At 51.9% G+C, this 56,826-nt stretch carries 55 protein-coding genes and 2 pseudogenes (1 of these 57 only partly in view); 41 read left to right on the top strand and 16 right to left on the bottom strand.

Annotated features, from left to right (window positions below; translation table 11 throughout):
• The 4 genes from ACLD11_RS16735 to ACLD11_RS16720 all read left to right on the top strand — a co-directional run.
• Positions 1–1,048, top strand: the 3' portion of a protein-coding gene (locus ACLD11_RS16735) for a sulfatase-like hydrolase/transferase (RefSeq protein WP_411015134.1). The gene continues 446 nt to the left of window position 1, outside the view; 1,048 of the gene's 1,494 nt are visible here — the last part of the coding sequence; its start codon lies off the left edge, out of view; it ends in the stop codon at positions 1,046–1,048.
• 85 nt (positions 1,049–1,133) lie between these two features.
• A complete protein-coding gene (locus tag ACLD11_RS16730) occupies positions 1,134–1,481 on the top strand; it encodes a YidH family protein (RefSeq protein WP_000703964.1) in 348 nt (115 codons plus the stop codon).
• A complete protein-coding gene (locus ACLD11_RS16725) occupies positions 1,471–1,833 on the top strand; it encodes a DUF202 domain-containing protein (protein ID WP_001113454.1) in 363 nt (120 codons plus the stop codon). The genes ACLD11_RS16730 and ACLD11_RS16725 overlap by 11 nt, the downstream gene beginning before the upstream one ends.
• On the top strand, positions 1,830–2,360 hold the full coding sequence (locus tag ACLD11_RS16720) for a radical SAM protein (RefSeq protein WP_000147830.1): 531 nt from the start codon (positions 1,830–1,832) through the stop codon (positions 2,358–2,360). The genes ACLD11_RS16725 and ACLD11_RS16720 overlap by 4 nt, the downstream gene beginning before the upstream one ends.
• A gap of 81 nt (positions 2,361–2,441) precedes the next feature.
• Here ACLD11_RS16720 and dsdA read toward each other — a convergent pair whose 3' ends face one another.
• Together dsdA and dsdX are read right to left on the bottom strand one after the other, a co-directional pair.
• Positions 2,442–3,764: a D-serine ammonia-lyase gene (dsdA, locus tag ACLD11_RS16715; RefSeq protein ID WP_000427987.1), complete on the bottom strand. Its 1,323-nt coding sequence runs from the start codon at positions 3,762–3,764 to the stop codon at positions 2,442–2,444.
• A gap of 17 nt (positions 3,765–3,781) precedes the next feature.
• Positions 3,782–5,119 carry a D-serine transporter DsdX gene (gene dsdX / locus ACLD11_RS16710; RefSeq protein ID WP_411015133.1) on the bottom strand — a complete coding sequence of 446 codons (1,338 nt, stop codon included), beginning with the start codon at positions 5,117–5,119 and terminating at the stop codon, positions 3,782–3,784.
• Between the two features lie 225 nt (positions 5,120–5,344).
• Between dsdX and dsdC the strand changes: the two genes are divergently transcribed.
• Positions 5,345–6,268, top strand: coding sequence for a DNA-binding transcriptional regulator DsdC (gene dsdC, locus ACLD11_RS16705; protein ID WP_001522218.1), 924 nt, complete (start codon positions 5,345–5,347; stop codon positions 6,266–6,268).
• A gap of 63 nt (positions 6,269–6,331) precedes the next feature.
• Entirely contained in the window at positions 6,332–7,417 is a 1,086-nt protein-coding gene (locus tag ACLD11_RS16700) for a cellulase family glycosylhydrolase (protein ID WP_411015132.1), read from the top strand.
• On the opposite strand, the gene emrD is transcribed toward ACLD11_RS16700, so the two are convergent.
• A complete protein-coding gene (gene emrD, locus ACLD11_RS16695) occupies positions 7,344–8,528 on the bottom strand; it encodes a multidrug efflux MFS transporter EmrD (RefSeq protein WP_000828737.1) in 1,185 nt (394 codons plus the stop codon). The two genes, ACLD11_RS16700 and emrD, sit on opposite strands and share 74 nt — an antisense overlap.
• 310 nt (positions 8,529–8,838) lie before the next feature.
• Here emrD and ACLD11_RS16690 point away from each other — a divergent pair, with 310 nt between their 5' ends.
• Positions 8,839–10,005: an RNA-guided endonuclease InsQ/TnpB family protein gene (locus ACLD11_RS16690; protein WP_411015131.1), complete on the top strand. Its 1,167-nt coding sequence runs from the start codon at positions 8,839–8,841 to the stop codon at positions 10,003–10,005.
• A 24-nt stretch (positions 10,006–10,029) separates the two neighbouring features.
• Here the strand turns inward: ACLD11_RS16690 and ACLD11_RS16685 are convergent, their stop codons facing one another.
• The 3 genes and pseudogenes from ACLD11_RS16685 to ACLD11_RS16675 all read right to left on the bottom strand — a co-directional run bounded on the left by ACLD11_RS16685 (position 10,030) and on the right by ACLD11_RS16675 (position 11,183).
• Positions 10,030–10,890: an EamA family transporter gene (locus ACLD11_RS16685; protein ID WP_411015130.1), complete on the bottom strand. Its 861-nt coding sequence runs from the start codon at positions 10,888–10,890 to the stop codon at positions 10,030–10,032.
• Positions 10,891–10,982: 92 nt separating this feature from the next.
• Entirely contained in the window at positions 10,983–11,072 is a 90-nt protein-coding gene (tisB, locus tag ACLD11_RS16680; RefSeq protein ID WP_000117642.1) for a type I toxin-antitoxin system toxin TisB, read from the bottom strand.
• Positions 11,069–11,183 (bottom strand): annotated as a pseudogene (locus tag ACLD11_RS16675) (hypothetical protein). The gene tisB and the pseudogene ACLD11_RS16675 overlap by 4 nt, the downstream one beginning before the upstream one ends.
• Before the next feature lie 522 nt (positions 11,184–11,705).
• Between ACLD11_RS16675 and ivbL the strand changes: the two are divergent.
• From ivbL to ilvN, 3 genes are all read left to right on the top strand, one after another.
• Positions 11,706–11,804 (top strand): ilvB operon leader peptide IvbL, encoded by a 99-nt coding sequence (ivbL, locus tag ACLD11_RS16670; RefSeq protein WP_001541152.1) that lies wholly within the window; start codon positions 11,706–11,708, stop codon positions 11,802–11,804.
• A gap of 106 nt (positions 11,805–11,910) precedes the next feature.
• Complete coding sequence (ilvB, locus tag ACLD11_RS16665; RefSeq protein ID WP_000168439.1) at positions 11,911–13,599, top strand: acetolactate synthase large subunit; 1,689 nt, start codon at positions 11,911–11,913, stop codon at positions 13,597–13,599.
• A gap of 3 nt (positions 13,600–13,602) precedes the next feature.
• Complete coding sequence (gene ilvN / locus ACLD11_RS16660; protein ID WP_001171826.1) at positions 13,603–13,893, top strand: acetolactate synthase small subunit; 291 nt, start codon at positions 13,603–13,605, stop codon at positions 13,891–13,893.
• Between the two features lies 1 nt (position 13,894).
• On the opposite strand, the gene ACLD11_RS16655 is transcribed toward ilvN, so the two are convergent.
• The gene (locus ACLD11_RS16655; protein ID WP_000448642.1) at positions 13,895–14,680 is read right to left on the bottom strand and encodes a DeoR family transcriptional regulator; all 786 of its coding nucleotides are present in this window, start codon (positions 14,678–14,680) and stop codon (positions 13,895–13,897) included.
• A gap of 313 nt (positions 14,681–14,993) precedes the next feature.
• Here ACLD11_RS16655 and rbsK point away from each other — a divergent pair, with 313 nt between their 5' ends.
• From rbsK to ACLD11_RS16580, 15 genes are all read left to right on the top strand, one after another.
• Entirely contained in the window at positions 14,994–15,914 is a 921-nt protein-coding gene (gene rbsK, locus ACLD11_RS16650; RefSeq protein WP_023227699.1) for a ribokinase, read from the top strand.
• 30 nt (positions 15,915–15,944) lie between these two features.
• Positions 15,945–17,261, top strand: coding sequence for an L-fucose:H+ symporter permease (gene fucP, locus ACLD11_RS16645; RefSeq protein WP_000998359.1), 1,317 nt, complete (start codon positions 15,945–15,947; stop codon positions 17,259–17,261).
• 11 nt (positions 17,262–17,272) lie between these two features.
• On the top strand, positions 17,273–18,286 hold the full coding sequence (locus ACLD11_RS16640) for an aldose 1-epimerase family protein (RefSeq protein ID WP_082331252.1): 1,014 nt from the start codon (positions 17,273–17,275) through the stop codon (positions 18,284–18,286).
• A 74-nt stretch (positions 18,287–18,360) separates the two neighbouring features.
• On the top strand, positions 18,361–18,951 hold the full coding sequence (uhpA, locus tag ACLD11_RS16635; RefSeq protein ID WP_000633672.1) for a transcriptional regulator UhpA: 591 nt from the start codon (positions 18,361–18,363) through the stop codon (positions 18,949–18,951).
• Positions 18,951–20,453, top strand: coding sequence for a signal transduction histidine-protein kinase/phosphatase UhpB (uhpB, locus tag ACLD11_RS16630; RefSeq protein WP_001091247.1), 1,503 nt, complete (start codon positions 18,951–18,953; stop codon positions 20,451–20,453). The genes uhpA and uhpB overlap by 1 nt, the downstream gene beginning before the upstream one ends.
• 9 nt (positions 20,454–20,462) lie before the next feature.
• Positions 20,463–21,791 (top strand): MFS transporter, encoded by a 1,329-nt coding sequence (locus tag ACLD11_RS16625; RefSeq protein ID WP_000948164.1) that lies wholly within the window; start codon positions 20,463–20,465, stop codon positions 21,789–21,791.
• A gap of 142 nt (positions 21,792–21,933) precedes the next feature.
• Positions 21,934–23,325: a hexose-6-phosphate:phosphate antiporter gene (uhpT, locus tag ACLD11_RS16620; RefSeq protein ID WP_000879181.1), complete on the top strand. Its 1,392-nt coding sequence runs from the start codon at positions 21,934–21,936 to the stop codon at positions 23,323–23,325.
• A 192-nt stretch (positions 23,326–23,517) separates the two neighbouring features.
• Entirely contained in the window at positions 23,518–23,970 is a 453-nt protein-coding gene (locus ACLD11_RS16615) for a DUF1198 domain-containing protein (RefSeq protein WP_001519640.1), read from the top strand.
• A gap of 352 nt (positions 23,971–24,322) precedes the next feature.
• Complete coding sequence (locus ACLD11_RS16610; protein WP_000854957.1) at positions 24,323–25,066, top strand: GntR family transcriptional regulator; 744 nt, start codon at positions 24,323–24,325, stop codon at positions 25,064–25,066.
• Positions 25,067–25,083: 17 nt separating this feature from the next.
• The gene (locus ACLD11_RS16605) at positions 25,084–25,557 is read left to right on the top strand and encodes a PTS sugar transporter subunit IIA (protein WP_001152237.1); all 474 of its coding nucleotides are present in this window, start codon (positions 25,084–25,086) and stop codon (positions 25,555–25,557) included.
• On the top strand, positions 25,554–25,841 hold the full coding sequence (locus ACLD11_RS16600) for a PTS sugar transporter subunit IIB (protein WP_000041396.1): 288 nt from the start codon (positions 25,554–25,556) through the stop codon (positions 25,839–25,841). Before ACLD11_RS16605 ends, ACLD11_RS16600 begins: the two co-directional genes overlap by 4 nt.
• 75 nt (positions 25,842–25,916) lie before the next feature.
• Complete coding sequence (locus ACLD11_RS16595; RefSeq protein ID WP_000997825.1) at positions 25,917–27,275, top strand: PTS galactitol transporter subunit IIC; 1,359 nt, start codon at positions 25,917–25,919, stop codon at positions 27,273–27,275.
• The gene (locus tag ACLD11_RS16590) at positions 27,268–28,752 is read left to right on the top strand and encodes an FGGY-family carbohydrate kinase (RefSeq protein ID WP_411015129.1); all 1,485 of its coding nucleotides are present in this window, start codon (positions 27,268–27,270) and stop codon (positions 28,750–28,752) included. Before ACLD11_RS16595 ends, ACLD11_RS16590 begins: the two co-directional genes overlap by 8 nt.
• Before the next feature lie 62 nt (positions 28,753–28,814).
• Entirely contained in the window at positions 28,815–29,675 is an 861-nt protein-coding gene (locus ACLD11_RS16585; protein ID WP_001131798.1) for a class II aldolase, read from the top strand.
• Between the two features lie 9 nt (positions 29,676–29,684).
• Positions 29,685–29,954: an HPr family phosphocarrier protein gene (locus tag ACLD11_RS16580; protein ID WP_000621026.1), complete on the top strand. Its 270-nt coding sequence runs from the start codon at positions 29,685–29,687 to the stop codon at positions 29,952–29,954.
• A 90-nt stretch (positions 29,955–30,044) separates the two neighbouring features.
• Here the strand turns inward: ACLD11_RS16580 and ACLD11_RS16575 are convergent, their stop codons facing one another.
• Together ACLD11_RS16575 and ACLD11_RS16570 are read right to left on the bottom strand one after the other, a co-directional pair.
• The gene (locus ACLD11_RS16575; RefSeq protein WP_001274841.1) at positions 30,045–30,368 is read right to left on the bottom strand and encodes a helix-turn-helix domain-containing protein; all 324 of its coding nucleotides are present in this window, start codon (positions 30,366–30,368) and stop codon (positions 30,045–30,047) included.
• Positions 30,352–30,711: a type II toxin-antitoxin system RelE/ParE family toxin gene (locus ACLD11_RS16570; protein WP_001217953.1), complete on the bottom strand. Its 360-nt coding sequence runs from the start codon at positions 30,709–30,711 to the stop codon at positions 30,352–30,354. The genes ACLD11_RS16575 and ACLD11_RS16570 overlap by 17 nt, the downstream gene beginning before the upstream one ends.
• A gap of 215 nt (positions 30,712–30,926) precedes the next feature.
• On the opposite strand from ACLD11_RS16570, the gene nepI reads away from it, so the two are divergent.
• On the top strand, positions 30,927–32,120 hold the full coding sequence (gene nepI / locus ACLD11_RS16565; RefSeq protein ID WP_001004798.1) for a purine ribonucleoside efflux pump NepI: 1,194 nt from the start codon (positions 30,927–30,929) through the stop codon (positions 32,118–32,120).
• 59 nt (positions 32,121–32,179) lie between these two features.
• Here the strand turns inward: nepI and ACLD11_RS16560 are convergent, their stop codons facing one another.
• Both ACLD11_RS16560 and ACLD11_RS16555 read right to left on the bottom strand, forming a co-directional pair.
• Positions 32,180–33,562, bottom strand: a complete 1,383-nt coding sequence (locus tag ACLD11_RS16560) for a glycoside hydrolase family 1 protein (protein ID WP_079944085.1) — start codon at positions 33,560–33,562, stop codon at positions 32,180–32,182.
• A 105-nt stretch (positions 33,563–33,667) separates the two neighbouring features.
• The gene (locus ACLD11_RS16555; RefSeq protein WP_079944086.1) at positions 33,668–33,961 is read right to left on the bottom strand and encodes a YicS family protein; all 294 of its coding nucleotides are present in this window, start codon (positions 33,959–33,961) and stop codon (positions 33,668–33,670) included.
• 196 nt (positions 33,962–34,157) lie between these two features.
• On the opposite strand from ACLD11_RS16555, the gene dagR reads away from it, so the two are divergent.
• The 8 genes from dagR (at position 34,158) to ACLD11_RS16515 (ending at position 42,868) form a co-directional block, all read left to right on the top strand.
• The gene (gene dagR / locus ACLD11_RS16550) at positions 34,158–36,956 is read left to right on the top strand and encodes a transcriptional regulator DagR (RefSeq protein WP_079944087.1); all 2,799 of its coding nucleotides are present in this window, start codon (positions 34,158–34,160) and stop codon (positions 36,954–36,956) included.
• A 218-nt stretch (positions 36,957–37,174) separates the two neighbouring features.
• Positions 37,175–37,600 (top strand): PTS sugar transporter subunit IIA, encoded by a 426-nt coding sequence (locus ACLD11_RS16545; protein ID WP_000214106.1) that lies wholly within the window; start codon positions 37,175–37,177, stop codon positions 37,598–37,600.
• A 10-nt stretch (positions 37,601–37,610) separates the two neighbouring features.
• Complete coding sequence (locus ACLD11_RS16540; RefSeq protein WP_001284295.1) at positions 37,611–38,096, top strand: PTS system mannose/fructose/N-acetylgalactosamine-transporter subunit IIB; 486 nt, start codon at positions 37,611–37,613, stop codon at positions 38,094–38,096.
• 145 nt (positions 38,097–38,241) lie between these two features.
• The gene (locus ACLD11_RS16535; RefSeq protein ID WP_000380259.1) at positions 38,242–38,991 is read left to right on the top strand and encodes a PTS mannose/fructose/sorbose/N-acetylgalactosamine transporter subunit IIC; all 750 of its coding nucleotides are present in this window, start codon (positions 38,242–38,244) and stop codon (positions 38,989–38,991) included.
• Positions 38,988–39,848: a PTS system mannose/fructose/sorbose family transporter subunit IID gene (locus ACLD11_RS16530; protein WP_161976246.1), complete on the top strand. Its 861-nt coding sequence runs from the start codon at positions 38,988–38,990 to the stop codon at positions 39,846–39,848. Before ACLD11_RS16535 ends, ACLD11_RS16530 begins: the two co-directional genes overlap by 4 nt.
• A gap of 3 nt (positions 39,849–39,851) precedes the next feature.
• Positions 39,852–40,961: a D-glucosaminate-6-phosphate ammonia lyase gene (gene dgaE, locus ACLD11_RS16525; protein ID WP_411012136.1), complete on the top strand. Its 1,110-nt coding sequence runs from the start codon at positions 39,852–39,854 to the stop codon at positions 40,959–40,961.
• A complete protein-coding gene (gene dagF / locus ACLD11_RS16520) occupies positions 40,948–41,691 on the top strand; it encodes a 2-dehydro-3-deoxy-phosphogluconate aldolase (protein WP_411015128.1) in 744 nt (247 codons plus the stop codon). Before dgaE ends, dagF begins: the two co-directional genes overlap by 14 nt.
• Positions 41,692–41,926: 235 nt before the next feature.
• Positions 41,927–42,868 carry an Rpn family recombination-promoting nuclease/putative transposase gene (locus ACLD11_RS16515; RefSeq protein WP_000749540.1) on the top strand — a complete coding sequence of 314 codons (942 nt, stop codon included), beginning with the start codon at positions 41,927–41,929 and terminating at the stop codon, positions 42,866–42,868.
• Positions 42,869–42,910: 42 nt separating this feature from the next.
• On the opposite strand, the gene ACLD11_RS16510 is transcribed toward ACLD11_RS16515, so the two are convergent.
• Positions 42,911–43,813, bottom strand: a complete 903-nt coding sequence (locus ACLD11_RS16510) for an EamA family transporter (protein WP_000535970.1) — start codon at positions 43,811–43,813, stop codon at positions 42,911–42,913.
• A 506-nt stretch (positions 43,814–44,319) separates the two neighbouring features.
• On the opposite strand from ACLD11_RS16510, the gene ACLD11_RS16505 reads away from it, so the two are divergent.
• From ACLD11_RS16505 to cigR, 5 genes are all read left to right on the top strand, one after another.
• On the top strand, positions 44,320–45,015 hold the full coding sequence (locus tag ACLD11_RS16505; protein ID WP_000392699.1) for an MgtC family protein: 696 nt from the start codon (positions 44,320–44,322) through the stop codon (positions 45,013–45,015).
• Between the two features lie 219 nt (positions 45,016–45,234).
• Positions 45,235–47,961 carry a magnesium-translocating P-type ATPase gene (mgtA, locus tag ACLD11_RS16500; RefSeq protein WP_411012135.1) on the top strand — a complete coding sequence of 909 codons (2,727 nt, stop codon included), beginning with the start codon at positions 45,235–45,237 and terminating at the stop codon, positions 47,959–47,961.
• A 21-nt stretch (positions 47,962–47,982) separates the two neighbouring features.
• Complete coding sequence (gene mgtR / locus ACLD11_RS16495) at positions 47,983–48,075, top strand: protein MgtR (protein ID WP_001082117.1); 93 nt, start codon at positions 47,983–47,985, stop codon at positions 48,073–48,075.
• Between the two features lie 12 nt (positions 48,076–48,087).
• Entirely contained in the window at positions 48,088–48,174 is an 87-nt protein-coding gene (mgtU, locus tag ACLD11_RS16490) for a magnesium transporter protection protein MgtU (protein ID WP_252515021.1), read from the top strand.
• A 101-nt stretch (positions 48,175–48,275) separates the two neighbouring features.
• A complete protein-coding gene (gene cigR / locus ACLD11_RS16485; RefSeq protein ID WP_001065324.1) occupies positions 48,276–48,755 on the top strand; it encodes an anti-virulence regulatory inner membrane protein CigR in 480 nt (159 codons plus the stop codon).
• A gap of 228 nt (positions 48,756–48,983) precedes the next feature.
• Here the strand turns inward: cigR and ACLD11_RS16480 are convergent, their stop codons facing one another.
• Positions 48,984–49,664, bottom strand: coding sequence for an isochorismatase family protein (locus tag ACLD11_RS16480; protein WP_411012134.1), 681 nt, complete (start codon positions 49,662–49,664; stop codon positions 48,984–48,986).
• Between the two features lie 909 nt (positions 49,665–50,573).
• On the opposite strand from ACLD11_RS16480, the gene ACLD11_RS16475 reads away from it, so the two are divergent.
• Together ACLD11_RS16475 and ACLD11_RS16470 are read left to right on the top strand one after the other, a co-directional pair.
• The gene (locus ACLD11_RS16475; RefSeq protein WP_001278064.1) at positions 50,574–51,431 is read left to right on the top strand and encodes a transcriptional regulator; all 858 of its coding nucleotides are present in this window, start codon (positions 50,574–50,576) and stop codon (positions 51,429–51,431) included.
• A gap of 10 nt (positions 51,432–51,441) precedes the next feature.
• Positions 51,442–51,906: a hypothetical protein gene (locus ACLD11_RS16470; protein WP_023213975.1), complete on the top strand. Its 465-nt coding sequence runs from the start codon at positions 51,442–51,444 to the stop codon at positions 51,904–51,906.
• 94 nt (positions 51,907–52,000) lie between these two features.
• Here the strand turns inward: ACLD11_RS16470 and misL are convergent, their stop codons facing one another.
• From misL to ACLD11_RS16455, 3 genes and pseudogenes are all read right to left on the bottom strand, one after another.
• Positions 52,001–54,853: an intestinal colonization autotransporter adhesin MisL gene (misL, locus tag ACLD11_RS16465; protein WP_411015127.1), complete on the bottom strand. Its 2,853-nt coding sequence runs from the start codon at positions 54,851–54,853 to the stop codon at positions 52,001–52,003.
• A 74-nt stretch (positions 54,854–54,927) separates the two neighbouring features.
• Positions 54,928–55,545, bottom strand: a complete 618-nt coding sequence (locus ACLD11_RS16460) for a helix-turn-helix transcriptional regulator (protein WP_023136631.1) — start codon at positions 55,543–55,545, stop codon at positions 54,928–54,930.
• Positions 55,546–56,301: 756 nt separating this feature from the next.
• Positions 56,302–56,412, bottom strand: a pseudogene (locus tag ACLD11_RS16455) (transposase); the annotation flags it as partial.
• Positions 56,413–56,826: the final 414 nt, after the last annotated feature.

The following is a 56,826-nucleotide window of genomic DNA, read 5'->3' as shown; positions in this document are numbered from 1 at the left end:
CGATTTACGCGCCAATAATATTGATGAAACCTTTACCTGGGCGCACCGCATCAGCAATCGGGCGGTCGATTTTCTTCAGCGCCCGGAACGATCGGCAACACCTTTTCTGCTGGTAGTCTCCTATGACGAACCGCATCATCCTTTTACCTGTCCGGTTGAGTATCTGGAAAAATATCAGGATTTTTACTACGACCTGGGCGCAAAGGCGCATGACTCGCTTGCCGATAAGCCTGAGCATCACCGGTTATGGGCGCAGGCTATGCCGTCGCCGGTCGGCGAAGATGGCCGCTACCGCCATCCGCTCTATTTTGCCTGTAATGATTTTGTCGACGATCAGATTGGCCGGGTAATGACGTCGCTCACGCCGCAGCAGCGGGAAAACACCTGGGTGATTTATACCTCCGATCATGGCGAAATGATGGGCGCGCATCGGCTTATCAGCAAAGGCGCGGCGATGTACGATGACATTACCCGTATCCCGCTAATTATCCGCGCGCCGCAGGGAGAAGCTCGCCAGATCAACACGCCGGTGAGCCATATTGATTTACTGCCGACGATGATGGCGCTGGCGGAAATTGAAAAGCCGGAGATTCTGCCGGGCGAAAATCTGCTTGCCGCCGAACCGTCGCGCGGCGTGATGGTAGAGTTCAACCGCTATGAAATAGAGCATGACAGCTTCGGCGGGTTTATTCCGGTACGCTGCTGGGTGACAGACCGCTATAAACTGGTGCTGAATCTGTTTACCAGCGATGAACTTTATGACAGATATAATGATCCCGGTGAGCTGCATAATCTGATTGATGCCCCCGAATTCGTCAATGTTCGCGACCAGATGCACGACGCGCTGCTCGATTATATGGACAAAATTCGCGATCCGTTCCGGACCTATCAGTGGAGTCTGCGCCCGTGGCGTAAAACCGCGCAGCCGCGCTGGATGGGCGCTTTTCGTCCGCGTCCGCAAGACGGTTATTCGCCGGTGGTGCGCGACTACGACACGGGGTTGCCTACGCAAGGCGTGAAAATAGAAGACAAGCAGCAGAAGTTCTGATTAACATGCGGAGTGGCGCCGATCCGGCCTGTAAAATCATTATACAGGCCGGATAGATGTAGAAGTAAGAGACAAAGGAGTCGTAATGAAGATTTCCCGCCTCGGAGAAGCGCCGGATTACCGCTTCTCACTGGCAAATGAGCGCACCTTTCTGGCGTGGATTCGCACCTCGCTGGGATTTCTGGCGGCAGGCGTCGGTCTTGATCAGCTCGCCCCGGATTTTGCCACGCCGGTGATCCGTGAACTGCTGGCGCTACTGTTGTGTCTGTTTGCGGGCGGCCTGGCGATTTATGGCTATCTACGCTGGTTACGTAATGAAAAAGCGATGCGTCTGAAAGAGGATTTGCCCTATACCCATAGCCTGTTGATCATCAGCGTTATTTTGATGATTGTCGCGGTGATAGTGATGGGGCTGGTACTGTATGCCGGATAGTCGTAAAGCCCGTCGGCAGAACGATCCGGGACTGCAACCGGAGCGTACGTCGCTGGCCTGGTTTCGCACGCTGCTGGGATACGGGGCGTTAATGGCATTAGCCGTCAGGCACCACTGGCATCAGGCGGGGTTCTTGTTCTGGGTGTCGATCAGCGTTCTGGCGATAGTGGCGGTGATTCTTTGGCGTTATACCCTGAGTCGTAATTTGATGGATGTCGCGCATAGCGATTTTTCCGAAACTCATGTCGTGCGTGACAAATTTTTGATCTCCCTCGCGGTGTTGTCGCTCGCAATCCTGTTTGCTGTTACCCATATTCGCCAACTTATTGCATTTATCGGGAATTTTATATGACAGGACGTCAGGACATTGTCGTGAGTGATGACCAGATTCAGGTCGTCGTAAACCGCCAGAATAGCCAGCGCCCTCAGCAACTGTACCGTAACTTACAACGGCTCGGCATTCGCAATGTCCATTTTATCCCATTGTTGGAACATGACCGGAACGGAATGTTGACCGAGGATTCATTGTGTTCAGCAGACTGGGGGCGGTTTTTAAATAGCGTATTTGATATTTGGGTACGTGAAGATATTCAGCGTATCTCGGTCCGCCTTTTTGATGAGACGCTACAGCAGTGGTGCGGCGGCAGGAATGGCGCTGAAGCGCCGGACAAGGCGCCGCTAAGCGCTGAATGTCAGAAGTGCTCTTTATTACGATTTTGCGGCGGCGGATGCCCTGAGCATCGGGACAGCCAGGGGAAAAATCAGCTTTGCGAGGGCTACCAGACCTTTTTTAACTACTCCTCGCCGCATATGCGGGTGATGCGGGATTTACTGAAACAGCATCGCTCGCCGGAGGAGTTGATGGCGATGCTGCGTTAGCGTCACAGGCCTGATAAGCGTAGCGCCATCAGGCGATGGCGTGCCGGATGGCGCAGCCGTCTTTCCGGCACTGAGCGAGTATTAGCGTCCTTTCGCCAGGTATTGTTCCATTTCATCCTCCGGCACCATGCCGCCCCCGGTTGCCCATACCAGATGCGTCGCGTTGCCGAGCTGCGTCTGACTGAATCCATGCCTTTGCTGATACTCGGCGGCGGCGCAAATGCGCTGTGGCCCGGCCATCCCCGCCAGAGCTGATGGCTCCAGTCGAATTCCTTCCTCCTGCGCCAGCCAGCCCAGCATGTCATACATTGTTTGATCGTCTAAGGTATAAAGGCCGTCAAGCAGACGCTCCATTGCCCGACCAACAAAGCCCGAAGCGCGACCTACCGCCAGGCCGTCAGCCGCCGTCAGGTTATCAATACCGATATCTTGTACTGAGATGGCATCGTGCAGACCGGTATAAACGCCGAGTAACATGCAGGGTGAATGAGTCGGTTCGGCAAAGAAACAGTGGACGTTGTCGCCAAACGCCAGTTTTAGGCCAAAGGCGACGCCGCCAGGGCCGCCGCCAACGCCGCACGGTAGATAAACAAACAGTGGGTGACTGGCGTCAACGACGCGTCCCTGCTGCGCGAATTGCGCTTTCAGACGCTGACCCGCTACCGCATAGCCCAGAAATAGCGTGCGGGAGTTTTCATCGTCGATAAAGAAACAGTTTGGATCGGATTGTGCTGCTTTTCGGCCCTGCTCAACCGCCACGCCGTAATCATCCTCGTATTCCACGACCGTCACGCCGTGGCTACGCAGCTTCGCTTTTTTCCAGGCGCGGGCGTCGGCAGACATATGTACCGTCACTTTAAAACCGATGCAGGCGCTCATGATACCGATCGATAGCCCCAGATTGCCGGTTGAACCGACGGCGATACTGTACTGGCTGAAGAATTGTTTAAATTCCGGCGAAAGCAACACGCTATAGTCATCGTCGGTGGTTAACAGACCCGCCTCCAGCGCCAGTTTTTCCGCGTGCGTTAGCACCTCGTAGATGCCGCCGCGCGCTTTAATGGAACCAGAGATTGCCAGGTGACTGTCTTTTTTTAACAGCATTTCACCGTCGATCGTTTGCCCATACTCTTTTTCCAGCCGCTTTTGCATGGCCGGAATAGCGACCACGTCAGATTCGATCATGCCGCCAGCGGCAGCGGTTTGCGGAAACGCTTTCGCCAGATACGGCGCAAAGCGCGCCAGACGGTCATGGGCGGCGTTTACGTCCTGCTCCGTCAGGCCGACATACGGTAGACCTTGTGCAAGAGAGGTGGCGCCCGGGTTAAACCAGGTGGTTTCTTTGAGGGCGACCAGATCCTCGACCAAAGGATACCGGGCGATGAGCTTTTGTATGTTTTCCATAGTACGTCTCTTTACGATCAGATGATAAAGGAAAGCAGGAATGTGCCAGCCAGTGCAACGACAGATGCGATAAACGTGGCCGTCGTATAGTATTTAAACGTTTCATTCAGCGTAGCGCCGCAATACTGCTTGACCAGCCAGAATAGGGAATCGGTCACGATCGTGCAGCCAATGGCGCCGGAACCAATGGCAATCGCAATGATCTCCGGGCTGACGTCAGGATAGAGCGGCAGCATGGGCGCAACAATCGCGGTGGCGCCCATCATCGCCACCGTCGCAGAGCCGACCGCCGCGTGCAGAATCAGCGCTACCAGCCATGCCAGCAGAATCGGGTGCATATGCATATTTGAGAGGATCACCGCCAGCGTGTCCGCCAGCCCGCTACTTTTGAGAATGGCGTTGAACGCGCCGCCCGCGCCGATAATCAGCAGGATGTTCGCAATGGCGCCAAAGCCGTTTTCGGTGTGGGTAAGTAGTGTGCCCATACCCATATGCTGGCGCAGACCGAGTATGTAATACGCCACAAAGACAGCGATAAACATCGCGGTGATCGGATTACCGATAAACTCCAGCAGCGTATACAACGTGCCGTCTTTCGCCATATTCAGTTCAGCGACGGTTTTCACCAGCATCAGGCCAATCGGCAATAGAACGGTAAACAGCGTTGCGCCCAGCGACGGCAGGGTGTTTTCGGCGCGCACTTCAAGATCCGCAAACTCTGTCGGTACGGTCTTGAACGGCAGACGATTACCCAGAAACTTTAAGAACAGCGGGCCGCCGACCAATGAGGCCATCAGTCCGACCAGCAGACCGTAGACAATCACCGAGCCGATATCCGCTCCCAGTTTATTTGCGACAAACAGCGCAGCCGGATGCGGCGGTACCACGCAATGGACGGCCATCAGCGCGGTACACAGCGGAATGGCCAGCTTCAGCAGCGAGGTATGGGTTTTTTTAGCGATAGAAAACGCCAGTGGGATGAGCAACACGACGCCCACTTCCACGAACAACGTGATTCCGCAAATCAGCCCCACCAGTACCATGATCACGTCAGCAGAGAGCCAGCGGCAGCGCTGGAGCGTAAGCCCGATGCGTTCCGCCGCGCCGGAAACCTCCATCATTTTGCCGAGGATGGTGCCAAGACCGATAACGGCGGCCAGAAAACCGAGCGTACCGCCTATTCCATTTTCTATCGCCGTGACCATCTCCAGCGGCCCCATGCCCATCATCGCGCCGACAAAGAAACTGGCGAGCAGTAACGCGAGGAAGGGGTGGAATTTAAATTTCACGATGGTCAATACGATTAACACGATGCTGATCAGCAGCGTGCTCACTACCCAGATTTGAGCGTGCATATCTCACCTACCCTGTGATTAATCTGTTCTTATTGGACAGAAAAACAGCACCCCCTGACAAACGATATAATTTGCCATTCACATGATGTAAATTGAATCAACTATGTGATTTCCATCTAATATTGCCTTTATTTTGCGATATGGTTCATTTTGCTTCATCTATGTGCGGATTTTTTCAGCGTGTTTTTTTACACTTCGGGAAATTAAAAGATGACTGAGGTTGCCATGGAACCCCTTCGCGATACCCGAAACCGCTTACTCAACGGTTGGCAGTTATCCAAACTCTATACTTTTGAAGTCGCGGCCAGACACCAGTCCTTTGCTCTGGCGGCAGATGAGCTGTCGTTAAGCCCCAGTGCGGTAAGCCATCGTATCAATCAACTGGAAGCCGAGTTGGGAATCCAGCTATTTGTCCGCTCTCACCGTAAAGTGGAGCTTACTCATGAAGGCAAACGGGTATTCTGGGCGCTGAAATCGTCGCTGGATACGTTGAATCAGGAAATTCTCGATATCAAAAATCAGGAACTGTCCGGCACGTTGACCGTGTATTCCCGTCCCTCTATCGCCCAGTGCTGGCTGGTGCCCGCGCTGGGGGACTTTACCCGTCGCTATCCGTCAATTTCTCTCACTATGTTGACCGGCAACGATAACGTTAACCTACAGCGTGCCGGCATTGACCTGGCTATCTATTTTGACGATGCGCCGTCGGCGCAGCTCACGCACCATTTTTTAATGGATGAGGCGATTTTGCCCGTTTGCAGCCCGGATTACGCCCATCGTTTCGCCTTGCAGGACAACCTGAATAACCTGCGGCACTGTACGCTCTTACACGACAGACAGGCGTGGAGTAACGATTCGGGCACCGATGAGTGGCACAGTTGGGCGCAGCATTTTGCAGTAAATTTGCCGGATTCATCCGGCATTGGCTTCGATCGTTCTGATTTAGCGGTGATTGCCGCGATGAACCACATTGGCGTGGCGATGGGGCGTAAACGGCTGGTGCAAAAGCGTCTCGACAGCGGAGAACTGATTGCGCCTTTTGGTGACATGAGGCTGAAATGTCATCAGCATTATTATGTCACCACTCTGCCTGGCAGGCAGTGGCCGAAAATCGAGGCATTTATTCGCTGGTTGCAGGAACAGGTGTGAAGATTTATTACGCTTTGTCGCTACACCTGCCGGGAGTGAATATGCTAAATACGTGCTATCACCGTGGTAAAAATTTTAGGGGGCGTCGTGTTTAAACCGCTTATTGCCTCTCTCATGCTGACCAGCGCGGTCGTCTATGCGAAACCGATGCCTTTGACGGCGGCGCGCTATGCGCAGCAGCTTGGCGTTGGGATGGATGTTGACTGGGCGCGAACGGAACGGGGTATCCGCGAGTTTGATCCGCTGGTCGTGCGGGATTTTAAGGCAAAAGGGTTAACGCATGTCCGTATTCGTGTGGCAGGCGCGCCGACGGAAGCGCGCCTCATCCATTTGCGTAAGCTGGTAGAAGCCTGCGAATACTATGGCGTCATACCCATTATTGCCTATCAGGCGGATGCGTATAAAACCGATCCCAGCGCCAGCCATGAAAAGGAGCTGATCAACTGGTGGAGCGTGGTCGCGCGCTATTTTGGTCAGACATCCCCGCTTCTGGGGTTCGATCTCATTTATGAGCCTGCCGACAAACTTAATCATAATATGGCGTCGCTGAATCGCGTATATGACAAAACCATCCGCCTGATTCACGCCATTGACCCACAGCGGATGATTTTCGTTGCCCCCCGCATGCGCGCCGCGCCGGAGGATTTGTCGGCGCTTAAACTGCCGGCGCAAAGCCAGAACTATGTACTGGCGGAGTGGCACATCTTCCCGTGGGGACCCCTGAAAAGCGGCGGTAAATATCCGTGGACGTCAGGCACGGCGGCGGAAAAAGCGGCGATTCGGGCACGGATTAACGCCGCGGTTCGCTGGCAGCATAAGACCGGCCATGCAAGCTGGGTGGGCGGATGGGCGCCGGGAGAGTCGATAAAAATGACGCCGGTCGCTTCACAATTCGCGTTTGCCCGTTTTATGGCCTGCGAGCTGAAAAAAGCGCATATTCCGTATGCGATAAACGCAGACACTCAGTTTTATGACGGCGAAGAAGGAGCGTGGCGCCCGGCGCAGGAGCCCCTGCTCAATGCGATGATCGCGCCGGAATGTGAAACGCCCGGCAAAAAGCCGGGCGAGGGGAACGTTAAACCGTCTGTCCCTGATGCGATATCCGTGATGCCAGCGGCAGCCAGCACGCCAGGATCAGCAACCCCATAAGGGTCATCAACAGTCCCAGGCTGCCCTGACCGGTTTGCGGCAGCATTGCCGAAAGCCACGCCAGTACGCCGGAACCAATATTTTGCAGCCCGCCGACCAGCGCGCCAGCGGTGCCTGCGAGGAACGGAAACGGCTCCATCGCGCCGCTGGTGGCCAGTGGAAATAACATCCCGGCGCCGAAGAAAAACAGCGCAGCGGGGATGAGTAGCGTCCAGACGTTCATCACGCCAAACCAGCCGGGAATCCACATCATAAGGCCTGCCAGCAGACAGCAAATAACTGACTGCCACATCAGGGTTGAGAAGCGTTTATTCGGGCGTCCGGCAAACCAGGCGCCGAAGAACGCCGCCGGAATCGGCAGAATAAACAGAATGCTTACCACCATACTGCTGAGACCTAATACTGCCCCCATCAGCACGCCGGAACAGGCTTCAAAGACAGCAATGCCAGCCAGCCCGCCGATTAGCATCAGCAGGTAACAGTTAAATGCGCCGTTACCAAACAGCGTTTTATAGCTGGCGATCAGCCGTGTGCGCGGCGCGCCGGCGGGGCGGGTTTCCGGCATCCAGCGCGCCATGCTGAAGGTGACGCCAGCGCAAAGCACCAGCAGGAAAGCGTAACACGCGCGCCAGTTCCACAGGGTATCCAGCAGGCCGCCAATCAGCGGCGCTAACAGCGGGCTGACCAGAATCCCCATATTTAACAGGCTATTGGCATGACGAAGCTGCGTTCCTTCATACAGATCGCGCGGGAGCGTTCTCGCCATTACTCCGCCAACGCCGGTTCCCATCCCTTGCATGGCGCTGGCGGCAATCAACACCGTCAAACTATGCGTGGTCATGGCGAACAGAGTCGCTACCATAAAAATAGACATGCCGACGAGGATTACCGGGCGGCGTCCAACCCGGTCGGAAAGCGGGCCGTAAAACAGTTGCGAGACGCCGTAGGTCAGGAGGTAAGCAGCCATTACGCTCTGGACGGCGCCTTCCCGGACGTTTAGCGCTTGTGCCATATCGGCGATGGCGGGAATATAAATGGTTTGCGCCATCTGCCCTACGGCTACCAGTAACACCAACATCAACAACAAATTGACGTTTCTCTGCCTTTTCATTTCGCTGATTACTTTTCAAAAAAAGAAAAAATAAGAATAACTTGCTGCGCATTCCCATAAATGCGAGAGGAATCTATCACACCAGAAAAAGAAGGCCAGACAGCGACCAGCAATGGCAGACGAAGGAACGGCAGGATATGTAAACAAAAGCGGCAACAAATGTTGCCGAGAATGTGTTACGTCTGCGGCTGTTATCAATTTGCGCGTAAGACCTCGCATAATCGGGCGGAGATATAAGCGCGGTAACTGCGTAACATTTTTTGACCTTCGTCAATATGGCTTACATTTTTCAGCGTATTTTGTAAGTCATATGAAGCGCGCCTATAAATATCGATTCTATCCAACACCCGGGCAGGTTGAGCTTTTAGCTCAAACGTTCGGGTGCGTGCGTTTTGTCTATAACAGCATCCTCCGCTGGCGCACTGACGCGTACTATAAGCGTCAGGAGAAAATCGGCTATACGCAAGCCAGCGCACGATTAACGGCGCTGAAAAAGGAGCCGGAATTTGCCTGGCTCAATGATGTTTCCAGCGTGCCGCTACAGCAAGCCTTGCGCCACCAACAGGCCGGACTCTCAAACTTTTTCGCCGGACGAGCCAGATATCCGACATTCAAAAGCAAGCGCCATAAACAGGCTGCTACGCTCACCGATGCCGCGTTTAAATACCGCGATGGCAAGTTGTACATGGCAAAGAGCAAAGCGCCTTTAGACGTGCGCTGGAGTCGCCCGCTGCCGTCCGTGCCGTCTACCGTCACCGTGTCCAGAGATGCCGCCGGGCGGTACTTTGTTTCGTGTCTTTGCGAGTCTGAACCTGCATCACTGCCGCTCACCTCTTCAATGGTCGGCATTGATGTTGGTTTAAAAGATGTGTTCGTCACCGATAGCGGATTCAGGTCCGGCAATCCCCGCCATACCGCGAAATACGCGGCTCGCCTGGCGCTACTCCAGCGCCGGTTAAGCAAAAAGGCCAAAGGCTCAAAGAACCGCGCCAGAGCCCGCTTAAAGGTGGCCCGACTCCACGCGAAAATAGCCGATTGCCGAATGGATGCCCTGCACAAGGCCACCCGCAAACTCATTAACGAGAATCAAGTTGTTTGCGTCGAATCCCTCAAAGTGAAAAACATGCTCCGCAACCCGTCACTGTCAAAAGCGATAGCAGACGCAGGCTGGAGCGAATTTGTGCGCCAGCTCCGGTACAAAGGCGAATGGGCCGGACGTTCAGTGGTAGCCATTGAGCAGTTTTTCCCGTCCTCAAAACGCTGTAGCCGTTGCGGTTTCATGATGAAAAAAATGCCGCTGTATGTCAGGAAATGGCACTGCCCGGAATGCGGCGCAGACCATGACCGTGACATAAACGCGGCACGGAATATAAAAGCGGCGGGACTCGCCGTGTTAGCTTGTGGAGAGCCGGTAATCCCTGAACCGCTTAATGCGGCTCAGGTTCGGCTCCGCGAAACAAGAATCCTTGCCCTTTAGGGCGAGGAGTACGTCAATGGGCAATCATGACAGACGGAGTAAAATCGCCCCGAGGGCAATCCCGCCAGCCGCCACCAGACGTAGCCCGGCCACTTTCTCTTTAAGCAACAGCCAGGCTATCAGCGCGCCGAATAAAATCGATGTCTCACGCAGCGCGGCGACCACCGCCAGCGGCGCCTGGGTCATGGCCCATAGCGCCAGCCCATAAGATCCCATAGTGCCAATCCCGCCAAAAATGCCTTTTTTCCACTGTTGCGCCAGATAACGCGACGCTTCCCGCCGCCGCGCAATCATCGCCCAGGTTAACAGGCAGGCGCCGTTGAGAAAAAATGACCATAGCGTATAGCCCAGCGCCGTTTCTGAGAGTCTTACGCCGGTCCCGTCCACCAGCGTATATCCGGCAATAAAACAGGCGTTAGTTAATGCCAGCACGACACCACGTTGAGAGCTGGCGCGGCCATTACAGGCCATCCCAAGTATCGCCATGCAGATCACTGCGATGCCGACCCAGGCTATCGACGACAGGCTGTCGCCAAGAAACAGAACGCTAATGAGCGCCACCAGCAGCGGCGCGGTGCCGCGCATAAGAGGATAGGTCTGGCTCATGTCCGAGACCTGATAGGTTTTCGCCACCAGGACGGTATACACCACCTGGAGCGCGGTAGAGGCCGCTAAAAAAGGGATACTGGCGTGAGCTGGCTGCGGCGAGAAGGGCAAAAGGATCAATGCCATGACCGCCGCGGAACCGCTGACGCCGATCGCGGCGTAGAGCTTATCGTTTCCCGCTTTGACAATGGCGTTCCAGCTGGCATGTAGCAGCGCGGCGAACAGCAAAATGCAGAAAACGGAAAGGGTCATAGCGTCAGGCGTCGTTGAGGGTGTCATAAAAACGTAACATACCCGGGAAGCGAAAGACCAGCGGATAAGGTGAAAGGGGAGCGGTTGCCCGCTCCCCTTCGGTGCGGCTTGAATCTGAATTACTTAAGGTATTTCAGAACAGCATCAAGCAGTTGCAGTGCTGCAACAATGAGTTTCAGGATAAGAATGGTGATATCCACTACGCTCATACGCGTCTCCTGTGGTTAAGGAGCACTGCCAGCCGACGTACCTTTCCGCTGCCTGTTGCCAGCTGTTGCGCACGCGATCCCTTTTGCGAGGAATAGTGTGCGTGTTGACATAACACAGTGTGCTCACGAGGGGGTTAAGGCGCTGACGGCACCACCCGTTTCAGCCAGGACTTCGTTGCGCCGGTTTACGATGCGGCCCCCGCATAACACATTGTGTCAAAGACATTATAGTTAAGCACTGTATAAATTAACAGTAATTTATAGACAGAACGGAGCTTCTGATCCATACTCAAATTCATCAAAATTCGCGCCGAAATTGCGCGTTCTGCACAGAACGCGTATACTTCTGCTGTTGACATAACACAGTGTGCTTCGCGGCTACCACCCGCATTACGCTGTAAGAACCTCGCTTCGGCGAGGTTTTTTGTTTTCCGGCATTGTGAAACGCGTGATCATCAATCCCGGCGATTACCGGAGGGCGCTACGCTTATCACGCCTATACTCAAAGCGTGTAAATTCGTAGAAAAATGTGATCGCTGAAGCATTTTTGTGCAGATGAAAATTTTTCCGTTGTCATGCTGAAAGCGCTGTGCTTGTATAAAACGTGTTAATAACAAACAGACAAGGCCCCTAATGAACCCTTCCATGCTGAACGCGACCCTACTAACAACTGCGCCATCTCGCGCAGTGGTCGTCGTGCGTGTGGTGGTGGTCGTCGGCAATGCGCCGTAGGGTCCGGAACACACACGATTCCAAAACCCCGCCGGCGCAAACCGGGCGGGGTTTTTTGTTTAAGACACCTTCCCGGAACGTCGGCTCAGAATAAAAGGAATGGAGCATGGCAAGTTCGGGCACAACATCTACACCTCAGCGCTTTACGGGCGCGGAATTCATTGTTCATTTTCTGGAGCGTCAGGGGATTCGTATCGTCACCGGCATTCCCGGCGGTTCGATCCTCCCCGTTTACGACGCGTTAAGCCAAAGCACGCAAATCCGTCATATTCTGGCGCGCCACGAACAAGGCGCGGGGTTTATTGCGCAGGGGATGGCGCGGACGGAGGGTAAACCTGCTGTTTGTATGGCCTGTAGCGGGCCGGGCGCGACCAATCTGGTCACGGCCATTGCCGATGCGCGCCTGGATTCCATTCCGTTAATCTGCATTACCGGGCAGGTTCCGGCGTCCATGATCGGTACTGACGCGTTTCAGGAAGTGGATACCTACGGTATCTCTATCCCCATCACCAAGCACAACTATCTGGTCAGAAATATCAACGAGCTGCCTCAGGTGATGAGCGATGCTTTTCGTCTGGCGCAGTCGGGGCGTCCTGGCCCGGTGTGGATAGACGTTCCTAAAGATGTGCAGACGGCGACAATTGAGCTGGATGCGTTGCCGTCGCCGGCGGAAAAATCACCCCCGCCGGAGTTTAGCGCGGAGAGTATCCGCGAGGCCGCCGCAATGATTAACGCGGCGAAGCGTCCGGTGCTGTATCTGGGCGGCGGCGTGATCAATGCGCCGACACGCGTGCGCGAACTGGCGGAAAAAGCGCAACTGCCGACGACAATGACCTTAATGGCGCTGGGAATGCTGCCTAAGGCGCATCCGCTGTCGTTAGGAATGCTGGGGATGCACGGCGCGCGCAGTACCAATTTTATTCTGCAAGAGGCCGATTTACTGATTGTCCTGGGCGCGCGTTTTGATGACCGGGCGATTGGCAAAACGGAGCAGTTTTGTCCGAACGCCAAAATCATCCATGTGGATATCGATCGCGCCGAGTTAGGCAAAATTAAGCAGCCGCATGTGGCTATTCAGGCGGATGTCGATGATGTACTGGCACAGTTAATTCCCCATATCGAGGCACAGCCGCGGGAAGCATGGCATCAGTTGGTGGCGGACTTGCAGCAAGAATTCCCTTGCAGTATTCCCCAGGAAAATAACCCGCTTAGTCACTATGGGCTGATTAATGCGGTCGCCGCCTGTGTGGACGACAACGCGATTATTACCACTGACGTAGGTCAGCATCAGATGTGGACCGCGCAGGCTTATCCGCTCAACCGTCCGCGTCAGTGGCTGACTTCCGGCGGGCTGGGCACCATGGGGTTTGGTCTGCCCGCGGCGATTGGCGCGGCGCTGGCGAATCCGGGCAACAAGGTGCTGTGTTTTTCCGGCGACGGTAGTTTGATGATGAATATTCAGGAGATGGCTACCGCCAGTGAAAACCAGTTGGATGTGAAAATTATCCTGATGAATAACGACGCGCTGGGACTGGTACATCAGCAACAGAGTCTGTTCTATAAACAGGGCGTTTTTGCGGCAACCTATCCGGGAAGCATCAATTTTATGCAGATTGCCGCCGGGTTTGGTCTGGATACCTGTGATTTGAATAACGAAGCCGATCCGCAGGCGGCGTTGCAGGCTATCATTCGTCGTCCTGGACCGGCGTTGATCCACGTGCGCATTGATGCGGAAGAAAAAGTGTATCCGATGGTGCCGCCGGGCGCGGCAAATACAGAGATGGTGGGGGAATAAGCCATGCAGAAACAATCACATGATAACGTTATTCTGGAGCTGACCGTTCGCAACCATCCTGGCGTGATGACCCACGTCTGCGGGCTGTTCGCCCGACGCGCTTTCAACGTTGAGGGTATTCTCTGTTTACCGATTCAGGGTAGCGATCAGAGCCGCATCTGGCTTCTGGTCAATGACGATCAGCGGCTTGAACAGATGATCAGTCAGATCGATAAACTGGAAGACGTGGCGAAGGTGGTACGAAACCAGTCCGATCCCACCATGTTCAATAAAATTGCCGTCTTTTTTGAGTAAGTTATTCACTTTCCGAATCAGGCGTGATGACTTTGACGGAACCATTCCGACAGTGAACGGCATAATCTGTCGGTAATGGGCGATCGCTAATCAGGACATCAAAGGCAGAAAGCGGACCAATGCTGGCAGGCGCGACCTCATCAAACAGGGCGTGACGCGCCAGCAAAATTTTGCGCAGACCGCGCTCCATCGCTTTACGTTTGGCGGCAAGATCATCCGGGTTAAACCAGCTCACGCCAAAATGTTCATGTACGCCGCTGGCGGAAATAAACACTTTGCGCGGATTGAGCGAATCCAGCGCCGAAGGATTATTGGCATCATAAAAGGCATCGCTCTTGGCCCGATAGGTGCCGCCGCACAGAATCGCCGTGGCATTAGGCTTTTCATTCAGCGCGATAAATACCCGATGCGAGTAGCAAATCCCGGTAAAGGTAATATCATCCGGTATCATGCTGATAACTAATGGCATTTCCGGACCGTTATCAAAAAAAACCAAATCGTTTTCACGCACCAGGCCGGCGGCCAGGATCGCAACGGGAAGGTCGTCCCTATGATGCGTCTTTTTCGCCGGCAGCGGCATATTGGTTGAAGACGTAGGCTTATTTACCATGACGATATAGCCGCCGAGCAGCGTCAGCGGTAAAGGGTCATCATCCTGGCTGAGATCGCGGCGAATGGTCATCACCGAAACTTCCAGCATCCGCGCGGCGTCTTTCAGATGGATTCGATCGGTCTTTTTCAGTAACTCCATCAAGCGTCGGATACGTTCTTTTTGCTTGGTCTCCATTCACCCTCTCCGCAAATCATGTTGTTATGTTCCATCAGTAACATTTATGTGTTTCTGAGAACATTACAGTGTGGCACTACTATACGTCTGGCCGTCAGGAAATAAAAGTGGGTTTATTCGCGTTTTATAACAATAAATAGTTAATTTTCAGTAAATTGTAACCATAAAAATGATTTGTTCCGCCAGGGATTGTTCACGAAGTAAATGGCAAAATGATCCTCTAATCGCGATCATAGTCACAAATGATACGGAAGTAACATGATAATGTTATTTTAATATCATTGTCGTGTGACGATTTCTGAGAGGGAGTAAAATGGATATCGCGGTTATTGGCTCTAACATGGTGGACCTTATCACTTACACCAACCAGATGCCCAAAGAAGGGGAAACTCTGGAAGCGCCGGCGTTTAAAATCGGCTGCGGCGGAAAAGGGGCGAACCAGGCCGTGGCGGCCGCTAAGCTCAATTCGAAAGTATTGATGTTGACCAAAGTGGGCGACGATATTTTTGCCGACAACACCATTCGTAATCTCGAATCCTGGGGGATCAATACGACGTATGTAGAAAAAGTACCGTGTACCAGCAGCGGCGTAGCGCCGATTTTCGTCAACGCCAACTCCAGCAACAGCATTCTGATCATCAAAGGCGCTAACAAGTTTCTCTCGCCGGAAGATATCGATCGCGCGGCGGAAGATTTAAAAAAATGCCAGCTTATTGTTCTGCAACTGGAAGTTCAGCTTGAAACGGTTTATCACGCAATAGAATTTGGCAAGAAACACGGGATTGAAGTGTTATTAAATCCTGCGCCAGCATTACGGGAATTAGATATGTCTTATGCCTGTAAATGCGATTTCTTTGTACCCAATGAAACCGAGCTGGAAATATTAACCGGTATGCCAGTGGATACCTATGACCATATCCGCGCAGCGGCACGTTCGCTGGTGGATAAAGGGCTGAACAATATTATTGTCACCATGGGTGAGAAAGGCGCGCTGTGGATGACGCGTGACCAGGAAGTCCATGTCCCGGCGTTTAGAGTGAGCGCTGTTGATACCAGCGGCGCGGGCGATGCCTTTATCGGCTGTTTCGCGCATTATTATGTCCAGAGCGGGGATGTGGAAGCCGCCATGAAAAAAGCCGTTCTCTTTGCCGCTTTCAGCGTCACCGGGAAAGGCACCCAATCCTCTTATCCAAGTATTGAGCAATTTAATGAGTATCTTTCGTTGAACGAATAACAATCACCCTGCACTGTTAAAGGTAGCACTATGAACGATAAAAACATCGTTCAGATGCCCGACGGGTATCTGAATAAGACACCTCTGTTCCAGTTTATTTTGTTATCCTGTTTATTCCCATTATGGGGATGCGCAGCCGCGTTAAATGATATTCTGATTACGCAATTTAAAAGTGTATTTTCGCTGAGCAACTTTGCTTCGGCATTAGTACAAAGCGCCTTTTATGGCGGTTATTTTTTAATTGCTATTCCGGCCTCGCTGGTCATTAAAAAAACCAGTTATAAAGTGGCGATACTTATCGGCCTGACGCTATACATTGTCGGCTGTACGCTCTTTTTCCCGGCGTCGCACATGGCGACCTACACCATGTTCCTCGCGGCGATTTTCGCCATTGCGATTGGCCTGAGTTTCCTGGAAACGGCGGCGAATACCTACAGTTCGATGATCGGGCCGAAAGCCTACGCCACGCTGCGGCTGAATATCAGCCAGACCTTTTATCCGATCGGCGCGGCGGCAGGCATTTTATTGGGTAAATATCTGGTCTTTTCCGAAGGGGAAAGCCTGGAAAAACAGATGGCGGGCATGAATGCTGAGCAAGTCCACAACTTCAAGGTGCTGATGCTGGAAAACACTCTGGAACCCTATAAGTACATGATTATGGTTCTGGTAGTGGTGATGGTACTGTTCCTGCTGACGCGTTTCCCGACCTGTAAAGTCGCGCAAACCGCGAGTCATAAACGCCCTTCGGCGCTGGATACGTTACGCTATCTCGCCAGCAACGCCCGTTTCCGTCGCGGTATTGTGGCGCAGTTCCTGTATGTGGGAATGCAGGTGGCGGTCTGGTCGTTCACTATCCGTCTGGCGCTGGAATTAGGCGATATCAATGAGCGCGATGCCTCAACCTTTATGGTCTACAGCTTCGCCTGCTTTTTTATCGGCAAGTTTATCGCCAACATTCTGATGACGCGCTTTAACCCGGAAAAAGTCCTGATCCTTTACTCTGTGATCGGCGCGCTGTTCCTGGCCTATGTAGCGCTGGCGCCCAGCTTTAGCGCGGTATACGTGGCGGTGCTGGTCAGTGTTCTGTTTGGCCCCTGCTGGGCGACCATTTATGCCGGAACGCTCGATACCGTCGATAACGAGCATACCGAAATGGCGGGGGCGGTGATCGTGATGGCGATTGTCGGCGCGGCGGTGGTTCCCGCGATTCAGGGCTACGTGGCGGACATGTTCCACTCGTTACAGCTCTCATTCCTGGTTTCCATGCTGTGCTTTGTTTACGTTGGCGTTTACTTCTGGCGCGAAAGCAAAGTGCGCGGCAACCTGGCTGAAGTCGCCGCGTCCTGAGGAGATCAACCATGACAACACGTATTACATTATGGCGGGAGCTTTTTAGCGAGCAGCCGCGTATCTTGCTGGAAAATGACGATTTTACGGTTACGGCGTTTCGTTACGCCAGCGGCGTGGAAGGATTGAAAATACAAAACAGCCGCGGTCATCTGGTGATTCTGCCCTGGATGGGGCAGATGATTTGGGACGCGCAGTTTGACGGTCATGACCTGACTATGCGCAACATGTTCCGCCAGCCGAAGCCGGCTGCGGAAGTGGTGGCAACGTATGGTTGCTTTGCTTTCCATTCCGGACTATTGGCGAATGGCTGCCCGTCGCCGGAAGATACACATCCGCTGCACGGCGAGATGCCCTGCGCTGCCATGGACGACGCCTGGCTGGAGTTAGAGGGTGACAGTCTGCGCGTGACCGGTCGCTACGAGTATGTGATGGGGTTCGGTCATCATTATCAGGCGCAACCTGCGGTGGTGATGCGTAAATCAAGCGCGCTGTTTGATATTCAGATGACCGTGACTAACCTGGCTTCAGTCGCCATGCCGCTACAGTACATGTGCCACATGAACTATGCCTATGTGCCGAACGCCACGTTCCGCCAGAATATCCCGGATACCGCGCTGAAGCTACGCGAGTCGGTGCCGGCGCATGTCAAACCCACGGCGCAGTGGCTGGCGTTTAATCAACGACTTTTGCAGGGTGAAGCCTCGCTGGCAACGCTCAACGAGCCTGGCTTTTACGACCCGGAAATCGTGTTCTTCGCCGATGAACTGGACAAGTACACGGATACCCCGGAATTCAGTATGATCGCCCCGGATGGCACCACGTTCGTGACACGTTTCGCCAGCGCGGAGCTGAATTACGTGACCCGCTGGATTCTTTATAACGGCGATCAGCAGGTTGCCGCCTTTGCCCTGCCCGCGACCTGTCGGCCTGAAGGTTTTCTCGCGGCGCAGCGAAATGGAACCTTGCTTCAACTGGAACCGCAGCAAACCCGGACGTTCACCGTCACGACAGGCATTGTCTGACCGCTCAAGGCTTGAACAGCCGCGCGCTTATCGTTAAGGTAAGCGCGTTTTTTTTATCCATCAGGACAGAACCCATGATCACCGTTGCCCTTATCGACGACCACCTTATCGTCCGCTCCGGCTTTGCACAGCTACTGGGGCTGGAACCTGATTTGCAGGTGGTCGCTGAGTTTGGTTCCGGGCGCGAAGCGTTGGCAGGCTTACCGGGGCGCGGCGTACAGGTGTGTATCTGCGATATCTCGATGCCGGATATTTCCGGACTGGAGCTGCTAAGCCAACTGCCAAAAGGGATGGCGACGATCATGCTCTCGGTTCACGATAGCCCGGCGCTGGTGGAACAGGCGTTGAACGCCGGCGCGCGCGGTTTTCTCTCTAAACGCTGTAGTCCGGATGAGCTGATCGCCGCGGTGCATACGGTGGCGACGGGCGGCTGCTATTTGACCCCCGATATTGCCGTGAAACTGGCGGCGGGTCGGCAAGATCCGCTGACCAAACGCGAGCGTCAGGTGGCGGAAAAACTCGCCCAGGGTATGGCGGTAAAAGAGATTGCCGCCGAGCTGGGGCTGTCGCCAAAAACGGTGCATGTCCATCGCGCGAATCTGCTGGAAAAATTAGGCGTCAGCAATGACGTTGAACTGGCGCATCGCATGTTTGACGGTTGGTAATGAACACCTTTTTTTCCCGTTTAATCACCGTTGCTGCCTGCTTTTTTATTTTCTCCGCCGCGTGGTTCTGCCTGTGGAGCATCAGCCTGCATCTGGTAGAGCGCCCGGAGCTGGCGGCGCTGCTCTTTCCCTTCGGCCTGCGCCTGGGACTTATGCTGCAATGCCCGCGTGGATACTGGCCAGTATTGCTGGGCGCGGAGTGGCTACTGGTGTACTGGTTAGCGCAGGAAGTTGCGCTGGCCCATCTGCCGCTTTTGATGATCGGTGGTGTGTTGACGCTACTGCCCGTGGCGCTGACTTCGCGTTACCGCCATCAGCGCGACTGGCGCACGTTATTGCTTCAGGGCGCGGCCCTCACCGCCGCGGCGCTACTGCAATCCCTGCCCTGGCTGGGGCAGGGGGAAGCGGCATGGAACGCGCTACTGCTGACCCTCACGGGGGGGCTGACGCTGGCCCCCATCTGCCTGGTTTTCTGGCACTATCTCACCAGCACTACCTGGCTGCCGCTGGGACCATCGCTGGTATCGCAGCCGGTAAACTGGCGCGGGCGGCATCTGATCTGGTATCTGCTGCTGTTTATCGTCAGTCTGTGGCTGCAACTGGGGTTACCTGCTGAACTTTCGCGCTTTACGCCGTTCTGCCTGGCGTTGCCGATTATCGCGCTCGCCTGGCATTATGGCTGGCAGGGCGCGCTCATTGCCACACTGATGAACGCTATCGCGCTGATCGCCAGCCAGACCTGGCACGATCATCCCGTCGATTTATTACTTTCGCTGTTGGCGCAAAGCCTGACCGGGCTACTGCTTGGCGCGGGCATTCAGCGTCTGCGCGAGCTGAACCAGTCGTTGCAAAAGGAGCTGGCGCGCAACCATCGGCTGGCGGAGCGTCTTCTGGAGACCGAAGAGAGCGTGCGGCGCGATGTTGCGCGTGAGCTGCACGATGACATCGGGCAGACCATCACCGCGATTCGAACCCAGGCGGGCATTGTGCAACGACTGGCGGCGGATAACGGCGGCGTGAAGCAGAGCGGGCAACTTATCGAGCAGCTTTCGCTGGGCGTGTATGACGCCGTGCGTCGCCTGCTGGGGCGCTTGCGCCCGCGCCAGCTAGACGACTTAACGCTGGCGCAGGCCATCCGTTCGCTGCTGCGCGAAATGGAGCTGGAAAGCCGCGGTATTGTCAGTCACCTCGACTGGCGAATTGACGAAACGGCGTTGAGTGAAAGTCAGCGCGTGACGCTGTTTCGCGTCTGTCAGGAAGGGCTGAATAACATCGTAAAACATGCCAATGCCAGCGCGGTGACGCTCCAGGGCTGGCAGCAGGATGAGCGGCTGATGTTGGTGATTGAGGATGACGGCAGCGGCCTGCCGCCGGGCTCTCAGCAGCAGGGCTTCGGCCTGACCGGAATGCGCGAACGCGTGTCGGCGCTCGGCGGGACGCTAACCATCTCTTGTACCCACGGTACGCGGGTGAGCGTCTCGTTGCCCCAGCGTTACGTTTAAGGAAGGATAATGCTTTCGTTTTTAAAAGCCCCGGCCAACGCGCCGCTCATCACCGATAAGCACGAGGTTGACGCCCGCTATCGCTACTGGCGGCGGCACATCCTGATCACCATTTGGTTGGGTTACGCGCTGTTCTATTTCACCCGTAAAAGCTTTAACGCCGCCGCGCCGGAAATCCTTGCCAGCGGCATTCTGAGTCGCAGCGATATCGGCCTGCTGGCGACGCTGTTTTACATCACCTACGGGGTGTCGAAATTTGTTTCCGGCATCGTTAGCGATCGCTCTAACGCTCGCTATTTTATGGGCATCGGGCTGATTGCGACCGGCGTAGTGAATATTCTGTTCGGCTTCTCGACCTCGCTGTGGGCCTTTGCTCTGCTATGGGCGTTGAATGCCTTTTTCCAGGGGTTTGGATCGCCGGTTTGCGCCCGTTTGCTGACCGCCTGGTACTCGCGTACCGAACGCGGCGGCTGGTGGGCGTTATGGAACACCGCGCACAATGTCGGCGGGGCGCTGATCCCTCTCGTTATGGCCGCTGTCGCCCTGCATTATGGCTGGCGTGTCGGGATGATGGTGGCCGGATTGCTTGCCATCGGGGTGGGCATGGTCCTCTGCTGGCGGCTGCGCGACCGTCCGCAGGCGATTGGTTTACCGCCGGTAGGCGACTGGCGGCACGATGCGCTGGAGGTCGCCCAACAGCAAGAGGGCGCGGGGCTAAGCCGCAAAGAAATCCTCGCTAAATATGTGCTGTTGAATCCCTATATCTGGCTGCTTTCGCTGTGTTACGTCTTAGTGTACGTGGTGCGCGCGGCGATCAATGACTGGGGCAACCTGTATATGTCCGAGACGCTGGGCGTGGATTTGGTCACGGCCAACACGGCAGTATCGATGTTTGAGCTGGGGGGATTTATCGGCGCGCTGGTGGCGGGCTGGGGCTCGGACAAACTCTTCAACGGCAACCGCGGACCGATGAATTTAATCTTCGCCGCCGGGATTCTGCTCTCTGTGGGTTCGCTGTGGCTGATGCCGTTCGCCAGTTACGTGATGCAGGCGGCCTGTTTCTTCACCACCGGTTTCTTTGTTTTCGGCCCGCAGATGCTCATTGGCATGGCGGCGGCGGAGTGCTCGCATAAAGAGGCGGCGGGCGCGGCCACCGGCTTTGTTGGCCTGTTCGCCTATCTCGGCGCGTCGCTTTCCGGCTGGCCGTTAGCGAAAGTGCTGGAGATCTGGCACTGGACCGGTTTTTTTGCGGTCATCGCCATCGCGGCGGGGATCTCCGCGCTATTGCTGCTGCCATTTCTGAACGCCCAGGCCCCGCGCGAGACCAGCGAAGCGTGATGCACCTCACCTTTTTGCGCTGAATGGGGCAAAACTAAGAAATTTTCCCGGTTTTGCCTGGACGCTGTCGCAGGCCCCTTTTCCTGTGGATTTTTACAATGCCTGCCATTCGCAGGTATAAAAATTAGCTCAGGAGTAATCCATGCTGGCCTTCTTAAACCAGGTGCGCAAGCCGACCCTGGATCTGCCGCTCGATGTGCGGCGTAAAATGTGGTTCAAGCCGTTCATGCAGTCCTATCTGGTGGTTTTTATCGGCTACCTGACCATGTACCTGATCCGCAAAAACTTTAACATCGCGCAGAACGACATGATCTCTACCTACGGGTTGAGCATGACCGAGCTGGGGATGATTGGCCTGGGCTTCTCGATCACCTACGGCGTGGGGAAAACGCTGGTTTCCTACTACGCTGACGGTAAAAATACCAAGCAGTTTCTACCGTTTATGTTGATCCTCTCCGCTATCTGTATGCTCGGCTTCAGCGCCAGCATGGGCGCGGGGTCAACCAGTCTGTTTCTGATGATCGCTTTCTATGCCCTGAGCGGTTTCTTCCAGAGTACCGGCGGATCGTGCAGCTACTCGACCATCACCAAATGGACTCCGCGTCGTAAACGCGGCACCTTTCTCGGCTTCTGGAATATCTCCCACAACCTCGGCGGCGCGGGCGCGGCAGGCGTGGCGCTGTTCGGCGCCAACTACCTGTTCGACGGTCACGTCATCGGCATGTTTATCTTCCCGTCGATTATCGCGCTGATTGTTGGCTTTATCGGTCTGCGTTTTGGCAGCGACTCCCCGGAGTCTTACGGTCTGGGTAAAGCTGAAGAACTGTTCGGCGAAGAGATCAGCGAAGAGGATAAAGAGACTGAAGAAAACGAAATGACCAAGTGGCAGATCTTTGTTGAATATGTATTGAAAAACAAAGTGATCTGGCTGCTGTGTTTCTCCAATATCTTCCTGTATGTGGTACGTATTGGTATCGACCAGTGGTCAACCGTCTACGCCTTCCAGGAACTGAAACTTTCTAAAGAGGTGGCGATTCAGGGCTTTACCTTGTTTGAAGTGGGCGCGCTGGTCGGCACGTTGCTGTGGGGCTGGCTCTCTGACCTGGCGAACGGTCGTCGTGCGCTGGTAGCCTGTGTGGCGCTGGCGTTAATCATCGCCACCCTCGGCGTCTACCAGCACGCCAGCAACCAGTATGTCTATCTGGCCTCGCTGTTCGCGCTCGGTTTCCTGGTGTTTGGGCCGCAGCTGTTAATTGGCGTGGCGGCAGTCGGTTTCGTACCGAAAAAAGCCATCGGCGCTGCGGACGGTATCAAGGGAACCTTTGCTTATCTTATCGGCGATAGCTTTGCCAAGCTGGGTCTGGGCATGATTGCCGACGGCACCCCCGTTTTTGGGCTGACCGGCTGGGCGGGCACCTTCGCCGCGCTGGACGCCGCCGCGATCGGCTGTATCTGCCTGATGGCGATGGTCGCCGTGATGGAAGAGCGCAAAATCCGCCGTGAGAAAAAAATTCAGCAAGTCAATATCGCTTAAATGTGTGCATTTGGTAACGCTTTGCCCGGCTTAACGCCGGGCTTTTTTATGCCTTGCGTTCGTCAGACAGGATATCCGGCGTCTGGCGTAAATGAAGACAGGCGTTAATAAATCACATCCTGACAGGCCAGAACGTCGACAGTTATAAATTTACCGTTATGATGGGCATCCTGTTTGGTGACGGATGTGCGCATGATTTGGTTGATTCTGGCCACGTTTGTGGTGGTGTTTATTGTGGGTTTTCGGGTGCTGACATCGGATACCCGCCGGGCGATTCGCCGCCTGAGCGAACGGCTGAATATTGATGTAGTGCCGATAGAATCGATGATTGATCAGATGGGTAAAACGGCGGGCGGTGAGTTTTTACAGTATCTGCATCGCCCTGATGAGTCGCATTTGCAAAATGCCGCTCAGGTGTTACTTATCTGGCAAATGGTGATTGTCGATGGCGGCGATCAGAATTTGCAGCGGTGGCATCGGTTGCTGCAAAAAGCGCGTTTAGCTGCGCCGATCACCGATACGCAGGTACGGCTGGCGCTGGGCTTTTTGCGCGAAATGGAACCCGATATGCAGGAGATCAACGCGTTTCAACTGCGCTATAACGCCTTTTTTCAGCCGGAAGAGGGTGTCCACTGGCTGCATTGATACTCTTCACTATCTCGTTAACAAAAGACGAGATGAATGAGGCTGGCAAGGGCGGCGAGCCACGATTAACGGCCGGATGGCGCGATTCATCGTTAGCCAAATAAAGCGTAGCCGCCATCGTATTTGCTAAGGGTGAACCACAGAAGTAACGCACCGAATAACCGCTAACGACGCCAAAACATCAGAGACTTATAGCTCATCATTTCCGTGACATATATCACGGAAATGTGATCTTGTTTTGAACACTAAAACTGTGACTCCTTGCCATACCTCCTGTCTCAAAATTTCTTATCATAAACTCGAAGTTGTACATGATTGTCTATAGACAACTCTAAATGTTTAGGCGCGCACCATGAAAACATTGAGTAAAAGTTCACACATCCCACTGTATCAACAGGTTGTGGAGTGGATAAGGGAAAGTATTTATAGCGGAGAATTAGTTGAGGATGACCGGATACCTTCAGAGTTTCAAATCATGGATATGCTGGAGGTGAGTCGTGGTACCGTTAAAAAAGCGGTTGACCAACTTGTCCGGGAAGGTGTTCTTGTGCAAGTGCAGGGTAAAGGAACTTTCGTAAAGAAGGAAAATGTTGCTTACCCACTGGGTGAAGGTTTGCTCTCCTTTGCTGAAGCCTTAGCCAGCCAGAAGATAAACTTCACAACCAGTGTTATAACCTCCCGACTGGAGCCCGCTAACCGCTTTGTAGCAGAGAAACTGAGTATCAAACCGGGACAAGATGTTTTATTTCTTAAACGCCTTCGTTGTATTGGCGATGAAAAAGTCATGTTGATTGAAAATCGTATCAACATTGATCTCTGCCCCGGTATTATTGATGTAGATTTTACCAGGGAGAATTTATTTTCAGCAATAGAAAGATTATCTGATAAGAAAATAAGTTTTTCTGAAAGCCGTTACGCAGCCAAATTAATTGGTAATGAGCGAGGCCATTATCTTGATATTGGTGAAGACGCACCTGTTTTGCATTTGGAACAGTTGGTATTTTTCTCTAGTGGATTGGCCATTGATTTTGGTAACGTCTGGTTAAAAGGTAATAAATATTATCTTGGCACTATTTTACAGCGCCTGGATGCCTAACTAGCAAAGAGGAATCTATGCAGGATATTCATTTTCGCCGTCATTATGTTCGCCACCTCCCTAAAGAGGTGAGTCAGAATGACATAATCAAGGCTCTTGCCAGTCCGTTAATTAACGATGGTATGGTTGTATCTGATTTTGCCGATCACGTCATTACGCGAGAACAGAATTTTCCAACGGGTCTACCGGTTGAGCCTGTAGGTGTCGCTATTCCACATACTGATCACAGGTATGTTCGCCAAAACGCCATTAGCGTTGGAATACTGGCAGAACCCGTCAATTTCGAAGATATGGGCGGGGAACCAGATCCCGTACCTGTCAGGGTGGTGTTTATGCTTGCTTTAGGTGAAAGCAATAAGCAGCTCAACGTACTGGGTTGGATTATGGATGTGATCCAGGATGAGGATTTTATGCAGCAGTTACTGGTCATGAATGATGATGAAATTTATCAGTCAATTTACACACGCATATCTGAAAGAGGTGAAGTATGAGTAAAATGATACTATTTGTTTGCGCAACGGGTGTTGCTACTTCCACGGCTGTGGCAGAAAAAGTAATGGAATATTGTAAAGACAATGGGCTTGATGTTAATTATTCACAAACTAATGTAGCCTCATTGCCAAACAATACCGATGGTGCAGCTTTGGTTGTATCAACAACGAAAGTTCCTTATGAACTGGATATTCCGGTTGTTAGTGGCCTGCCAATCATTACCGGAGTAGGTGAAGATAAAGTTCTTGAAAAAATAGTTTCAATCCTTAAAGGCCAAGCCTGATTTCATAAATAAAAAACAGATAAATTACCCAGGCGCTAACGCGAGGTCTGGTCACATCTGAATAAGAGGTCGGATATGAATGATATAGCACATACTCTCTATACCGTTGTGCAATATGTCCTGGGGTTTGGCCCAACGGTTTTATTGCCGCTGGTCCTTTTTTTCCTGGCATTGTTCTTCAAAGTAAAACCCGCTAAAGCACTTCGCTCATCGTTAATTGTCGGAATAGGGTTTGTCGGAATTTATGCCATCTTTGACATACTTACCAGCAACGTAGGCCCGGCTGCACAGGCAATGGTTGAGCGAACTGGTATTAGCCTTCCTGTTGTCGATTTAGGCTGGCCACCATTGGCCGCAATTACCTGGGGCTCACCAATCGCACCCTTTGTCATTCCACTGACGATGCTGATTAATGTCGCCATGCTGGCCCTGAATAAGACACGTACTGTTGATGTCGACATGTGGAACTACTGGCACTTTGCCTTGGCTGGAACGCTGGTTTACTACAGCACAGGGAGTTTTGTTTTGGGTCTGTCCGCAGCCGCTATTGCCGCGATCGTGGTTCTCAAACTGGCGGACTGGTCAGCGCCATTAGTGGCAAAGTACTTCGGTCTGGAAGGTATTTCACTTCCGACCCTGTCATCTGTCGTCTTCTTTCCAATTGGATTGCTGTTCGACAAAATTATCGACAAGATCCCTGGTGTTAACCGTATTCATATTGATCCGGAAAACGTTCAGAAAAAAATGGGAATCTTCGGCGAGCCTATGATGGTGGGTACTATTCTGGGGGTCTTGTTGGGCATCATTGCCGGGTATGACTTTAAACATATCCTGTTGCTGGGGATCAGCATTGGCGGTGTCATGTTCATTCTTCCGCGTATGGTACGAATTTTGATGGAAGGTTTATTACCTCTGTCTGAAGCCATTAAGAAATATTTGAATGCCAAATATCCTGGCCGTGATGATCTCTTTATCGGACTGGATATCGCGGTAGCAGTAGGTAACCCAGCCATTATATCTACAGCACTGATTCTGACACCCATCTCTGTCTTTATTGCATTCCTTCTTCCTGGCAATAAAGTCCTGCCACTCGGAGACCTTGCGAACCTGGCAGTCATGGCTTCCATGATTGTACTGGCATGTCGTGGCAATATTTTCCGGGCTGTGATAACCGCAATTCCTGTTATTGTCGCCGACTTGTGGATTGCGACCAAAATTGCGCCATTTATTACCGGTATGGCTAAAGATGTCAATTTCAAAATGGCTGAGGGGTCAAGTGGTCAGGTATCAAGCTTCCTTGATGGCGGTAACCCCTTCCGTTTCTGGCTGCTTGAAATTTTCAACGGAAATATTATTGCTATCGGGCTGATTCCTGTGCTTGCGCTGGTTATTTATGGTGTTTTTCGCCTGACAAAAGGAACGGTCTATGCCTGATTACCACGCAGCGCTTGTCATTGACATTGGTACAACTAACTGCAAAGTCAGCTGCTATTCCTGTCATGACGCGTCAGTTCTGGAAGTCCGCAAGTTTCCGACGCCAACAATATCGTCGGACAAAGGCGAGGTAGATTTCGATATCGAAGCGCTGTGGCAGGCACTGCGACTGGTAATGGCTGAACTGGTGGCTTCAGTACCGTTTCCGGTAAAAAATATCAGTATTGCGAGTTTCGGTGAGTCTGGCGTCTTTGTGGATAAGGAGGGCGTCATTCTTACCCCGATGCTGGCCTGGTATGATCGACGTGGTGAATCTTATCTCTCGTCATTAAGCAAGGCAGAGGCTGAAGAACTGTATTCTATAACGGGATTGCCACCTCACAGTAATTACTCAGCATTTAAAATGAGATGGTTGCTTGATAATTACTCCTTGCATGAAAGAAAAGATATCTGCTGGTTACATGCACCAGAAGTGTTGTTGTGGCGAATGACAGGTGCGAAAAAGACGGAAATATCCCTGGCCAGTAGAACGTTGTGTCTGGACATTGCTCGCCGTACCTGGTCTCGTAATGCTGCCGGGATTCTCGGCATACCGTTCGGTGTACTGGCTCCGTTGATAAAGCCAGGTGAAGTGGCCGGATGGGTGACGGCAACGCTTAGAGAGGAATTGGGCTTCTCTCATGAGGTAAAAGTTACCCTGGCCGGGCACGATCATATGGTCGGTGCCCGCGCATTACAGATGCAACCGGGCGATGTGCTGAATTCTACCGGCACGACAGAGGGTATTTTACTGCTGAATACACAGCCAACGCTTGGTGTGCAGGCTCGCAGGGATAAGCTGGCAAATGGTTGTTACTCCGATGGTGAATTTTTCACGCTTTTCGCTTCTCTGCCTGTCGGCGGTTATGCGCTTGAATGGGTGAAAAAAACCTTTCGTTTAACTGATAAGGAAATAAGCGCAGGCCTGGAAAAAGCCATGGAGCAATACCTCAAACCTTCCTGGTCTGTCGAGCATGTGCCGGTATTTATTCCTCATTTGCGGGGCTCGGGTTCGCCAAATAAAAATCGGCACACCCGTGGCCTGCTTTTTGGTCTGACGGATTCACTTCCTCCGGAGTCTCTGCTTGAGAGTGTCTTTATTGGCCTGGCGATGGAGTTTGCACACTGTCACGGGTGCTTTAATATCCCGGCGGGCAGGACAGTAAAAGTCATTGGCCCTGCGGTGAAAAACCCATACTGGCTCCAGTTGAAGGCTGACATCCTCCAGTGTCCAATTGAGGCCATTGCTTTTGATGAAACCGTCTCCCTTGGAGCATTGTTGATAGCCTGTCCGAATGTTGTCCCCCCGACTGTTCCTGTGGCTGAGCGATATTTTCCTGACGCGGTTCGTTCTGCAAAGTTGAAAATATATCAGCAGCAATGGCTGTCATTTTACCAATTTAAACTGCGGCAAGAAGGGGCGCTTATTGGTGAATGATTGTGATAACTCAATAGTTCGATAATTTACTTACACTGCTCACATAAATATCTGGAGTTAATATGCCTTTAGTCAATGGTAGGATCCTGCTCAATTGTATTCAGGAAAAACATGTCCTTGCGGGTGCATTTAATACAACGAACCTGGAGACAACAATTTCCATTCTTAATGCAATAGAACGTTCCGGATTGCCCAATTTTATTCAAATTGCTCCTACTAATGCACAGCTTTCAGGTTACGATTACATTTATGAAATAGTTAAGCGACATGCCGACAAAATGGATATTCCTGTCAGCCTGCATCTGGATCATGGGAAAACTCTGGAAGATGTTAAGCAGGCTGTCCGGGCCGGATTTACCTCAGTAATGATTGATGGCGCGGCGCTACCGTTCGAAGAAAATATTGCATTTACCCGAGAAGCTGTCGATTTCTGTAAATCATTTGGTGTTCCCGTCGAAGCGGAATTAGGCGCTATTCTGGGTAAGGAAGATGATCATGTCAGCGAGGCTGACTGCAAAACTGAACCTGAGAAGGTTCAGCGCTTTGTTGAGGAGACAGGGTGCGACATGCTGGCAGTGTCAATTGGTAATGTACATGGTCTTGAAGATATCCCACGCATTGATATCCCGCTATTACAACGCATCGCGTCTGTCAGTCCGGTCCCTTTGGTTATTCATGGAGGTTCTGGTATTGACGCGGATATTCTTCGCAGCTTTGTTAATTACAAAGTAGCCAAAGTGAATATTGCGAGTGATTTGCGCAAAGCCTTTATTACTACTGTTGGTAAGGCTTGGGTAAATAATAACAACGAGGCTAATCTGGCGCGTGTCATGGCGAACGCAAAACAGGCAGTTGAGGATGATGTTTATTCTAAAATTAAGATGATGAATAAAAATCACTCAGCATTCCGCAAAGTCTCTTAAGGAAAATATATGATTAGACAAAAAGTACGCGTTATGAACAGTACGGGGCTTCATGCGCGGCCAGCCGCTACGCTTGCGAAAATTGTCAAAAAATACCAGTCTTCATTAACGCTAGTTAATAATGACAAAGAAATTCCCATTAAAGGAATGATGAGTATTTTGGGGGCTGGCGTAAAGGGAAACACAATGATTGATTTAATTTGTGATGGACAGGATGAACTGGCTTTTATGGATGAATTAAAATCTGCATTTGCTGATGGCTTTGGTGAGTCAGTATAGTGCAATTCCCGTCAAACGGCGCAGGAAGTTGTAGAGGCTTCCTGCACTCATTATCGTATGAATAGCCTTAACAGACCATCGGTAAAACCCTCATACCAGCACCTTTAGCCCGTGTTTTTGGACAACATTAAGTAGTTTCAGTGACATCCCGCTGGGACGCTTGGCGCCGCTTTCCCACTTTTGAACCGTTGATACGCTGGTATTCAGGTACCGAGCGAAAACCGGCTGGCTAACGTTGAGTTCTTCTCGTAACGCTTTTATTTCAAGTGGCTGCAGGTCTTTGATGCTGCTTAAGCAGGCCGTGTCAAAACTGCGCATTGTCTCCTGGGGAATGGCATCCACGCTAAATAATCCAGATGCCGCGCTATGAATCGCTTCAAAGGCAGGGCTTTTGAATTTAGTTTTTGCTGACATGGCGCACCTCTACCAGTTCTTTGTTATTAATGAGTGCCGTTATCTGATCTTCGGTCAGGCAAGCATAGTGTTTTGCTAACTCACGGAAACCCGCGAGTTCGCGATAGCTAATGTTGGCCATATCCTGTTTGGCATACAGGAAGGTGTAAAACCAATGTTCGCCTCCCTTTGCCAACACGATTGCGCGATCGCGGTTTTGATTGAGACGTTTTTTATAAACTCCGCCGCCAAGATTATCTGCTTTTCCTTGCAGTACGGCGTTGATGGCCTCGCTTAACTCGTCGTCTTTTATCGTGTGGGACTTCGCTTCTCTGTTAAACCACCTGGTTTTGAAGATTCGCATCAGGTTGACATCCTGTAATCTAAAGTATAGCACCAGGTGATACACTATGTCTTACCTTTTGGTTTTGCACGCAGCGAGAGAAGATAATTCTCAACGCTCGACCAGCCTCGCAAAATGCAGCGCAACAATGTCAGTTGCTAAAACGTTAATCAGATCACATTTTGTAATGTTACACTGCATGAATTTTCCGCACTAAAACGACGCAGGTAACCACAATGAATGAAAATATCGCAGAAAAATTCCGCGCTGATGGGGTTGCCAGGCCTAACTGGTCAGCCGTTTTTGCCGTGGCGTTTTGTGTCGCCTGCCTGATTACCGTTGAGTTTTTGCCCGTTAGTCTGTTGACGCCGATGGCGCAGGATCTGGGGATCTCCGAGGGCGTCGCCGGTCAGTCGGTCACCGTTACGGCGTTTGTCGCGATGTTTTCCAGCCTGTTCATTACCCAGATTATTCAGGCGACCGACAGGCGTTATATCGTTATTCTGTTCGCCGTTTTGCTGACGGCTTCTTGTCTGATGGTCTCCTTTGCCAACAGCTTTACGCTGCTATTGCTGGGCCGCGCCTGTCTTGGGTTGGCGCTGGGCGGATTCTGGGCGATGTCGGCGTCGCTGACCATGCGACTGGTTCCCGCGCGTACCGTGCCGAAAGCGCTGTCGGTGATTTTTGGCGCGGTTTCCATCGCGTTAGTGATCGCCGCGCCGCTGGGCAGTTTCTTGGGCGGTATTATTGGCTGGCGTAATGTCTTTAACGCCGCTGCGGTGATGGGCGTACTGTGCGTCATCTGGGTGGTGAAATCACTGCCGTCGCTGCCGGGCGAACCTTCTCACCAGAAACAGAATATGTTTAGCCTGTTGCAACGCCCTGGCGTGATGGCCGGGATGATCGCCATCTTTATGTCTTTTGCCGGGCAGTTCGCTTTCTTTACCTATATTCGCCCGGTCTATATGAATCTGGCGGGCTTTGACGTTGATGGTCTGACGCTGGTGTTGCTAAGTTTTGGTATTGCCAGCTTCGTTGGCACTTCTTTCTCATCTTATGTCCTGAAACGTTCGGTAAAACTGGCGCTGGCCGGTGCGCCGCTGCTACTGGCGCTGAGCGCGCTGACGCTCATTGTGTGGGGAAGCGACAAAACCGTGGCGGCGGCAATAGCGATTATCTGGGGACTGGCGTTTGCGCTGGTGCCGGTGGGATGGTCAACGTGGATCACTCGTTCCCTTGCCGATCAGGCGGAAAAAGCCGGTTCCATCCAGGTCGCGGTGATTCAACTGGCAAATACCTGTGGCGCGGCGGTGGGCGGTTATGCGCTCGACAATTTCGGGCTGCTTTCACCGCTGGCGCTTTCCGGCGGTCTGATGCTGTTGACAGCGTTAGTCGTGGCGGCGAAAGTCCGTATTACGCCAATGAGTTGATATTGCTGCCATTTGTAGGCCGGATACGACGTTAGTCGTTATCCGGCAATAATAAACGCTTAATCAAAACCGTTATGCTCTGCGGTGGCGGCAAACCATTCTCCGCTTTTTTTCACCGTGCGCGTTTGGGTGGCTAAATCCAGTTGTACAAAACCATAGCGATTTTTATAGCCGTTCAGCCATGACCAGTTATCGATAAAGGTCCACATGTGGTAGCCAAGACAGTGACAGCCCTCGCTAATGCCTTTATGCAGCCATTTAAGATGCTCAGAGATAAAGTCAATTCGGTAATCATCGTGAATTTGTCCCGCTTGCACAAAACGTTGCTCGTTCTCAACGCCCATCCCGTTTTCGGAGATAAAACAGCGCGGATTGCCGTAATTATCCCGCAGGTTGGTGATGATGTCGTAAATTCCTGGCGCGTAAATTTCCCAGCCGCGGTAAGGGTTCATCTTGCGCCCCGGCATGTCGTAATAGTCAAATAACCATTCCGGTATAAACGGCGCTTGCGGATTCACAGCCGTATCACGGCATTTCACGCGGCGCGGCTGATAATAGTTAATCCCCAGTAAATCGATTTTGCCGTCGGCAATAAGCTGACGGTCGCCTGGCTGACAGGCAGGCAACTGGTCATAGGTTTTCAGCAGCGCCACCAAGTCCGCCGGGTATTCTCCCTTTAATACCGGGTCAAGAAAACTGCGGTTGAATAACAGATCCGCATGATGCGCGGCTTGCACATCGGCGGGATGCTGCGAGCGTGGGTAGGACGGCGTCAGATTCAGCACTACGCCGATTTCACCGTCGTAGCGCCCGGCGCGCCAGGCGCGCACGGCGGTCGAGTGCGCCAGCACGGTATGGTACGCCACGGTGGCCGCACGTTTAAAATCCACCACATTGGGATAGTGGAAGTCGTACAAATAGCCGCCTTCCACCGGCACAATCGGCTCGTTAAAGGTAAACCAGTGCTTCACGCGGTCGCCAAACAAGGTAAAACACGTTTGCGCGTACCGACCAAACGCCTCTACGACGTCGCGATTTTCCCAGCCGCCTTTCTCCTGCATGACCATCGGCATATCAAAATGGAACAGCGTAATAAACGGCGTGATGCCCTGCGCCAGTAGCTCGTCGATGACGTGATTGTAGAAGCTCACCGCTTGTGGATTCACCTCGCCTACGCCGTCTGGAATGAGCCGCGCCCAGCTTAGCGAGGTGCGAAAACTGTTATGTTTTAACTGTTTCAGTAGCGCGATGTCTTGCTTCCAGTGGCGATAGAACGTTGAGGTTTCCGCTGGACCGATGCCCTGATGAAAACGACCCGGCTGGCGCTCGAACCACACATCCCACGTGGTCTGGCTTTTACCGCCATTCAGACTATCCCCTTCGGTTTGCAACGCTGAGCAGGCGCTGCCCCACCAGAAGTTATCGGGAAAACGGTATCGCATTGTCGTACTCCTTGATCGCGTAAATTCGCTCCAGAATACGCGCTTTTGGCGAACAGAAACCGGTTACAGTCCGCATTTTCGCGACCAAAAAACGGAAAAGGTGTGCTACATCTCCGGGCATTCCACCTTGCCGAGAGCCTGCCAGTAGTTATGCTGATTGTTGCGCTCTATCGCGATCATCGCCTCCCGAATATGCTGCTGGTTCCCCTCGCTCGCCATGATTTTTTTCTCCCAGGCTTCATCGGTTAACGCGCCTTTGGGCGTACACATTTTGCGCAAATCCTTTAAAATCGTGTTTTTTTCATGTGCCGTCTGAAGCGAGCTAAACGGAGAGTCGGCATACGTGACGCCCGGTAGCGCGACAAGTGTGGCAATAAGCAGAAGCGTTTTTCGTTTCATAAACGGTATCCTTATCGGTTTGCACTTTTTCAAGAGTAAGTATAGACCGTGCGACGTTCACTCATCGGGGCGTGCTATCCGTTGGCGTTGAAGTCAGGCAAAAGTGGGAAGGCGGTTTCTCGCTGCGCCTTCACTTTCTTGCGTGGCAGAATAGTGTATGTTCTGACTACTCTTTTATTTCGTAAGCGGTAGTGTAATGAGACGTATTGAGATCGTACTGGGAGAGCTGGAACGGCTGACGCACGGGCTATGCCTTGCCGATTTGGCGCAGGAGACGGCGTTTACGGCGGAGGCGATAGGTTTCAATCTTGGGCTGGCGCGTAACTCCGTCAGCAAAGATCTCAATCAGTTATGGAATGACGGCCTGGCAATCAAAAGCCGTGGCCGCCCGGTCTATTTTCTGCATCGCCAGGCGCTGGAAACGTTGCTAGGACGACAGCTGGAAGAGTCTGAACGCGAGGTGCGGTCGGTGGCGGATGTGCTACCGCATGAAGAGCATTACGCGCCCGACGATCCGTTTACCAGCCTGATTGGTTACGATCGCAGCCTGCGCGATGCGGTAGAAAAAGGCCGTGCGGCGGTGCTCTATCCGCACGGTTTACACGTTCTGCTTACCGGGCCGTCCGGCGTCGGTAAAACCTTTTTTGCGGAACTGATGCACCGTTTCGCCTGTGAACAGGCGAGCGGCGCTATCCCGCCGCTGGTCTACTTTAACTGCGCGGAATACGCCCATAACCCGGAACTGCTCTCCTCGCATCTGTTTGGTCATCGGCAGGGGGCGTTTACCGGCGCGAATGAACATAAAACAGGCCTCGTGGAGCAGGCGGACGGTGGTTATCTGCTGCTGGACGAGGTGCACCGTCTGTCTTATGAAGGGCAGGAAAAGCTGTTCTCTATTCTGGATAAAGGCGAGTACCGTCCGCTCGGCGTGAGTAGCCAGCCGCGATCAATTTCGGTACGCCTGATTTGCGCCACTACTGAGCCGGTCGGGTCGGCGCTGTTACGTACTTTCCAGCGGCGTATTCAGGTATGCATTGATTTACCGGGCATTCGCCAGCGCTCCGTTGAAGAACAGATCGAACTGATCGTGGGGTTCTTACAGCGGGAAAGCCGCAAAATAGAACGCACGGTCAGCATTGATAAACCGTTGTTGCTCTGGTTGCTGAATAAACCCCTGGAAGGCAATATCGGTCAGCTAAAAAGCGATATTCAGTTTCTTTGCGCTCAGGCGTGGGCATCGGGAATGACCGAGCATAACGACACGCTACAGCTGGATAAACGGCTGGCGGAGATGTCGGTTAACCCGACGCCGGAACAGCGTCTATTGGTGGATACTCTGTTTGACGGTAAAGCGCGGCTAAATATAGACGCGCGCACGCTGCCCGCATTGAAGACGTCGCTGGCGACCGGGGCGGAAATTGAAGAGAGCGACCTCTTTTACAGCTTCCTAACGCGCGAATATGTTAATTTGCGCAACAGTAACGTCCCCCCGGCGGAGACGCTGGCGATCCTGAAAAATAAACTCAGCTCGATTTTTGAATACGGTCTCTACAGCCGCGACAGCGTGGCGCATCCGCCGCGCTATGGCGACCAGATTGAAGAGCGCGTGACGCTGCTGATTGGCTGCGTAGAGCAGGTGTTGGGCTTTTCGCTGCCGGAAAATCTGGTTAACCCACTGCGTAAACACTTCCTGGCGCTGATAGGCTACGTGCAGCGCGGCCTGATCCCGCAGCTTTACTCTTCCAGTTTGATCCTGGATCGCTGCAAAGACGAATATGACAACGCCGCGCTGCTGTGTCGGAAAATCAACGAACTGCTGCATATTCAGTGTCCGGCGACGGAAGTGGTCTGGCTATGCCTGTTCCTGAAAGAGTGCCGCCATTATCGTCAGCGCATCGATGCCAGCCCCGACTGCGGGGTCATTTTGATCGCCCACGGCGCGACCACCGCCACCAGTCAGGCGCAATATGTCAACCGTGTGCTGGAGCGCGAGCTGTTCAGCGCCATCGACATGCCGTTTGAGCAGTCGGTACATGACACGCTGGAAACGCTGACCCAAATGATTCAAACCCGCCAATATCGGCGGCTTATCCTGTTGGTGGACATCGGTTCATTAATCCATTTCGGCAGTACGATCAGTAAGTTATTCCAGATAGATGTTTTGCTCATGCCGAACATCACGCTGACCAGTCTGCTGGAAGTCGGGCTGGATTTAAGCTATGAAACCAGCGACTTACCACAGTTGACGGCGCTCCTGCAGAGTAAAAATATCCCCTGCCAGCTTTGTACGCCGCAGCAGGAGAACGGCGGCAAAGTGCTGGTCATCTCCTGTATTACCGGCATGGGAACGGCGGAAAAAATCAAAAAGGTGCTGGAGGAGAGCTTTGGCGAACTGATGTCGCAAGATACCAGGATGGTGATCCTTGATTATAACGAGGTACGTAGTCTGGAGCGCGTTCAGCAGGCATTGAATGCCAGCGAGCGGCTGGCGGGGATTGTCGGCACTTTCCAGCCGGGGCTGCCGGATATTCCGTTTATTTCGCTGGAAGAGCTTTTCTCCGAACAAGGGCCGGAACTGGTGTTGAGCCTGTTAACGCCCGATCTGTCCAACGCTGAACGCCGTCTGGAGATGGAGCGCAGCGCCATGCGCTTTATCAGCGCGCTAACGATGGAGAGCATCATCAACCATATTTCCGTGCTTAACCCGCAGCGTATTCTGAAAGAGATGGAGGGCGTTTTTAACCATCTGACGTCTTCGCTTTCCCTGAAACCAAGCCGCCAGGTGACACTGCGCTTCCTGATCCACTGCTGCTGTATGGTAGAGCGTATTGTGATTAACCGAAAACCGTTACAGATGGCGCTGGAAAGTCAGCCGAATCTGGACGCGCGCGCGTTTAGTGTCATCAAATCCGCTTTTCTGCCGATCGAAGACGCCTACGCCATCCGTTTATCGGATGCGGAATATTTTTATATCTACGAACTGCTCTATAGCTAATCCTTTTACTGGCGGGGCTTCGCGCCTCGCCAGACCTTTCTTCTTCCTCACGTGACACAAATTCTGGCACAACCTTTGCTCTTCTGATGATGCGTTATGCCGGATAGCGGCGTAAACGCCTTATTCGGCCTACCGGGAGTGTCCTGTAGGCCCGGTAAGCGCAGTGCCACCGGGCAATATATGCCGGTGTTCTCATGTAATTGCGCCAGGAGGCCATTTTGACTACCACACAACCGTTGCCCCACATCCTGCTGCTGACGCATGGCGGCTGGGGACAACCGCTTTGCAACAGCCTGCGTATGGTCACGGGCGAAATTAAAGGCGTGACGGAAATCGCGCTAATGCCTGTCGATACGCTGGGCGAGTTTTATCAACGCGTCGAGGCCGTGGTGAAAACGCTGCCGGAAGGCTCGCTGATCCTGACGGATTTTGTCGGCGGCACGACGTCCAACGTCGCGGCGCGGCTAAGCGCCGATTATCCGGTGGCGGTGATTGCCGGACTGAATGCGTCGCTACTGCTGGAGGCGCTGGACAGGCGCGAACAAGGGATGCTAACCGCCTGCGTGGATGAGTTAGTTGAGGCCGGGCGCAGTAGCTGCCTGGATGTGGTCGCCCATGTACGTCAGCTACAACAATCACTCTAAGGAAAACATCATGGCCAATATCGTTTTATGCCGCATCGACAGCCGTCTCATTCATGGGCAGGTTGTCACGAAGTGGGTCGGACAATCTCAGGCGAACCGGATAGCCGTTGTGAGTGATGAACTGGATGCCGATCCGTTTATGAAAAATATCTACCTGATGGCCGCGCCGCCAAATATCAAAGTGGATTGCTTCGGCAACCAGAGTTTTGCCGCCGCATGGAAAGAAAATCAGCTTGGCGACGGTAACGTGCTGGTGCTTTTTCCCTCACTGGCGGCGGTGCAGGACGCCATACAACTGGGCTTTGACGTCACTCGCATTCAGGTTGGCGGTCTCGGCGGCGGGCCAAACCGCAAGGCGGTTTTTCAGAATATTACGCTGGATGAAAAAGACGTCGGCATTCTTAACGACCTGAAAAACCGTGGCGTTCAGGTATTTTTCCAGACCATCCCGGAAGATAAGCCGCAGCCGCTCGACGATATCCTGAAAAAATTCTAACCCTTTAATAGACACAAAATCATTCTGGATGCATCGAGGCGGCAACTGAGTGAATCCCCTGGAGCTTACTAAAGTAAGTGACTGGGGTGAGCGAAGGCAGCCAACAAAGAGGCAGCCTGAAGGATGAAGTGTATAGGATAACACTATGGATACCTTACTCTTTGCAAGCCTGATGGGGTTGTATTACTGGTTTGCCCGTTTACGCCTCGGCTACACCTTCTCCGCGATGCTGTTACAACCGGTGGTGATCGCGGTATTTGTCGGGCTTTTGCTTGGCAATATGCAGACCGCGATGATCATCGGCGCAGGGATGCAGCTCGTTTATTTGGGCGTGACCTCAACGCCGGGCGGCAACGTGCCGTCGGACCCGGCGCTGGCGGCCTGTATCTCCATTCCTATCGCGGTGAAGGCCGGTATGGACCCAAACCTGGCGATCGCGCTGGCAATCCCGTTTGGCGTGATTGGCGTGTTTCTCGATCAGCTTAGGCGCACGCTGAACGCCGCCTGGGTGCATATGGCGGATAAACACGCGGAAACGGCAAACATGGCGGGCATCATGCGTTGCGCCTTTCTTTACCCGGCATTATTGGGGCTGGTGCTGCGCTTCCCGGTGGTCTTTGCCGCTAACTACTTTGGCCAGGATGTGGTGGAAAGTTTCCTTAAACTGATGCCGCACTGGTTAACCCACTCCTTTGAAATCATGGGCGGCATTCTGCCGGCGCTGGGCTTTGCCATCACCATTATGGTGATCGGTAAAAAGAGCCTGCTGCCGTGGTTTATCGGCGGGTTCTTCGCGGTGTTGTACCTCAAGGTCGACATCATGGCGATGGCCATCTTCGGCACCTGTGTCGCCTTCCTGATTAAAGGCCTGGCGAAAAATGAAGGAGCAGCATGATGAGCAGTGACGTAATGCAACATGAACTGGTTGAGCGTGCGCGGGAAAGCGGGGCGCTGACCAAAGCAGATATCACCAAAGCCTGGTTTATCTACTGGCTGGGCGCCGAGGTTTCCAGCTCCTATGAGCGCTTACAAAGCCTGATTTTCTGCGCCTCGATGACGCCGATCATCAAAAAACTCTACCCGCAAAAAGAGGAGCAGGTAGAAGCGCTAAAACGCCACCTTAACTTCTTTAACTCCGAGCAGACCTTCGGCGCGGTGATTCAGGGCATCTCTATTGCCATGGAAGAACAAAAAACGCGCGGCGAGCCGATTAACGACTCGTCTATCACCGGCATTAAAACGGGCCTGATGGGGCCGCTTGCCGGGATGGGCGACTCGATTATCTGGGCGGCGGTGATGCCGCTGTTGATAGCGATCTTTATTCCGTTCGCGGCAAATGGCAGCGCGATGGGCGGTATTATCCCGCTGATTCTCTACCCGGCGATCACCCTGGCGATCAGCTACGGCATGGTCCACAAGGGATATACGCTGGGGCGTGATTCGATTATCGGCCTGCTGCAAGGGGGGCGAATCAAAGAACTGATCTACGGGGCCAACGTGCTGGGTTTGATCATGATGGGCGCGCTTTCCGCCAGCTACGTCAAAATCACCACGCCGTTAAAAATTAGCGCCTTGAAAGGATCTGAAGTGGTGGTTCAGCAGATCCTCGACTCTATCGCGCCGGGCTTACTGCCACTGACGGCGGTATTCGCCATCTACTTCTATCTGGTAAAAAAAGGGCCGCGCTACACCACCATTTTGCTGTCGATTGTCGCACTGAGCATAGTCTGTTCGTTGTTGGGAGTGCTGTAAATCATGACGCCGAATATCTATCAACAACTGGGGTTGAAAAAGGTCATTAACGCCTGCGGCAAAATGACCATTCTGGGCGTCTCAAGCGTCGCGCCGGAGGTCATGCAGGCCACCGCGCGCGCGGCTTCCGCTTTCGTCGAGATTGACGCGCTGGTGGAAAAAACCGGCGAACTGGTATCGCGCTATACGGGTGCTGAAGATAGCTATATCACCTCGTGCGCCTCGGCGGGTATTGCCATTGCCGTCGCTGCCGCTATCACCCACGGCGATCGGGCGCGCGTCGCCCTGATGCCGGACAGTACCGGTATGGCCAATGAGGTAGTGATGCTGCGCGGGCATAATGTGGACTACGGCGCGCCAGTCACCAGCGCCATTCGTCTTGGCGGCGGGCGCATAGTGGAAGTGGGGTCGAGCAATCTGGCGGCCCGCTGGCAACTGGAAAGCGCCATTAACGAAAAGACCGCCGCGCTACTGTATGTGAAATCACACCATTGCGTACAGAAAGGCATGTTGAGCATTGACGATTTTGTACAGGTGGCGCAGGCCAACCACCTGCCGTTGATTGTCGATGCCGCGGCGGAAGAGGATTTGCGCGGCTGGGTAGCGAGCGGCGCGGATATGGTTATCTATAGCGGCGCGAAAGCCTTTAATGCGCCAACCTCCGGGTTTATCACTGGTAAGAAAACGTGGATTGCCGCCTGCAAAGCGCAGCACCAGGGGATTGCCAGGGCAATGAAAATCGGCAAGGAAAACATGGTTGGGCTGGTGTATGCGCTGGAGAATTACCACCAGGGCCAGATGACCGTGACCGCCGCACAGTTACAGCCGGTCGCGGAAGCGATTTCCGCCATCCATGGGCTTTATGCCGATATCGAACAGGATGAGGCCGGGCGTGCAATCTGGCGTATTCGTGTGCGGGTGAACGCGTCAGAATTGGGGCTGAACGCGCAGGACGTCGAAGCGCAGTTGCGCGGCGGCGAGATAGCGATTTACGCCCGCAAATATCAGCTTCATCAGGGGGTTTTTAGCCTCGATCCACGCACGGTAGCTGAAGGGGAAATGGCATTGATTGTGGCGCGACTCAGGGAGATTGCAGAACATGCAGCAGATTAATTTTTATCGTCAGCGGGTAGCGATTAACGTGCTGGCAAAGGATATCGCCAACGCGAAGGCTATCTATGAAGCCGCCGAAGGCCATGCGGTCATTGGCGTACTTTCCGCGCAGTTCGCTACGGTAGAAGAGGGTGTGCCGGAGGTGAAACGCTGGATGGCGGAGGTGCCGTCTATCTCGGTGGGTCTGGGCGCAGGCGACCCGGCGCAGTACTACAAAGCGGCGATGATTGCCGTCCATACTCACCCGGCCCATGTCAATCAGACCTTTACCGGCAGCGGCTTCGCAGCGGGCGCACTGGCGGCGACAGGCGGCGAGCAAACACATATTAACGCCCTGGTCAGCCCGACGGGAACGCCTGGCGAGGTGGTGATTTCTACCGGCGTCAGCAGCAGCCAGGGAACGCCAGCCCGCGTTTCCTGTGAAGCGGCGGTACGCATGATGCAGGATATGGGCGCACATGCGGCGAAGTTTTTCCCGATGGGCGGCGAAAAGTCGTTACCGGAACTCTATGCGCTGGCGACCACCGCCGCCCGCCACGGCATGACGCTCATCGAGCCGACCGGCGGTATCTCACTGGATAATTTCGGTATTATCCTGCAAACCTGCCTGGAAGCAGGTGTGCCGCGCGTCATGCCGCATGTTTACAGCTCGATTATCGATCCGCAAACCGGCAATACGCGCCCCGAAGACGTCATTCGGTTGATGGAGATAGTCAAAGCGCTGGTGTGAGATTTATCGCCGAAGAGCGCTGCGTTTACCTGGCCTACAGATGACGTGTATTTGTAGGCCCGGTTAGCGTTACGCTATCGGGCGATAATGCGTAGCAGGCTGGGCAAAAATGTACGTATTGCAGCCGTCAGTGATTCCCTTTCGAGCCTCCTCGCAGGGTTAAATTTTCCTGAATGCTGTCTGTATTTTTGGCGAGTACAGTGGCGTCATCTTATGCCTCAGGTGACGGATCGCCATGAAAAAAAGCCCCACGTCCACGCCTCATGATGCGGTATTCAAAACGTTTTTACGCCATCCGGATACCGCGCGGGATTTTCTCAATATTCATCTTCCCCATTCGCTAAGAATACGTTGCGATCTGACGACGTTAAAACTGGCGCCGGACAGTTTTATCGAGAAAAATTTACGCGCGTTTTATTCCGACGTCCTTTGGTCGCTAAAAACGTGTGAAGGCGACGGTTATATCTATGTCGTTATAGAGCATCAGAGTACGCCGGACGCGCATATGGCGTTCCGGTTAATGCGTTACGCGACTGCCGCGATGCAGCGCCATCTGGATGCTGGCCATAAAACGTTACCGCTGGTGATTCCCATGCTGTTTTACCATGGCGCGAAAAGCCCGTATCCCTTTTCGCTGTGCTGGCTGGATGAGTTTGACGATCCTGCACTGGCGCGTCAGCTTTATGCGACGGCATTTCCACTGGTAGACATTACGGTGGTGCCGGATAACGAGATTATGCAGCATCGACGTATCGCGATGCTGGAGCTGGTACAAAAGCATATACGTCAGCGCGACCTGATGGGATTGGTCGAGCGCTTAGCGGTACTTCTGATTACGGGAAACGCTAATGACAGTCAGCTAAAAGCGCTGTTTAATTATTTGCTAATACAGCATGGCAGCACGCCTCGTTTTGGCAAGTTTATCCGCGAGGTGGCACGTCGTGTTCCCCAACACAAGGAGAGATTAATGACGATCGTAGACAGAATACGTGAATCGGGGCGCAGAAAAGGTAAGCGTGAAGGCGTGCAACAAGGCATACAGCAAGGTATACATCAAGGTAAGCAGGAGGAGGCCTTGCGTATTGCGCATACGATGCTGGAACAGGGGATCGAGCGAGAGATGGTGCTGATGATTACCGGGCTTTCTGACGAAGAGATTAAGGCAAAGCGCCATTAAACTTTTCCCTCTTCCGCCCGGTCATCGTGATTATCAACGGCGTTAAGCGGCCCGCGCGCGTCGACGGGAATCGAGGGAGATCAGAATCACTGACGAGAGAATGAGCAGCGTGCCCAGCCAGTCCGGCAAGGTAAAACTAATCCCCAACAGCAGCAGCGACAGCAGGGCGCTGCTTAACGGTTCCGCGCAGCTTAAAATGCTGGCTTTGGGGCCACCAATCAGTTGCGCGCCTTTCAAATACAGGCTGAACGTCAGCGACGTACCAATCACCACCAGGTAGAAAAAGGCCAGAATCAGGCTGCCGCTTACCGCAAAGTGCGTTCCTTCTTTAGCGTAGAAGGGCAGCAGAATAAGGCCGCCAAAGGACATACTCCAGCCGACCACTGGCAGCGTGCCGTATTGGGCGATTAGCCTGGAAGGCCAGGTCGTATAAAAGGCGGCGGCAAATGCGGAGGCGATACCCCAGAACAGCGCGCCTGAAGAGATCGACAGCGATGTTGGATTGCCGTGAGTCACCAGTAAAAAGGTGCCGATAAGCGATGTAAGAATGGCGGTTAAGACCAGAATGCCTGGTCGTGTTCTTCGCGCTAATGCAAACCACGCCACAATAATGGTCGGCGATAAAAATTGCAGCACTGTCGCGGTGGCGGCATTGGATTTTTCAATCGTGAGCAGGAAGGTTAGCTGAACGGTGAGCGCGCCCACCACGGAGAAAATCAGCAGACTCAGTGCATCTTTGCGGTTTTTAAGAATCGAAAATATCTTATCGCCGTGCATAAAGGAGAAGGTCACCAGTATCAGCCCGGCGAATAACAAACGTATCATCGTCAGGAACTGTGACGACATACGGCTTTGCTCCATGATGTACTGCGCGCAAACGCCTGAACTCCCCCACAATACGGCGGCAATCAGGACGTTTAGCATCCCTTTTCTGGTGGAACCCATTTTTTCCTCGTCATGTTGTTTTATTTTTTTACGTGCAGGCATCATAACAGAGCTATCGTTGGTATTAAGCAGGAATTTATTGTTTAATGATTTCAGGCGAGCCTGTTATTGACATAATATTGTCATTTTTTTGTCATAGGCAAATATCAAACAAACTTAAACAAATCGTCACTATCCCCGCCTTTGCACTTTACAGAACATATTGACTGACTATAATAAGCGCAAATTCATGCAGGAGTAATATGTTGGACAGTCACTTTTACGTAAATCATCTGGCAAGTTAACGCACGCTATTCCTGCGCTGCTTGCCGAACCGGTGGGCAGCAATCTCCCTTTGTGACGATTGTCATCCCAGTAATATTACAACACGCGCATTGTCGCGAGGTAATCGTCATGTTCATGTTTAAACACGCTTTATTTCCTCCGCCGTTAACACGACGCTAATTGCCTCAGGGCAGAAATTTGTCGTGTGCTAAATATAGCACGTACTTATTCTTCCAGAAAAAATGGAGGAACGTATGTTAATGTTTCCTTATATTTTGAATTTACTGGCCGCTATGCTGTTGGGCGCGCTGATTGGCGCGGAAAGACAATGGCGTCAACGTATGGCGGGATTACGCACTAATGCGCTGGTGGCGACAGGCGCCGCCGTTTTTATTCTGAGCTCCATGACGACATCGCCAGACAGCCCCGGGAGAATTGCGGCGCAGATTGTCTCTGGTATTGGCTTTCTGGGGGCGGGTGTCATCATGCGCGAAGGGATGAATGTGCGCGGACTGAACACTGCGGCAACGCTATGGTGTTCGGCGGGCATCGGCGTGTTATGCGGCTTAGGGCAGTTCAAAAATGCGCTGGCGGCGACGATCATTATTCTTTGTGCCAATATTTTACTGCGTGAAGCGGCGCAGCGTATAAATCAACTCCCGGTATCCGCCGAGGGAGAAAAACGTTATATCCTGAAAGTAACCTGTAATAAAGAAGATGAAAGCGCGGTTCGTCAGTGGTTACTGAATATCGTAAAAGAGGCCGCGATCTGTTTACAAGGGTTAGGTTCGGTCCCCGCTCAGGAACAGGGTTATAAAGAAATTCGTGCCGAGCTCGTGGGTCATGCTGATTATCGTAAAACGCGAGAACTGATTATATCCAGAATAGGTGATAACGATAATATCACCGCAATTCACTGGAGCATTGATAGTCAATAATAGTTTTTTATTCAATTGCAACATTACGCCAGGCGTATAAGGAGGGAATGATGGATATTCCCGAGCCGATAAAATAAAACTCACTCAAATAGAGAGTAAGCAATAACTCTTTTTTATGCATAGATAATTCTCCCGGGGCATTCACCTTGAAATCGTGAGTTTACTATTCCCCGGGCGTGATATGCAGGAAACACTACACCTTAATTTTGGGGATTCATCATGACTGACATGAACATTGAAAACCGGAAACTCAATCGCCCGGCGTCAGAAAATGATAAGCAGCATAAAAAAGTATTTCCGATCGAAGCGGAAGCTTTTCATAGCCCGGAGGAGACACTGGCGCGGCTGAACAGCCATCGTCAGGGCCTCACGATAGAAGAGGCCAGCGAACGGTTGAAAGTGTATGGGCGCAATGAAGTGGCGCATGAGCAAGTTCCTCCGGTGCTGGTTCAGCTTCTGCAGGCATTCAATAACCCGTTTATTTACGTTCTGATGGCACTGGCAGGGGTCAGTTTCATCACGGATTACTGGCTCCCGTTACGCCGTGGCGAAGAGACCGATCTCACCGGCGTGCTGATTATTCTGACGATGGTCAGTTTGAGCGGGTTATTGCGTTTCTGGCAGGAGTTTCGCACTAACAGAGCAGCACAGGCGCTGAAAAAGATGGTGCGCACCACCGCCACGGTGTTGCGTCGTGGACCGGGCAATATAGGCGCGGTGCAGGAAGAGATTCCCATTGAAGAGCTGGTGCCGGGCGATGTGGTTTTTCTGGCCGCAGGCGATCTGGTGCCCGCCGACGTCCGACTGCTGGCGTCGCGCGATCTCTTTATCAGTCAGTCAATTCTTAGTGGTGAATCATTACCCGTAGAAAAATACGATGTTATGGCTGATGTGGCAGGTAAAGACAGCGAGCAATTGCCTGACAAAGATAAAAGCCTGCTAGATTTGGGCAATATCTGTCTGATGGGAACCAATGTAACCAGCGGCAGAGCGCAAGCGGTCGTGGTTGCGACGGGAAGCCGTACCTGGTTCGGCTCGCTGGCGAAATCCATTGTGGGTACGCGTACCCAGACGGCTTTCGATCGCGGAGTCAACAGCGTGAGCTGGCTGTTGATACGCTTTATGCTGATCATGGTGCCGGTTGTCCTGCTAATCAATGGTTTCAGTAAGGGAGACTGGGTAGAGGCTTCGCTGTTCGCGCTGGCGGTTGCGGTGGGGTTGACGCCGGAAATGTTGCCCATGATTGTCAGTTCCAACCTGGCAAAAGGCGCGATTGCGATGTCGCGGCGCAAAGTGATCGTCAAGCGCCTGAACGCTATTCAAAACTTCGGCGCGATGGATGTGTTGTGTACAGATAAAACCGGCACCTTAACCCAGGACAATATTTTTCTGGAGCATCATCTGGATGTGAGCGGTGTAAAAAGCAGCCGGGTATTGATGCTGGCCTGGCTGAATAGTAGCAGCCAGAGCGGCGCCCGGAATGTGATGGATCGCGCCATACTGCGTTTTGGCGAGGGTCGCATCGCACCATCGACAAAAGCGCGCTTCGTTAAACGCGATGAACTGCCATTCGACTTTGTACGTCGCCGGGTATCGGTCCTGGTGGAGGATACGCAGCATGGAGACAGATGCCTGATCTGCAAAGGCGCTGTTGAAGAGATGATGTTGGTAGCCACCCATCTTCGCGAAGGCGATCGTGTGGTGGCGCTGACGGAAACACGCCGCGAGCTGCTGCTGGCGAAAACCGAAGATTACAATGCGCAGGGATTCCGTGTATTGCTGATAGCGACACGTAAGCTGGATGGTTCCGGGAACAATCCGACATTAAGTGTGGAGGACGAGACCGAACTTACCATAGAAGGGATGCTCACTTTTCTCGACCCGCCGAAAGAGAGCGCCGGAAAAGCGATTGCCGCGTTACGGGATAACGGCGTGGCGGTCAAAGTCCTCACCGGCGATAATCCGGTCGTGACGGCGCGTATCTGTCTGGAAGTGGGTATTGATACGCACGATATCCTGACCGGAACCCAGGTTGAGGCGATGTCAGATGCCGAACTGGGGTCTGAAGTGGAGAAACGCGCAGTATTCGCCCGGCTGACGCCGTTACAAAAAACGCGTATTTTGCAAGCGCTACAGAAAAATGGTCATACCGTTGGTTTTCTTGGGGATGGGATCAACGACGCGCCCGCGCTTCGTGATGCGGATGTGGGGATTTCCGTCGATAGCGCCGCCGATATTGCTAAAGAGTCATCAGATATTATTCTGCTGGAAAAAGATCTCATGGTGCTTGAGGAAGGCGTCATCAAAGGGCGGGAAACCTTTGGTAATATCATTAAATACCTGAATATGACCGCCAGCTCTAATTTCGGCAATGTTTTTTCGGTACTGGTAGCCAGCGCGTTTATTCCGTTTCTGCCGATGCTGGCGATTCATCTGTTGATCCAGAATTTGATGTACGATATTTCGCAGTTGTCGTTGCCGTGGGACAAAATGGATAAAGAGTTCCTGCGTAAGCCGCGGAAATGGGACGCGAAAAATATTGGTCGTTTTATGCTATGGATTGGCCCAACGTCTTCTATTTTCGATATCACAACCTTTGCGTTGATGTGGTACGTCTTTGCGGCTAATAACGTAGAGGCGCAGGCGCTCTTTCAGTCCGGCTGGTTTATTGAGGGTCTGCTCTCGCAGACACTGGTCGTGCATATGCTAAGGACGCAGAAAATACCGTTTATCCAAAGTCGGGCGACGTTGCCGGTATTATTGACGACCGGCTTGATTATGGCGATAGGCATTTATATTCCATTCTCACCTTTGGGTGCGATGGTTGGACTGGAGCCGCTGCCGCTGAGCTACTTCCCGTGGTTGGTGGCGACATTATTGAGCTACTGTCTGGTGGCGCAAGGCATGAAGCGCTTTTATATCAAACGCTTTGGCCAGTGGTTTTAATGATGTTTGAGGATCGCCCAGATGAATCGCTCACCCGATAAAATCATCGCGCTGATATTTTTACTGATTAGCCTGTTGGTGTTGTGTTTAGCCCTCTGGCAAATCGTTTTCTAACGAGGTGACGCCATGCAAAAAAGAGGGTTGGACAAAATTTTTTATCAGGTTGTCCTGATAGCAATCATCCTGATTTTACTGACTATCTGGATACGATAAGCTGCTGTTGGCGAGCCCCGCTTAAAATAAGAATCGATGTAGTTGTTCTTTTTATGGCGGGGCGCTATTTTCATGGTATCCCACATCAGAAGGGCAATATCATGAATAATCGTCGTGGTTTAACCGCCGTCCTGGCGACGTTGATTACGTTTTCCCTGAGCGCTACGCCTGTGCTGGCGAATCCGGGAAATGGCAATGGCGGCGGACATGGTAATAACGCGGCTAATCAGGGTAATAACGGTAACGGCCATAAAGGAAATGCCGGGCAAAAAACGGAACACCGTAAAAATGGCGGTAAACCGGATCACGTCGAGTCGGACATTAGCTATGCTGTCGCCAGGCAACTGGCAGTGAATTTAGGGCTGACGGGTTATCAGTCTTTACCTCCGGGGATTGCGAAAAATCTGGCGAGAGGAAAACCGCTGCCGCCGGGAATCGCTAAAAAAACGGTGCCGGCGTCTATGCTGGGACAATTACCTTATTATCCGGGCTATGAGTGGAAAATCGTTGGGGATAATCTGGTGCTGATCGCGCTCAGTACCGCGGTGGTCACGGCGATTATTAATGGCGTATTTGATTAAGAGCCTATCCCACCAGGCGTTATTGGCGCAGCCAGTTTGGACACGGACAGCGCGCAAAAACCGGAGCGTACACGTAGTACGTGAGGTTTGACTCGCTACGCTCGCCCTTCGGGCCGCCGCAAGCGGCGTTCAAAACGCTAACGCGTTTTGGCGAGCACTGCCCAGGACCAAAATGGCAAGTAAAATAGCCCCATTAAATAGGGCTATTTAGCCTCTTCAGGACGTTATTTATGCGCGCTGAGAATCCAGCAGTTCATTATTTTTTACTACTTCCTGCGCTTTGGTATAACTTTCAATCAGTAGCTGATAGGCCGGGAATATTTTGGTATATACATCCGCCCATTCTGCGGCATCATCCCGATTCCAGGTACGTTGCAGCTCAGAGGCTACCGCCGCGGTATCCATTGGTACTACGCCCGCCTGCACCACGCGGGCCATCGTAATTTCCTGCGCCATTTTACTGTACGTACCGGAGGCATCAATTACCGCAAATACCTTGTACCCTTCCGCGACGGCGCTGATGGCTGGAAAAGCCATGCAGACACTGGTAATAGTACCGGCGATGATCAGCGTTTTACGGCCTGTCGCTTTTACCGCTTGTACAAAATCGGCATTATCCCAGGCATTAATTTCCCCTTTACGCGCGACATATTGCGCGTGGGGCGCATTCGCATGGATTTCCGGAATCAGCGGACCATTCGGTCCCTGTGGTACGGATGCGGTAGTAATGACCGGCATATTGCATAAGGTAGCGATCTTAGCCAGCGCCGCGGCGCGCGCGCGTAATTCCGGCATCGGCATGTCGCCGACGGTCTGAAACAGGCCACTTTGGTGGTCAATCAGCAGCATTACTGCGTCGTTAGCATCAATGGCAGGGCGTTGACCGTTAAAATTCGCGGGTGTAGACATAATTCATTCCTTGTTGTTGCCTTTCACTGATAATCACTATCAGTGTTAAAGTCATTAATCGCCGGGGCGATTTCCGTTTTTAAGCTGATGACAGTAATCCGTTGCCGATCCTGGATTACCCTGTTGAGTTCTTTCTGAAGGAATATTCATCGGCATCTCCTTCAGTCGATTTACTTTCACGCGAATCTGTTATCACAACAATATTCATATTATGAATAAATGTTTCTATTTTACATGTCAGAGAGGATTATTGATTGAAAAAACAAACTATGCCCCTACAAATTGTTTCTGATGGATAGTTTTAAAATTATTTAGTATAAGTTTGAAATAGTTCAATTAAGAGTTAACTTATTTATATTTAAATAACATAAAGCACAGCTTAAATATTAAGTGGGAAGCGTGCTTTTATTAAGTATGGCTACTGTAACTCTTAATAAATTGGAAACTATCCCTACATAACGAGTGCTGCTTTTTTGGATATTACAAGCTATTATAAAGAACACATTCAATAAAACCCTGTCTTTCATAGGATATAGATTGTCAGGATATATTTTCTCATGATTTATCTATGAGATATTAAAGCGTAGTGGCACAGTAAATTTGGCTACCTGATTAAAGGTGATATTCTCACCTCAATACAAAACAGGAGACTTAACGAACAAGAAAACTATACCCAAAATAATTCGAGTTGCTTAAAGGCGGCAAGGGAGTGAGTCCCCAGGAGCATAGATAACTATGTGACTGGGGTGAGTGAGCGTAGCCAACACATAAGCGACTTGAAGTATGAAGGGTATAAACGTACTTTCACCCCTGAGTCTGCTATAATGAGAAAAGCGGTGTCTACGCTTACCTGTTAATGTCTTATGCCTCTCGCTCTTCTATATGATCGGTATGTGCAGGGGACAATCCATGTCCTGCTACGCAGCCACAGCATCAGACTATACTCAGTGGTGTCTATTAACCCTCTCCAACTACGTTATGTTTTGGCATGGTAACAATGCGATGTTATGGATAATTAACGATAATATTGAATTTAATCCAGAAATGAATCGCCTGGCGTCATTATCGAGGCCAGATCTCAACATTATTCTGACAACGCCCGCCAGCCGCTGCTTGCGCCTTCTGCTGGAAAACGCCCCCTCCGTCGTCTCACAACAAACATTCTTTCAAAAAGTGTGGGAAGAAGACGGCATGGTGGTGTCGGCAAATACGCTTTATCAGAATATCTCCATTATTCGCCGCGGATTACGTACCGTTGGCGAAAATGAAGATACGCTGATAATCACGGTTCCGCGTAGAGGCTTTCAGATTGAGCCTGGTGTGAGCCTCATGACCATCCGCAAAGACTTCGCTCAGACAATAGAAAAAAAGGGTGAGACGCCGCCACGTATGTCAGGGCGTTGGTTTAAACATTATGTACCTGTACTTTGGATGACCGGGACATTTGCTGTCGGTATTTTGCTTGGCGCTATAAGCTGGCAAACCGTTCCCGATAAGGATTTTTACGATCGCTACACGCTGGTTGAAACAACTCAGGGCTGTCATTTTTTCTCGCGAAATGAAGATATCGAAAGCGGTAGCCGCTTTGCAAGCTATAAGTCAATGATTCTAAAAACCGGTATGGATTGTCAGAAATACCCATGGGTCTATTTTCCTTCCAGCAGTCGCACCCCAGCGGTTACGGCATTGATTTGTCAGCAACCTTATAAAACGCGCGGTGATACAGGCTGCGTGACGCTTTTTTTCCGCGGGGTGACACATGGGTAAAAAGGCACTGATGTTAGCCTGCCTGACGCTACTGTTTCTGGGAGTAGGGCTTGGGCATCTTGTTCATTTATATACGGAAAAGAACCGGGATCCAGAGAAATGTACGGCGCCTGTGATTGTGTTTTATAACAACACTCAGGCTAACCTGACGCTGGACTTTATGTATTCGCTGAAAAAACGCACTGGGGTGGTTTCCATCAGCGGAACGTATTACGTCGATAATAAAATGAGCGGCGTGATCCGCCGTGATGTTTCCTATGTATGGAGTGAAAATAAAGACAGCACCCATTTTATATCGACGGATATCAACAAAGTCACGCGTGACGAAACACTGTCCGATGCGGTTATCGAGACGGTTTTACCCGATTTTTATGTCTATCCAGGGAAAAGTATCAGTTACACCATCCTGACTCAGGGCCATCGTGGCTTTATGTTCACCATCGGGAAACGCCCGATATTTTTCTGTACACATTAAGCGGTTTTGGGAGCCGTTCATGGAACGTATCAGCCAAATGAAAGCGCTTCCGGGTAAAAGCCGCTGAAGATCAGCGGCTCTGTTGTTACCGGAGTCAGAAACTGTATTTAACCCCCAGTAAGCCTTGGGTATTACTATAGCCCTGGTCACCTACCTGTTGCGCCACGTTACCCCATACGTTCAGGCGCGGGGTAATTTGCCCTTCAATACCCACTTTCAGTTCACCAATATTTTTCGTACCACGCATATCGCTGCTGACATCGTCCATCTTCACGCTGGCAGGCTGCGTATTATGGATCCAGTTCGCCTCCACGAACGGCTGGAACTCTCGAGATTTATCGTTATCAATAGCATTGTGGCCGTTAATATAGGCTTTTACGCCCATGCGGGTTAGCAGATTACCGGCGGTATCATCCTTGACGAGGGTACCATTGGCTTCGCGATGGTCGTCAGCCTGCACGCCCATCCATACCACCTGCGCTTTGGGCTGCAACCAGTAGCTTTGATGCGCGCTTTCACCTAACCTGAAGCTGTAACCGGCTTCAACCGAGGCGGTAATTCCTTTGGATTTATATTTCTCAGCGGCCTGATCCTGACCCATGACCTTGTTATCAAACCAGTTGTACAGCATCCAGGTATCCACATAAGCCCCAGACCGATCGATATTGTTAGCATACCAGGTGCCGTAAAGGCCGACGCTGTAACCGGTGACTTGACCACGGGAATGATAGTCACTCACGGACGACTGCGTGCGGTTCTGGCTGTTGGCATAACCTGCCATTGCACCAATATGCCAACGGTCAAGACCGTCAGTGCTCCACTGTGCCAGATCGCCTCCCACTTGTAACACATAGCTGTTGATGCGGGTTTTTAGCTGCCCGCTGCCATCGTTGAAGCGAGTATGGGCGCCGACGTTACGCATCCACAGGCTGGTGACCTTCTTCTCACCCGTCAGCATGTCGGTGTACTGGGTTTCACCCAGACGGTCATGGAGACGCGTCATGAACAGCGTATTTGCCGCATAGTTGTTGGCAAGATAGCTGCCCACTTCCGGACGGAACTGATGTTCTGTTATCGGCGGTGTGTCAGATTGCCCTATGTCAGGAATGACCGGATCAGGGATGACCGGGTCTACTGGCTCAGGGTCTACTGGATCAGGGTCCACCGGATCGGGAATAACAGGGTCAGGGATAACCGGGTCTACTGGATCAGGGTCTACCGGATCGGGAATAACAGGGTCTACCGGATCGGGAATAATCGGTTCGTCCGGCTCAATGTAGCTGGTCAGATACCAGTTTTTACCTTTCTGCACCACGTTGTAGTCATAGGCTCCGGCAACAATACGGCTTGCTTTTTCGAAAGTACCGTTAGAATTACCAGCAACGTTAACAATTTCAATACCTTCAATGGTTTGCGCCCCGGCTCCTCCAATATTATTTACTGCAACAAATGTGTTGCCTGAAGTATTGCCGAGAACCTGCAGCCTGTCCGTTTCGGAATCATCATCGTTGAGCACAGTATTAAAGACCAGCTTACCGCCGTTGCCTACATAATCTTCATTGATGGTGAGCGTTTGCCATGGCTCGCCATCTTCATGGCTGAAGTTAATGGTTGCGCCACTATTCAGCGTCAGGTCAGTGAGCGTTGAGCTGCTGGTCATATTCCAGGTCGCATCGCTCATTTGTACAGAGATAACGCCTGTGCCCGCCGTAGCGCTGGTGATGTACGACGCCCCGTCCCATCGCGAGTTGTCCGTCATATTGAGCTTAATTGTACTGTTCTGCTGCGGTAGCGTACCGCTGGCAGCGGTGGCGCCAGCAGCACGAATATCACCGTCGATGACGAAACGACCTCCTGAAGAACCGTCAACAATGCCGCCAGTCTCCGTGCTGATGGCGTAACTTTCGTTACTGTTATCGCCCGCCATAGTAATAGCCGCACCGCCTGCCAGATTAATGGCGCCTCGGGAGAGGGCGTATAAACCGGCAGGGGCTTTACTATAGGATGCAGCCTTACTGGCGCTGTTAACGCTAATAGTGGCATTCTCTCCCAAACTAACGGTAGCGTTAGTTGCATATACCGCGTGTGCGCTGGCACCGTTCACCGTAATAGTAGCGTTGTTGCCAAGCTCGGTTCTGGAGGATGATGCTGCGTAAATCCCCGTTGAGGATGCGCCGGAGGTTTCGATGGTTGCATCGTCACCCAGACGAATCAACGAACCGCTTTGTCCGGTACGCAGCCCCTCCGAACTGTCGCCGGTAGTAACAATATGTGCACGATTGCCGACGACAATCGTATTTTTGGCACGTGACGCATCCCGCATGGCGTTAGCTGTAATTCCACGTCCCTGGCTACCTGTTGTTTTGATATACAGATCGTCGCCGACGTAAATATTGGCCGATCCGGTCCAACCCTGGCCCAGTGAGTTATATCCGGCGTTAATACCGTCACCATCCTGACCATCCACGTAGATGTTGGTACGGTCACCGGTAATAATAAATACCGGGTTATCCGGAGTATTTGCGCCGTGAGTACGGATGCCATCGACGTCTCTACCATTATTCGCGGCATTCGCCGACTGCGTCCGAATGGTCAGGTCGTTGCCAAAAATCACGCCCGGACTTCCCGTCCCGCTGTTCTGAATAACCGTGACAGTGTGTTCAAACGCCTCCGCGCCCGGCCCATTAAGCGTGAGGCCATTGCCATAAACCGGGATGGTACCGGTGTTCCACTGATAAACGTAGTTGGGCATGGTACCGACTTTGGTGAAACCGGTACTGGCCTGAGCGGGAATAATGGCCTGTAATTCCGGCGGCAACTGGCTGACTAGCCCACTGGATGGCAGACTATCAACGTCAACCCAGGCCGCCTGGGAGGGAAATACTATAGAGGCTAATGCTGCTGATACCGCTATGGCGATGAATGAGTAATTTTGGGGAGTTGGCATTCTGCCTCCTGCATTATGGCGTAAAGCGTCTTCCACATCGCAATAATATGGAAATAATAAAAATGGAAACGGATCTATAAAATATTTGATATTATTTTATGAATGCTATGCCCTAGCTTATTTTCAAGCCGCAGCTTATGCACATAAAGTTTCTTAATATCAATATTGTCAATATTTACAATCTGCTGAATACTTATTCCTGATACAAAGCGCTTCAGTAATATAAATTCCGTATAGTTAAGCGTTCGTCCACGTTTACTGTTGGCGAGCCGACCAGTAAACAAGCGGTGTATCTTTTGCTGTTGCACAATATCATCGTCATCGGAATAAATAATTCCTTGTATTTTATTGCTTTTCAAAATCCAGTAATTGGCCAGCGGAGTTAAACTTCTGTCAGAAATCAGGACAATATGCATACCACTGTCTGCCAGACTGTCAGCCCATTGCAAATCGGTAAATCGTCGAAGATTCGGGAAAGAAAAATCAACAAAGATAAAACCGCTGGATAAATGGTTGTGTCTATCAAGCAATAACTTTTCAATAAACCCTTTTTTCAGGAAAGCATTACCATCTGGCCAGATGGAAAATGCCGCATTATGACAGTATTGCACCCGTACTGCGCTGTCAGGGAATAATTGACAGGATAAATCGCAACTAATGCAATGGACAATTTGTGAAGGTTTTCTCATCATCCTGAACGACTCCCGTCGATGTTTCTGTTAATATTTCATTGGTAAATAAATGTGTCAATCCAGATAATATACAGTGCTACGGCTGTCAAAAGGCGCGAATTATTGTCAGTGTCATAAACTCCTGGAAAGACCTAAAATACAGCTTTAAGGAACCATGACAGATCCGACAGTCGTAATACATCATTTCGGATTTGTATTTCACCCATTGGGATTTTTATACATAATCTCCAATATCAGAAAAAATATTAAAACAGCACTATTTGCTAAATCATGAGAGCGATAAATAATGGTTCTCAATACCATCTGTCTGCTGCCTTCGTCACTATCGGGGTGATGTGATGAAATATAAAAGTAATTCCTGTAAACCTGTAATGAATTCTTATTATTAAAACCTAATTTAAGATTTTTTCTTTCATTGCATTGTTATTCAATGACTTAATGGTGATATTTGTGCTCTCATCAACTTCTTATATACAAATTTAAGACTATTTTATAGAGACGCATGTAAACTTTAAGGGGGTGTAATGCTAATGCCATGAGAAAATCTTGTAACTTAATGCCGGGGGTTATACCTTGCCAATAAGTTGATCTGACTTAATTCTGATCGTGATAGTCTGAGCAACCGACAGACTTATCGGTCGAGGCAACTTCAGCCTCTGGCTTCTCTTTTCAATTGCTCATCTGATGAAAACTCTTTCCCGGAGCACATTAGTGAGAAACAGAATGTGGTCAAACCTAATGTCCATAGATGTCGTCAGTCACTTCACAAATATCCGCCTCCTGGCAGATATCTTTAACCGCTCGTCCAGCTTCGACCAACTTAATTACGGCGATGTTCTGATGCTCAGGGAGACGGGCTTTACGCATAGAGATTCCTTCGTCAACAGATCGATGACGTGATCTCTAAATGTGAATGGCACGATTCTGTGGGATACTTACAGTCGCGTCAGTGTTTAGCGAAGCAGACGATGTGCAGTTTTATCTGCCGGAAGGACGAAGTACAGGGTGACCGCTGGCACTGGGCAATAATAGCCAGAGGCCCGATTACCCTCTGGGCGACTGTAGATGTAATGCCTGGTTTATTTTTATTTCTCAATATTTGCGAGCGCCATCACATTCTTTATCGCTAAAAATGTGATCTATGTTGTAAATATCTCTCTGAAGCTATCTCTTATATTATTTCTGTCCGGTATTCAGGACACAATTTAGTATTGTTTTACCGCCTTCGGGATTTTTTTATTCCAATTCCCCCCTCTCTCCCAGCATAACTTTGCATTACTT

This window comes from Salmonella sp. 741265116_PST (assembly GCF_046567715.1).
In the GTDB taxonomy this organism is placed as follows: Bacteria; Pseudomonadota; Gammaproteobacteria; order Enterobacterales; family Enterobacteriaceae; genus Salmonella; species Salmonella enterica.
Note: the sequence above shows the minus strand (reverse complement) of the source record. Positions and strands in the feature narration are given on the sequence as shown.

Excerpts from the sequence above, each read along its gene's own strand:
- ACLD11_RS16470 (WP_023213975.1), top strand. The coding sequence starts at position 51,442 with ATGTTAGCCTGCCTGACGCTACTGTTTCTGGGAGTAGGGCTTGGGCAT.
- ACLD11_RS16595 (WP_000997825.1), top strand. The coding sequence starts at position 25,917 with ATGAATGATATAGCACATACTCTCTATACCGTTGTGCAATATGTCCTG.
- ACLD11_RS16690 (WP_411015131.1), top strand. The coding sequence starts at position 8,839 with ATGAAGCGCGCCTATAAATATCGATTCTATCCAACACCCGGGCAGGTT.
- emrD (WP_000828737.1), bottom strand. The coding sequence starts at position 8,528 with ATGAAAAGGCAGAGAAACGTCAATTTGTTGTTGATGTTGGTGTTACTG.
- rbsK (WP_023227699.1), top strand. The coding sequence starts at position 14,994 with ATGGATATCGCGGTTATTGGCTCTAACATGGTGGACCTTATCACTTAC.
- ACLD11_RS16460 (WP_023136631.1), bottom strand. The coding sequence starts at position 55,545 with ATGATGAGAAAACCTTCACAAATTGTCCATTGCATTAGTTGCGATTTA.
- ACLD11_RS16555 (WP_079944086.1), bottom strand. The coding sequence starts at position 33,961 with ATGAAACGAAAAACGCTTCTGCTTATTGCCACACTTGTCGCGCTACCG.
- mgtR (WP_001082117.1), top strand. The coding sequence starts at position 47,983 with ATGAATCGCTCACCCGATAAAATCATCGCGCTGATATTTTTACTGATT.
- uhpB (WP_001091247.1), top strand. The coding sequence starts at position 18,951 with ATGAACACCTTTTTTTCCCGTTTAATCACCGTTGCTGCCTGCTTTTTT.
- nepI (WP_001004798.1), top strand. The coding sequence starts at position 30,927 with ATGAATGAAAATATCGCAGAAAAATTCCGCGCTGATGGGGTTGCCAGG.
- ACLD11_RS16505 (WP_000392699.1), top strand. The coding sequence starts at position 44,320 with ATGGAGGAACGTATGTTAATGTTTCCTTATATTTTGAATTTACTGGCC.
- tisB (WP_000117642.1), bottom strand. The coding sequence starts at position 11,072 with ATGAGCGTAGTGGATATCACCATTCTTATCCTGAAACTCATTGTTGCA.
- misL (WP_411015127.1), bottom strand. The coding sequence starts at position 54,853 with ATGCCAACTCCCCAAAATTACTCATTCATCGCCATAGCGGTATCAGCA.
- dagF (WP_411015128.1), top strand. The coding sequence starts at position 40,948 with ATGCAGCAGATTAATTTTTATCGTCAGCGGGTAGCGATTAACGTGCTG.
- ACLD11_RS16560 (WP_079944085.1), bottom strand. The coding sequence starts at position 33,562 with ATGCGATACCGTTTTCCCGATAACTTCTGGTGGGGCAGCGCCTGCTCA.
- dagR (WP_079944087.1), top strand. The coding sequence starts at position 34,158 with ATGAGACGTATTGAGATCGTACTGGGAGAGCTGGAACGGCTGACGCAC.
- ACLD11_RS16535 (WP_000380259.1), top strand. The coding sequence starts at position 38,242 with ATGGATACCTTACTCTTTGCAAGCCTGATGGGGTTGTATTACTGGTTT.
- ACLD11_RS16605 (WP_001152237.1), top strand. The coding sequence starts at position 25,084 with ATGCAGGATATTCATTTTCGCCGTCATTATGTTCGCCACCTCCCTAAA.
- ACLD11_RS16515 (WP_000749540.1), top strand. The coding sequence starts at position 41,927 with ATGAAAAAAAGCCCCACGTCCACGCCTCATGATGCGGTATTCAAAACG.
- dsdC (WP_001522218.1), top strand. The coding sequence starts at position 5,345 with ATGGAACCCCTTCGCGATACCCGAAACCGCTTACTCAACGGTTGGCAG.
- ACLD11_RS16625 (WP_000948164.1), top strand. The coding sequence starts at position 20,463 with ATGCTTTCGTTTTTAAAAGCCCCGGCCAACGCGCCGCTCATCACCGAT.
- ACLD11_RS16720 (WP_000147830.1), top strand. The coding sequence starts at position 1,830 with ATGACAGGACGTCAGGACATTGTCGTGAGTGATGACCAGATTCAGGTC.
- ACLD11_RS16730 (WP_000703964.1), top strand. The coding sequence starts at position 1,134 with ATGAAGATTTCCCGCCTCGGAGAAGCGCCGGATTACCGCTTCTCACTG.
- ACLD11_RS16540 (WP_001284295.1), top strand. The coding sequence starts at position 37,611 with ATGGCCAATATCGTTTTATGCCGCATCGACAGCCGTCTCATTCATGGG.
- ACLD11_RS16510 (WP_000535970.1), bottom strand. The coding sequence starts at position 43,813 with ATGGGTTCCACCAGAAAAGGGATGCTAAACGTCCTGATTGCCGCCGTA.
- cigR (WP_001065324.1), top strand. The coding sequence starts at position 48,276 with ATGAATAATCGTCGTGGTTTAACCGCCGTCCTGGCGACGTTGATTACG.
- dsdA (WP_000427987.1), bottom strand. The coding sequence starts at position 3,764 with ATGGAAAACATACAAAAGCTCATCGCCCGGTATCCTTTGGTCGAGGAT.
- ACLD11_RS16580 (WP_000621026.1), top strand. The coding sequence starts at position 29,685 with ATGATTAGACAAAAAGTACGCGTTATGAACAGTACGGGGCTTCATGCG.
- ACLD11_RS16685 (WP_411015130.1), bottom strand. The coding sequence starts at position 10,890 with ATGACACCCTCAACGACGCCTGACGCTATGACCCTTTCCGTTTTCTGC.
- ilvB (WP_000168439.1), top strand. The coding sequence starts at position 11,911 with ATGGCAAGTTCGGGCACAACATCTACACCTCAGCGCTTTACGGGCGCG.
- ACLD11_RS16590 (WP_411015129.1), top strand. The coding sequence starts at position 27,268 with ATGCCTGATTACCACGCAGCGCTTGTCATTGACATTGGTACAACTAAC.
- mgtU (WP_252515021.1), top strand. The coding sequence starts at position 48,088 with ATGCAAAAAAGAGGGTTGGACAAAATTTTTTATCAGGTTGTCCTGATA.
- uhpA (WP_000633672.1), top strand. The coding sequence starts at position 18,361 with ATGATCACCGTTGCCCTTATCGACGACCACCTTATCGTCCGCTCCGGC.
- ACLD11_RS16725 (WP_001113454.1), top strand. The coding sequence starts at position 1,471 with ATGCCGGATAGTCGTAAAGCCCGTCGGCAGAACGATCCGGGACTGCAA.
- ACLD11_RS16475 (WP_001278064.1), top strand. The coding sequence starts at position 50,574 with ATGTCCTGCTACGCAGCCACAGCATCAGACTATACTCAGTGGTGTCTA.
- dgaE (WP_411012136.1), top strand. The coding sequence starts at position 39,852 with ATGACGCCGAATATCTATCAACAACTGGGGTTGAAAAAGGTCATTAAC.
- ACLD11_RS16585 (WP_001131798.1), top strand. The coding sequence starts at position 28,815 with ATGCCTTTAGTCAATGGTAGGATCCTGCTCAATTGTATTCAGGAAAAA.
- ACLD11_RS16640 (WP_082331252.1), top strand. The coding sequence starts at position 17,273 with ATGACAACACGTATTACATTATGGCGGGAGCTTTTTAGCGAGCAGCCG.
- mgtA (WP_411012135.1), top strand. The coding sequence starts at position 45,235 with ATGACTGACATGAACATTGAAAACCGGAAACTCAATCGCCCGGCGTCA.
- ACLD11_RS16610 (WP_000854957.1), top strand. The coding sequence starts at position 24,323 with ATGAAAACATTGAGTAAAAGTTCACACATCCCACTGTATCAACAGGTT.
- ivbL (WP_001541152.1), top strand. The coding sequence starts at position 11,706 with ATGAACCCTTCCATGCTGAACGCGACCCTACTAACAACTGCGCCATCT.
- ilvN (WP_001171826.1), top strand. The coding sequence starts at position 13,603 with ATGCAGAAACAATCACATGATAACGTTATTCTGGAGCTGACCGTTCGC.
- ACLD11_RS16570 (WP_001217953.1), bottom strand. The coding sequence starts at position 30,711 with ATGCGAATCTTCAAAACCAGGTGGTTTAACAGAGAAGCGAAGTCCCAC.
- fucP (WP_000998359.1), top strand. The coding sequence starts at position 15,945 with ATGAACGATAAAAACATCGTTCAGATGCCCGACGGGTATCTGAATAAG.
- ACLD11_RS16600 (WP_000041396.1), top strand. The coding sequence starts at position 25,554 with ATGAGTAAAATGATACTATTTGTTTGCGCAACGGGTGTTGCTACTTCC.
- dsdX (WP_411015133.1), bottom strand. The coding sequence starts at position 5,119 with ATGCACGCTCAAATCTGGGTAGTGAGCACGCTGCTGATCAGCATCGTG.
- uhpT (WP_000879181.1), top strand. The coding sequence starts at position 21,934 with ATGCTGGCCTTCTTAAACCAGGTGCGCAAGCCGACCCTGGATCTGCCG.
- ACLD11_RS16530 (WP_161976246.1), top strand. The coding sequence starts at position 38,988 with ATGATGAGCAGTGACGTAATGCAACATGAACTGGTTGAGCGTGCGCGG.
- ACLD11_RS16480 (WP_411012134.1), bottom strand. The coding sequence starts at position 49,664 with ATGTCTACACCCGCGAATTTTAACGGTCAACGCCCTGCCATTGATGCT.
- ACLD11_RS16615 (WP_001519640.1), top strand. The coding sequence starts at position 23,518 with ATGATTTGGTTGATTCTGGCCACGTTTGTGGTGGTGTTTATTGTGGGT.
- ACLD11_RS16655 (WP_000448642.1), bottom strand. The coding sequence starts at position 14,680 with ATGGAGACCAAGCAAAAAGAACGTATCCGACGCTTGATGGAGTTACTG.
- ACLD11_RS16575 (WP_001274841.1), bottom strand. The coding sequence starts at position 30,368 with ATGTCAGCAAAAACTAAATTCAAAAGCCCTGCCTTTGAAGCGATTCAT.